Source organism: Ruegeria sp. G2 (genome assembly GCF_056533505.1).
Window position 1 is genome coordinate 230,687 of sequence record NZ_JBQFON010000002.1, and the last position, 54,914, is coordinate 285,600.

Sequence of the window (54,914 nt, forward strand, 5' to 3'; positions counted from 1 at the left end):
AGTCATGCCGTTCGAGGTCATGCCCAGTTTATAGTGGTTGGGGGCCGCAGCGATGCGCCGGATGACACCGCGCGATTTCATATCGGCCAGACGGGACATCAGAGTCTTTTCATCCAGGCCCAAGCCGTCGGCCACCTGGGCGAAGGGGGCGGGCACAAGGGGCAGGCCGCCTTGCAGCGCCTCGATAATCTCTCTGTCTTTTGCGTCGATCATGCCGCCACCCGGAAGCCGATGAAGAATTCCTGAAGTTTGGGGAATTGCAGGACCGCGATCCCGGTTTCCCGTGCGATAGCCTCGGCTGTGGCTGCGATCCCTTCGGGTGTTTCGGTCGCCAGAACGAACCACATGTTCAGCCGATGCGTGCGTTCATAATTATGCGCGACCTCGGGATGCGCATTGACTTTGGTCAGGACGTTTTCGAAATCCTGTGAGGGCACGGCCATGGCGCACAGACAGAAGGCTCCGCCCATCGCAGCAGCGTCAAAGAAGGGACCAAAGCGGGTGATTGCGCGCGCGTCCTTCATCCGTGCGAGACGGGTCAATAGGTCGGACTCTGCAATCCCCAATTCCTCGGCAATTGCGGCGTAAGGGTGCGAGGTCAGCGGCAGGTCATCCTGCATCCGGTTGAGGATCGCGCGGTCTGTGTCGTCGAGCCTCATGCGGCGGCCTCCTTCGGTTGAATCAATGCACCGGTCTGTTTGAAACAGCGGGTCGAGAACAGTACTTTGCGCTGCGCGCCAAATAGTTCGGGCAGGGCGGCGGCCCCGGCCAAAACCTCCATTGCCTCCGGACGCGAACGCGCATGGATCATGGAATAGAGGCGATAGGGCCAGATACCCTCGACCGGGTTGCGCTCATAACACAGTGTCACGCCGGGATGCGCTGCCAGTGCCGGGCCAGCGCTGCTGACCTGCTCGGCCGGCATATCCCAGACCACCATTGCATTGGCGGACCAGCCCAAAGCGCGGTGGCGCACGATGACGCCCAGGCGAGAGATGATCCCGGCCCGGTGCAAGGCGGCTACGCGATCCATCACGTCTTCTGGGTCGCGGTTCAGGGTCCGGGCCAGCGCAGCATAAGGATCAGAGACCAGCGACAGGCCGGAACTGAGGACCTGCAACAGGGGTCGGTCGCCCTCTCGCATGGCTGAACGATCCACTTTCCGCGGGCGAGGAGCATTCCGGGTCTCGCCCGACATACGAAAGCCCAGATCAATGTTGAACGGCCGCACCAGCCGCAAATCCAGAACCCGCAGCCCCGAGCGCTGCGAAATCCTTGCGAGGGTGTCGTTCACATGCGTTCGGTCCGGTCCAGTGGCCACGAACCAAAGGTTCCAGTCATCCTCGCGCTGGTAATTGTGGTTCACACCAGGTTCCGCATCGATCAGCGCTGCGACCTCTTCCAGCCGTTCTTCCGGAGCTGCCACAGCCGCAAGCGTACTGGCCGAAACCGCGCCGGGTGCGATTGTCGCGCCGACCCGCGTTATGCGCCCGGTTTTGCGCATCCGGGCGAGACGGTCGAGCACTTCTGCCTCTTCCAGCCCAAGCGCGTCGGCCAGAACTTGAAACGGGCGCTCTACGATGGGAAAATCACGCTGGAAATCGTCCAGAAGACGGCGGTCGATCGGGTCGGTGATATGCTGCATGTCAAAGCCCCGTTCTGTGCGCACGTGCGGTGAAGAAAATGCCCGAGGGGCTGTCGGCCTCGATCTCGCGCAGCTTTTCAAAGGTCTGGGTGTCGTAAACCATGACTTTGTTGGCATCGCGGACGCTGAGCCAGACCTCGTGACCGCGCGGGGTGAATTCCATATGCAGCACCGCCGGACCCGGTTTGAATTCGTGAATGATCTCTTTGCTCACTGAATCAATGACCTGAATTGTATCGTTCAGCGGGTGCGCAAAGTTCACCCAGACCTGCCGTCCGTCGGGTCGGGCCATGGCAAAGACCGGCTGGCCGTGGGTCTGCGTACGCCCGGTCTCGGTTAGGGTGTCGGCGTCGATCCACAGAACCTCGTGATGGCCGACAGCCGGCAGCACGAATTCGCGCCCGGTCAGCGCCCAGCCTTCGAGGTGGGGCATCTTGTAGACCGGCATTTCTTCTTGTCCGCGACCATAGTCAGGCAGCACGCGGATGGGTTCGGGATTGTCGGACCAGAGGTCCAGCGCGGTCAGGCCGTCCTCGCCGAACAGACCCGTGATATAGGTGCGGCCATTTGCGGTGATCAGCGCGTCATAAGGGTTTTTGCCCATATCGGTGATCTTGGTGATTGCGGGGTCGCCCTTGGCGAAATCGGCGATCCAGGTCTCGCCCGTGTCCCACATGGTGAAGACAAACCGGCGGCCCGGTGCGTCGACCAGGCCGATGGTTTTGCTGTCAGTTGGGATATCGGCCACCATCTCCAGCGTCTCGGCGTCAAACACACGCACGCCACCGGGTTCATAGTTTGACACCGCAACCAGCTTGCCATCGTCCGAAATTGCTCCGCCAATGGCATTGCCTGCCTGAACGACACGGTTCACGATCTGGCGGGTGACGATATCCACTTTGGTCAGGCCGCCGTCACGCCCAAAAACATAGGCAAAGCGTTCATCGGGCGAGTAGACCAGCGAGGCATGGGACAGATCGCCCAACCCTTCGATCCGGGCCAGTGCGGCACGGTCGGATTGATCCACCAGCAGGACTGAGCCTTTGGCGCGCTCAATGACAAGGCCCAGATCGCCCGTGGCGGTGGGTTCCGCTTGGGCAGTGGTCATCAACAAGGTCGCGGCGAGGGTAAGGATGAGCTGTTTCATTGTGCCTCCTGTGCCAGCAGATAACGCGCGATCCATTCAGCCTCTTCTTCGCTGATCAAAGGCCGCCATGGGGGCATCGCGGTGTCGGGGATGCCATCGAGAATCACGCCCGTCAGAACGTCCGCGTCGTAGTGCTCCAGCGTCTCAGACCTCAGATCAGGGCCAAGACCGCCTTTCAACGACAGCCCATGGCAAGAGCCGCAGTCCTGATGGACAAGACGTTTCAGCGCGTTGGGGTCAAGAGTGTCGGCGGCAAAGGCAGATGTGGCCACAAGCACAGCCGTTGTCAGTACAGCGCGCGCGGTCCAACCTGGACCCTTGGCTGCACCATCGGGCAGCGACCGACTGCCCCCTGATCGCCTGGAACCAAACTTAGCCATGCGCCTGCTCCAGAAGTTCAGCCACGGGCCGTTCTGCGTATAGCGATACGACCTTGCCGATGATGAACAGCGACGGTGCTTTCAATTCAGCGTCGCGCACATCTGCTGCCAATCGATCCAGCCGGGATACCATGCGGTGTTCATCCGGGGTGGTCGCTTTGCCAACCGCCAGAACCGGGGTCGATCCGGGCAGGTTCTCGGTCATCAGCCCCATGGCGATCTGGCCGATATTGGCGACGCCCATATAGACGACCAGCGTCGAGTCCGGGTCGGCCAGACGTTTCCAATCCAGATCCAGCACCTTGTCAGCCTGCCGATGCCCGGTGACATATTGCACCGAGGTCGCCAGCCCGCGATGGGTCAGCGGCACGCCGGTGGAACAGGATGCCCCCTGCGCTGCGGTAATGCCCGGCGCATATTCGACCGGGATGCCGTTGGCCATCAGATGCGCCGCCTCTTCCGATCCACGCCCGAAGATCATCGGGTCGCCGCCTTTCAGCCGCGCAACGGTGTGACCGGCGCTTGCTTCTTCGACCAGGATTTCGTTGATGCGATCCTGCGGCACCGTATGGCATTTGGGGGCCTTTCCCACCGGGATCAGTCGTGCGCTCTCGGCATGCAAGTTGAGGATATCGGCCGAGACCAGACGGTCATAAACAACCACATCCGCCTCTTGCAGCATCCGCAGTGCGCGCAGGGTCATCAGTTCAGGGTCACCAGGGCCTGCGCCAATCAGAAAAACCTTACCGCTCATGTGCAAACTCGCTTGGTCTGAATGTCTTCGGAGCCCGGAATTCCTGCGCGATCAGGGGACGTTGCTGGGTGAGCCGGGCGTGTCATGCGGCCAGACTGGCGCAATCGAAAAGGAACCTCCTTGACTAAAGTTAAGGAGCGCAGGAATTGGTCCCGCGCTCCTCTCTCTCATGCCTGTATGGTGCCTCGGCTCAGGGTTCGACGGTGATCATGCCGATCATGTTCTGCGTCTCCCAATGGGGTCCGCACAAATACTCCTGCGGGCCGGGGGTGAGGAAGGTCAGTTCAACCGTTTCCTCAGGAAACAGCCTGTCGCTTTCGGGTTCGCTGCCATCTTTCAGCAGGACCGAGTGGCTGGTGCGTTTGTCCATATTGACCCAGCGCACCGTGGTGCCTGCTTTCACGGTCAGCTCGACGGGGCAGAAGGTGTATTTGTACATCAGCACCACTTCCGCATCCTCAACGGAGGATGAGGGCTGACCAAACAGCTCGGTATAACGCTCTTCGGCTTCAGCGCATAGCTCGGCGGTCTCATCCGCCCAGGCAGGTGCGGCTACAAACAGCAAAGCGGGAAGAAGGTGTTGGGGTTTCATCGTCCAAGTCTCCTCTTCTAAGCGGAAGGGGCCGGATTGCCCGGCCCCAGTTCCTTATTGTTTGACCACGTTGATGAAGGCGCTGTCATCGTCCAGCGCCAGGCTGGTATCCAGCGTGACGTGGTGGAACCGCGCGGCGGCAAAGTCATCGTGGATGGCAAAGCCGACCGTGTAGGTCTGACCGGCCTCCAGCGGCACGTCACCGGGCGCGCCGGAGTTCAGTGGCCGCGAGAACACAACTGTCCACATACCACCATCAAGGCTGGCCGCAGCCGCGATCTCACCCTCGTTCACCACGCGTTGCTCAAGCAGATATCCGTTGGTTGCGCTGCCGTCTGCATAGACGCGCATCAGGTCGAGATAGGTGCCATCCTCAAGATATTGCGCAAGCTCCTCCTCGGCCTTCAGCTTGTCCCAGCCACCCAGCGCCTTGCCACGACGACCTTTGACTTCGACATCGGTGCGGCTTTCGCTGATGTATTTGGTCACGGTATCCTGAGATGTCATGCGTCCCGCCACATCGGCGTTGCCTGCGATGGCGTCCGCCTCGGGCGCGAATGGCATATAGCTGTTGTCGGCGTGGCACGAGGCCCAACACCCCACCTGTTCGCCCAGTTCGATCCCTGTGCCGGTGATCATCATGGCAACCTTGATCTGGTTGTCAGGGTCCATTTTGCCACCATCAACGAAAGGTGCAGGATTGTGCCCGGCATCCGGCCACTGCAGTCGGACATAGAGGTTCTGATCATCATGCGCGGCCTGTACGGTCGCATCGATCACGCCCCGTTTGCCGGGGATCGGCGTCGGCTCAAGCTCACCACCTGCGACGATTTTGTTGCCGATGGTATCCAGCTCTTTGGCGTGACAGGTCGTGCACTGGTCACCACCTTTTGTCAGCGGACGAGCGCCTCCGTGGAATTTGCCATTCTGTACCCATTCAAACGAAGCCTGACCGGGGTAGAACAGCTTGAGATCTGTAGCAGCTACCGCGTTCCAATCTATGTCCGAGCCGACATCGCTGCCACCTCCACCACCTGAAGGCGCTGCGGCCTCTTCGCCGCCGGCTTTGGCGCGCTCCTCGGCCACCGCCGCATCCACAGCCGCGGCAATCTGAGCCTGCATGGCTTCATGCTGTGCCTGTTTGGCAGCTTTTTCGGCCTCAGCTTCGGCAGCTTCTTTGGCTTCGATCCGTTCCAGGCTGGCCAGGTATTCCGGCGGTATCTCGCGGATAAAGGACGGGTTCGGGGCCTCAAGCTTTTCCAGATACTCCTCGTCAGCCCGATCCCGGGCGTCCGAGTGTGCAATCCCTTTGTGACAGTCGATACAGGTTTGCCCGACGGTCATCGCATTCAGGTGCTGCTGACGCGCACGGGGTTTTTGGAACTCGGGCATCATCGACTCGAAGTCATGGCAGTTGCGACACTCACGCGAGTCGCTGGACTTCATCCGCTCCCATTCGTTCATCGCCAGGTGCACGCGTTTGGCTTCGAATTTTTCGCGTGTGTTGATGGTGCCGACCATCTTGCCGTACAGCTCTTTCGACGCCTTGATCTTGCGGATGATCTTATGCGTCCAGTCCTTGGGCACGTGGCAGTCGGAACAGACCGCGCCGACGCCCGACCGATTCACGTCATGGATCGTGCCGGTGTATTCTTCATAGACGAAATCGCGCATTTCGTGGCACGAGATGCAGAAATCCTTGGTGTTGGTGGCTTCCATGGCGGTGTTGAACCCGCCCCAGAAGATGATGCCGCCGACAAAGGCCGCAGCAATACCGGCCACAGGCATTCCCCATAGGAAATACCGGCGCCAGATCGGTTTTTTCTTATCCGGTTCGGAGGTCATATCCGGGCTCCGTTTTGGCTTTCTTATCTGGCCTTAGATGGCAGGCCGGTGAGTTTGGCTGATGGGTCAAACGAGGAAAGGGCGGGCGAGGGGCCCGCCCTTTCCGGTGTTGGTTCTCAAACCGTCAGGTGACGTGGTTCGACCGGTTGTAGACGTTGAACTTGCCAGTCGGGGCATAGAGCCCGTCGATACGACCTATCTCTTCCAGCGTCTTGGCGTCGAAGATTACGATCTGACCGTTGGGTTCCTTCGAATCCGACAGGTTCCATTTGGAAACCCAGACCTCGGTACCATCCGCGTTGAATTCAAAGTGAACAGCGGCGCTGCCTTCGTCTTCGGTGATCTGGATGGTTTTCACGATCTCGCCGGTCTCTTTCGAGATGACCTGAACAGACTGCTGAATTTCCGGCTCGGGGTGTTTGGTCTGGTCGGCCCAGATGTAGTCCGAGTTCGGGTGGGTACGGACAAACAGGCCGGGGCCGTCTGTTTCCACTTCGTAGCAGGTTTTCCAAGCCTGATCCGGATGACCTTCGGGGTCGTTACCCCAGACCGTTACGGTACCAACACCAAGGTGGGTTGTACCAGCCACCGGACCACAGTTCGGGTCGACCCAGTTGGCGCCCGGTCCCGGGTGCGGCAGGGCTGCAGTGTCAATCATCGCTTCCAGCTTGTGGGTCTCGGTGTCGACGACGACCATCTTGTTCGACGCGTTCGCGGCGATCTGGAAGTACCGGCCTGTCGGGTCGAAGAACCCGTCGTGCAGGAACTTGGCCGAGTTGATCTTGTCGATCCGCAGGTTGTCCAGGTCGGTATAATCGACCTGCCACAGCTGGCCGAGCTCTTTCACGGCAACGATCCAGGTGGGTTCGTTCGGCGTGGTGTAGATCGCGGCTACGCGGGCTTCTTCCACATACTCGCCGTCTACGTTGGTGCCGCGTGTCGAAACGACCTTTACCGGTTCCATGGTCTGCGCGTCGACGATCGCGAAATGCGGCGGCCAGTAGCCACCACCGATGACGTATTTGCCGTCGCCGGAAACGGCAACGTCGCGTGCGTCATAGGCGATTTTGACCTCGGAAACCAACATGTTCTCAGGCTTCTGCCAGAGGTCGATCTTGGTCATCTTGCCGTCGCGGCCCATCGTGTACCAGAAGCGGCCGGGATGCTCCGGCTCGGTGATCGAGTGGTGCTCAGACGCTTTCAGAACGTGTACGGCATAACCGGTCGGGATGTGGGTCAGCACTTCTTTGGTGTCGCCGTCGATAACAGCCACTTTGCCCACGTCACGTTCGATGACGACGAAGAAGTTCTCCCAGTTGCGGCCATGCAGCGGCTCGGTTGGATAGTCGGCCTCTTCCACATAGACCTTGCGGGTCTCTTTCATCTGCTCCAGCGACATTTCCGGCGGCTTGGGGGCCTCCATCATGATGTATGTCGCCATATCCTTGATTTCCTGCTCGGTCATAATGTCCGAGAAGTTGTTCATCCCGCCTTCGGTTCCCCAGGCGATGATCTTTTCAAGGCGCTCCTGACCCAGCTGAAGCGTACCGCCTTCTGTGACGGTGCCGTCTGCTGCAGTTTTTTTCCAGTGTGGTTCCAGGTTCTTACCGGTCGCACCTTTGCGCAGAACGCCGTGACAACCTGCGCATTGTTCAAAATAGAGCTGCTTGGACGACTCAAATGCTTCGTCGCTCAACGTTGGCTCTTCGGCAAATGCTGGCGCGGCGACAGAGCCCAGCAGCATTGCCAAACCGACCCCAAAGGCGCGGCCGGTCTTATCGTAGCTGATTCCAAGTGACATGATCACTCTCCATTTGCGTGGTGAGGCAGGTTGCAGCCTGAAACATTGGCGCCGATCACTCCTTGACGAAAGTCAACGGAAGGGTCGTAAACTGGAAAATGAAGGTCCTGATTAACCTTTAAATTATGAGGAAAACCTATGTTTTAGGGTCATGTTTCTCCGGGCGCTTGATTTCGGTTAAGTCCCGAACGAGTCGGGTTTGTTAGACCGGATCCAACAGCCACTAAGGCCGAGGAGAGCAGGCATGCCGGCAATGATCGCGCGGGTACTGAGTGAAGGATTTCGCGTCTTTTTTCTGTCAGCGGGGCTATTCGGTCTATTCGCGGGTGGTGCTTGGGGTGTGTGGCTCACGACTCAGACCGGGTTGGTCGGTTACGAAAATCCGACCTATGCCATGAACCCACCCATGTGGCATGCGCATGAGATGATATTTGGATATGCCACGGCTGCCCTTGGAGGATTTCTACTGACAGCGGTGCCAAACTGGACGGGTACGCCGGAAGCAAGGGTACAGTTTATTGTTATTGCCGCGGGTATCTGGTTGGCCGGACGGATCGCGATGTGGTTCTCCGGGGCTCTGCCGCCGGGTCTGGTCGCTGTCTTCGATCTGGCCTTTGTACCGATTCTGGCGGCAAAGATCGCAAGCCAACTGATCCGACGTCCCAAGCCGCAGAACATGATCTTTCTGTTGTTGCTCAGCTATTTCTGGATTGCCAATCTGCTGACCCATCTTGATTGGATGGGCATTACCGGCGGTACACTGGACATAGGATTGCGTGTAGGATTGCTGACGCTGTGCAGCATGATCGCGATACTTGGTGGACGTATAACGCCAGCTTTCACCCGGAATGCGATGAAGCGCGCTGGCGAGCCGGAAGCCGCGTGGCCGGTGTCGGTAGCTGCATTAGACAAAGCCAGCATGGGATTGGCGCTGCTACTACCGCTCAGCGTTTTTCTCTTCGGATTGGGTAAGATAGCGGGTGGCGCGGCCGTAGCACTTGGCATAACCCAAATCCTGCGCATGTCACGATGGCGCGCGCGCTGGGCCATACGTCAACCGATCTTGGTTGCCCTGCATCTGGGTCTGGGAATGCTGGCACTGGGGCTGGTTTTATGGGGGGTGGCGGTTCTGGGTATCGGCAGCGAAATCGGCGCGTTGCACGTTCTGGGAATCGGTTGTGTCGGAGGCATGACCCTAGCTGTGATGAGTCGGGCTGCTTTGGGCCATAGCGGCCGCGCACTTGTTGCCCCACCACCTATGGCGGTCGCCTACGGTCTTATGGCTTCGGCTGCTATTTTGCGCTGGGTTGGTTCAGTGACCGACCAGGGGTATCTAGTCATGATGTTGGTTTCTGACGGTCTGTGGATCAGCGCTATCGTTCTTTACCTGATCACGATGTGGCCTGCTTTGACGGGGCCACGTATTGCTTCCTGACTCTAGGCGCGCCGATGAATCCGTATCAAGACGGTCGGATCAAGGCTCTGTCGTTTTTTTTGTGCCGTCGCAGCAATGAGTGGATTTTTCTTCCCTGCCTGGGAATCTGGCGCGCAGCCACAGGTTGATGATCCTGCGAGGCCAGTTCAGGGAAAAGCGCAACAATTTCAGCCAGTGCTTCCGGGTGTATAGCCTTTAGCGCCTGTTGCCCGGTGAATAGGCTTTCGGATGGCGCACCTTCGGCCAACACGATCTCATGCCGGTCGAAGAGCATGTGATGGTAGACGACATTCTGAGCGTCCTCTTCGACAGTAATTCCCGGGATGCCAACAAGCTTGTGGGCTGGGACCAGGACTTCCTCGCTGTCGAACATGCGAATCGCGATGTTCGAACGGATCAGCATGCGGTGCTGGGGTGAGACCAAAAGATCACGACGTGGCAGGCCGCTGCCCAGACTACCGGCAGCGATCCGGATAGGGCGTAATCTGGGTTTGCGAGCCAGTTCAGACGCATCAAGCGTTCGCGATCCAATCCAACGAATAACTTGGGGACCGTGATCCAAGGTGACGACTTTGTCACCAGTGGATAGTGTTTCGATCGCGCGAGGTCCGGTTGGTGTATCTATCAGCGTGCCAGCGCAGAAGCAGGGAACAACGGTATCTACTTCAATATTCGCGCCGTTGTCGACAACCGAGCCAACAGTAAGCGTTGTATTAAGTGGGGGTACATCACCGATAAAGCCGAGAAAATAGCCTTGTTCCGCCGTTGGGAAATCGAAATCGCCATCTCCGTTTTCATCCCAGTCCATCACACCAATCTGATAGGTGTTGACGCCATCATTCACTTCGATCGTGTAGTCCCAGATAAACACCTCTCCCATATAGGTCTGGGTCGGGTCGTTCGGGGATTCATTGACGATATTGTCGCCTTCGATAACCGACCCATCCGCACCATCTTCAATCGTGATCTGGCTATATTGGGATATCTGAAACGTGGCCCCAAGCGTCGCAAAGGTCGCCGTGTTGTCTGTCATCGTCGTGTCAGTACGAAAGGCACCGTAGATATTAATTGGCATTGATATTATCCGCCTGGCTTGAGTAGACCACAGGCCGAAGGGAAAACCCCGACCGACAAAGAATTCTGCAAGAGACTGACCACCCTAAATGCAGTTTTCAAGGTTATTCTTCGATTAAAAATATCGGTTTAATGAGGGGATTCTGCGGTTGTTTGGTCAAGATAGATCGTTGTTGGCCTCTGATGACCAAAGATTTGGAATGGGGAACGCTCATCCTCTGCAGTCTTGACTTTCGTTAAGGCAGCTCCACTACCCACGCGGCATTGTCTCCATACTAGCTAATCTGCGCAAAGGAGAGCGCAATGCGAGAAGTCATGACAAAGAGCATGGCTCGCAACATATTCTATGGCGGGTCACTGTTCTTCATCCTCATCTTTCTGGCCCTGTCGGCCCATTCGCACTTGTATATCGTCAACTCCGAGAATTCGGCAAAGCTTGATGAAAGTGTGGTCCGGGGCAAGCATGTCTGGGAAAAACACGCCTGCATCAACTGTCATACTATCATGGGTGAAGGTGCCTACTATGCGCCGGAAGTCGCGAATGTGATGACCCGTTGGGGTGTGCTGGACGACCCGGAATCAGCCTTTGAAGCACTTAAGGGCTGGATGGAAGCACAACCGACCGGCATTCCCGGTCGTCGACAGATGCCCAATTTCAACCTCAGCGACGAAGAGATCCGTGATCTGGCGAACTTCCTGATCTGGACCGACAATATCGACGCTCAGGGCTGGCCGCCCAACGAGGCAGGCTGAGAAAGGGAACGGAGCAATGAAATACGAATCCCAAAAAATCGCCTATGCCTACTTTGCGGTAGCTATGGCCTTGTTCGCGATACAGGTGATCGGCGGCCTTCTGGCCGGTTTCATCTATGTATTCCCGAACTTCCTGAGTGAGCTTCTGCCGTTCAACATCGTGCGGATGCTTCACACCAACTCTTTGATCGTCTGGCTGATCCTTGGCTTCTTTGGAGCGGCCTACTTCCTGATCCCGGAAGAGGCGGAACGTGAAATCCATTCACCCAAGCTGGCTTATCTGCAGCTGATCATTCTTGTGGTCGGCACGCTGGGCGTGGTTGTGACCTATGTCTTCAACCTGTTCGAAGGCAACTGGCTGCTGGGCAAAGAGGGGCGCGAGTTCCTTGAGCAACCCAAATGGGTCAAGATGGGTATCGTCGTGGCCGCGTTGATCTTCCTGTACAACGTGTCGATGACAGTTCTGAAGGGCAAGAAGACTGCCATCACCAACATCCTGTTGTTGGGTCTGTGGGGTCTGGCGCTTCTGTTCCTGTTTGCCTTCTACAACCCGGGAAACCTGAGCCTCGACAAGCAATACTGGTGGTATGTTGTCCACCTGTGGGTCGAAGGTGTGTGGGAGTTGATCATGGCGTCGATCCTGGCTTACCTGATGCTCAAACTAACAGGTGTAGACCGTGAGGTCGTCGAAAAATGGCTTTATGTCATCGTCGCCGCCGCTTTGTTCTCGGGCATCCTTGGGACAGGTCACCACTACTACTGGATCGGTACCCCTGCGTACTGGCAGTGGATCGGTTCGATCTTCTCGAGCCTTGAGGTGATCCCGTTCTTCGCAATGATGGCATTTGCCTTCGTCATGGTCTGGAAGGGCCGTCGTGACCACCCCAACAAGGCCGCACTGCTATGGTCGCTGGGCTGCGCCACGCTCGCCTTCTTTGGTGCCGGTGTCTGGGGCTTCCTGCATACGCTGCACGGGGTGAACTACTATACCCACGGTACACAGATCACCGCCGCGCACGGTCACCTGGCCTTCTACGGTGCCTATGTCTGCCTCAACCTGGCGATCTTCAGCTATGCGATGCCGATCCTGAAGAACCGCGATCCCTATAATCAGGTTCTGAACATGGGCTCGTTCTGGCTGATGACCAGCGGCATGGTCTTCATGACCTTCGTCCTGACCTTCGGCGGTACCGTGCAGACTCACATGCAACGTGTGGTCGGTGACTACTTCATGGACGTACAGGACCAGATTGCGATCTTCTACTGGATGCGTCTCGGCTCTGGTGTGGTTGTGGTCCTTGGCGCGCTGCTGTTCATCTACTCGATCTGGGTTCCCCGGAAAGAGGTGGTCGAACCCGGCCCAATCGAACGCGACCGGCTGGAAAGCGATCCTGACCACGTCGCAGCGGAGTCATGAAGATGGACGGCTCCATGAAACTGAACGAGGGGGCGGCAAACGCCCCCTTCTACCTCGCCCAGGGCGATGAGTGCGATGTGTTCACCGCCGCTTACAACAACGACCTGCCGGTTCTGCTGAAAGGTCCTACAGGCTGCGGCAAGACCCGCTTTGTGGCCCACATGGCCGCAAAACTTGGCCGACCGCTTTACACCGTGGCCTGCCATGATGACCTTGCCGCTGCCGACCTGATTGGCCGCTACCTGTTGAAAGGTGGAGAAACCGTCTGGGTCGATGGCCCCCTGACCCGTGCGGTGCGAGAAGGCGCAATCTGCTATCTGGATGAGGTGGTCGAGGCCCGCAAGGACGTGACCGTCGTGCTGCACCCGCTGACCGACGACCGGCGCATTCTGCCGATCGACCGCACCGGCGAAGAACTTGAGGCCGCGCCCGGCTTTATGTTGGTAGCCTCATATAACCCCGGATACCAGAATATCCTGAAAACCCTGAAACCCTCGACTCGGCAGCGGTTTATTTCGCTGGAATTCGACTTCCCATCGCCCGAGATGGAAGCCGAAGTTGTCGCGCAGGAAAGCGGGCTGGCGCTGGAACGCTGCAAGCCCCTGATCCGGTTGGCGAACAAGCTTCGTGGGCTCAAGGGGCAGGACCTTGAGGAAGGCGTTTCCACCCGTCTGGTTGTCTATGCCGCGACGCTAATCGCACAGGGCATGTCCACCGACCGCGCCATCCTTGCCGCTATGATTGAACCTCTGACTGATGACGAGGACATCAAACGCGGGCTCCTCGATCTTGTCACGGCTGTCTTTGGGTGAGGCCGGCCGATGGTCAGGATCGATTTTGAGCCATGGGAACCCGAAGAAACGATCGGGAAACTGTGGCACACCCTTGCCAGCCGCCTTGATGCACCTGAGGTGCATGATGGAGCCGCGGTCGACCTCTCTGAGGTCGCAGGGCGGCTGGCCGTCCTCTTCCGAGGGCTTGGGGGTAGTCCGGGCGTTGAATTGCGCCCGGTCTCACCCGAGGTTTCACGTCACCGTCTAAGCTGGCGCCGCAAGCTGGCAACCGAGGCCGAGCTAATGCCGCGCGCCTCGTTCGATGGCGAAGTTCTGCGCCTGCCGGACCGGCTGGCCGTATTCCCCGCGCGCGAAGCCAATGGCGCGCTTTTTGTCTGGCTGGCCGCTGCTGCCGCCCATGCCGGAACCCGGATTGATGAAGATGACCCTCTGCGCGCTGACCTGCGCGCGTTGATCGCCGCGCAGAGCATGGTCGAGGCTACTTTGGACGATGCCCCCGGCCTGCGCCCACTTTATACCGAGCTTTGCAAGGGTGTGTTGCATCACCGCGACATCCCTGGCCTGCCTCCTGTGGAGGCCGCGGTCGAGGAACTGGTTCGTTACATGTTGGGCGATCCCGCACCCCTGTCAGAGCGGGCCGAGCAGCTTCTGATCTTGGATGATGATCTGACCGCCCCACGTGGATATCAGCATCTCCGCCCTGTTCCCCTGTGGCCCGAACTGCGCGCCGTCGGATTTTCCGAACACAACGAGGTCGAAAACCCCGATACCGAAGGTCCACCTGAGGAATCAGGGGAGAAAACCCACCGCGCCCGCCGCCGTAAATCGGATCAGGCCAACCGCAGTGACAGTTTCATCCTGCACAAGTTCGAGGCAATCCTCAGCTGGGCCGAGTTCCTGAACATCAATCGCCGCATCGACGATGACGACCCCGATAACGCCAAGAAAGCCGCCGACGATCAGGAAGAAATCGGTTTGGGGCAGATCTCCAAAGCCCCGCCGACCAAGTTGAAACTGCATCTGGACCTCGCGCCCGAGGACGTGAATCGCGAGCGTCTTTCAGGCCGCATCCTCTATCCTGAATGGGACGTGCGCACGGGGCAGTACCTGCCGGACCACGTCAACGTCCTGCTGTCGGATGCCGATATCCGCGAAGACTCGGCTGAATTCGGCAAAGACCCGGCCACCGCCCGCCGCATCCGCGCCGTGAAACGCCAGTTCGAGGCGCTGCGTCCGGGCCGCGTCATGACCCGCGGCCATCTGGACGGCGATCAACTGGATATCGAAGCCGCCGTGCGGGCCGAAACCGATCGCCACGCCAGCGGTGAAGGCAATGAACGCGTCTGGATGCAATCCCGCCCCGAAGCCCGCGATCTGGCCGTTTCGATTCTACTGGATGTCAGCCGCTCCACCGAAAGCGCCGTGACAGGCCGTGCCGTGATCGACATCGAACGCGAGGCACTGGCCGCGCTGGCCTGGGGTCTGAACGCCTGCGGTGACGATTTTGCCATTCACGCTTTCAGCTCGCTGAAACGCCAACGCGTCTACGTGCAGCGCTGCAAACGGTTCGATGAGCCGATGGGCAGATTGGTAGAACAGCGCATCGCGTCCTTGCGTCCGGGCCACTATACAAGGCTGGGTGCGGCGATCCGCCATTGCTCGGCTGATCTGGCCAGTCAATCGCGCAAACGCAGGTTGCTACTGGTGATCACCGATGGCAAACCCAACGATCTGGACCATTACGAAGGCCGTCACGGTATCGAAGACACACGCCAAGCCATCCGCGAGGCACGCCGCGCCGGGCAATCGGTCTTTGGTGTTACCATCGACAAAACCGGTAAAAGCTGGTTCCCGCGTATGTTCGGCCAAGGCGGATTTGCGGTCATCCCCGATCCGCACCGCCTGACTATGGCCCTGCCGCAAATCTACCGCCAACTGGTCGGCGCATGAGTGATACCTCTTTGATCGACGAGCTTCCGGGCGAGTTGTTGATGTGGGTTCTGATCATCTCGGAACTGCTGGTATTCGGCGCTGGCCTGATTGCCTTCATGGGCGTTCGGCTGACCGATCCGGCCGGGTTCGCCGAAGCACAATCGCATCTTTATCGTACCGGAGCGGCGCTCAATACGGCGGTGCTGGTCACCTCTGGCTATCTGGCGGCGCAAGCACTGCACTGGCGGCAGATCGCGCGTCGGCTCGCCGCCCGTCTGGCACTGATCGCCGCCGCCGCGCTGGGCGTGGTATTCCTTGTCATCAAGGGCGTGGAATACGCGGGCAAAGCTGCACAGGGGATCACCTACGAGACCCACCCGTTCTTCCTGTTCTACTACCTGCTGACCGGCTTCCACGCCGCTCATGTGCTGGCAGGTGTCGGCATCCTGCTGCTGGTCGCCTGGCGCGATGACCCCCGCAACATCGAGGCAGGTGCGCAGTTCTGGCACATGGTCGATCTGGTCTGGATCCTGCTTTTCCCCGTGATCTACCTGTTGGGATAATACGGATGCCCGCAGCTTCATCTTTTCCTAAATACGCCCGCCGGAGACTCCCGAATGCGCTCACACGCGCATGGCTAACCCTTCTGATGCTCAGCGTCGCATCTGCACTGCTGACTGTGCTGCCCATCCCGCCTGCCGTCCTGGCCGGCGGCATTCTGATCCTCGCACTTGCGAAATGCCGCGTCATCCTAGCTCGTTATCTTGATCTCGCAAACAGCCCGGTCTGGCTGCGGGGTTTCACCATGGTGACTACAGGATTTGCCATGATCATCTTCGTCCTCTACCTGATCTGACCAAAAAAACGCCGCCTCCGAAGAGACGGCGAAGTGTCACGCAAGGGGGCGCTTCTTAATTACTGGGCGGCCATCGGCATCCGCGCGATCTGACAGCGTTGCCAGAGGGCAGACAGCGCGCCGACAAGATGGTCGATATCCTCATCCGTATGGACGGGCGACGGCGTGATCCGCAGACGCTCGGTCCCTTTCGGAACTGTGGGATAGTTGATCGGCTGGATATAGATGCCGAACTCTTCCAGCAGCGTGTCCGAGATGAACTTGCACTTCACCGGATCGCCCACCATCACCGGAATGATGTGGCTGGGGTTTGGGATATGAGGGATACCTTCCGCATCCAAACGGGCCCGGACCTGCGCCACACGGGCTTTCTGTAAGTCGCGTTCAGTATTCGATTGTTTCAGATGCCGGATCGAGGCTGCAGCTCCAGCTGCGATAGAAGGCGGCAAGGCGGTGGTGAAAATGAAACCGCTGGCGAAGCTGCGCACGAAATCACACAGCGCAGCGGAGGCAGCGATGTACCCGCCCACCACACCGAACGCTTTGCCCAGCGTCCCTTCGATCACCGTCAGGCGATCCATCAGCCCTTCGCGTTCGGCGATGCCACCGCCGCGCGGGCCGTAAAGACCAACCGCATGAACCTCATCCAGATAGGTCATCGCGCCGTATTTGTCGGCCAGATCGCAGATCTCTTTGATGGGGGCGATGTCGCCGTCCATCGAATAGACTGACTCGAAGGCGATCATCTTGGGTGCATCTGGATCAGCGGCGGCCAGCTTGGCCTCAAGGTCTTCCAGATCGTTGTGTTTCCAGATCACCTTCTGCGCTCGCGAGTGGCGGATGCCTTCGATCATCGAGGCGTGGTTCAGGGCATCAGAGAACACGATCAGGTCGGGGATTTTTGCGGCGAGGGTGCCAAGAGCTGCCCAATTCGAAACATACCCGGAAGTAAACAGAAGCGCGGATTCCTTTCCGTGCAAATCCGCCAGTTCGGCCTCAAGCAGCACGTGATCATGCGTGGTGCCTGATATGTTCCGCGTGCCGCCTGCCCCCGCGCCGCAGCGATCCAATGCGTCATGCATCGCGCCGATCACCGAGGGGTGCTGACCCATGCCGAGATAGTCGTTCGAGCACCAGATCCGCACATTCCGCTGGACCGAGCCATCCGTCTGGCGTGCGTTCGGAAAAGAACCACAACGACGTTGCAAGTCTATGAAAACACGATAATTCCCTTCTTCCCGAAGGTCATTGAGGCTTTGACTGAAATAACGCTCGTAGTCCATGTTACGTGCTCCCCGGAATACTGGCTTTGGGCCGAGAATAGGGCAGTGAACCAACCCGCAACATGACAATAGTCAAGTTTACACAACATAAAACTATGGTGCACAACTGCCGGCTCTGGCATAGCGTGGGACAGGGATGGACCAACCGAGCGCGCGCGCCGGCAGGAAGTAACAGGGGTATTCTCTTGTCTCACGAAGCACAAAAAGCGATCGCACGTCAGTCGCTGCTGCTGCGCAGTTTACCGGAACAGCATGTGGAAACGCTGCTGAGCCACGCGATCTGGCGTCAGTATGACCGTGGTGAGACGATATTCCTGCAGGAGGAAACGGCGCAGGCCATACACGTCGTATTGGAGGGTTGGGTCAAACTGTTCCGCATGACCCCAACCGGTGCCGAAGCGGTAGTCAGCGTCTTTACCCGTGGCGACAGTTTTGGTGAAGCCGTGGCGCTGCGCAACGTGCCCTATCCGGTCTCGGCCGAGGCCGTTTCGGCCTGTGATGTCATGCACATTCCCAGCCCAATCCTGATTTCGCTGATGAAGGAAGACCCCGAGATCGGGATCTCGATCCTGGCCGCGACCTTCACCCATCTGCACTCGCTGGTGGCGCAGCTGGAACAGCTCAAGGCGCAGACCGGCGCACAGCGCGTGGCCGAGTTTTTGCTGAACCTCTGTGACACTGATGCGGGTGAGTGCGAAGTATCTCTGCCTTATGACAAGATGCTGATCGCGGGTCGTCTGGGTATGAAACCCGAAAGCCTGAGCCGGGCGTTTTCAAGGCTTAAGGCGGTGGGGGTAAAGATCAACCGCAACCACGCTGTAATATCGGATATAGCATTGCTGCGGGATTATGCCGAAAGTGATCCGGCGGAAAACTGGGGTCGGTAACCCGGCATTGCTGCCGGGTTGACCTGTTCAGACTGTCGCGCCCTTGCGGCGAATGGCGGTGCCAAGGGTACCGGCACAGACGCCAACGATGATCGCGATGATTAGCGCCATGGCTCCGACATGGGAAAATTGCCACCCGGCAAAAAGCAGTGGTGCGATCAGGCCTACCAGACCGCCCAATAGGGCCCCCAACCAATATTGGCGGGTCATCATGCCCAGTGCCAGACCCAGAATGCCGGGTAGGCCCAATACGTTGCCGCCGATGGTTCCAAGTATTTCTAACATCTCTGTCCCACCTTAATCCGAGCTTTTGTTCAGGAACGCGCGGATGTCGTCTCCTGAAGCGGCTGCGTGTTCCTGCAGAACCTCGCCGTCTATCTCTTTCGCAATCTTTTCATACGTTTCCAGATAGTTGGGTGGGAGGCTGTGCGCGATACCCTGATGGCAGTCGATACAGGTCATGCCGTTATCGATCGCGCGCTGGTGTTCATTGGCGGCCCGGGTTTCCTGAATCGTGAAGTCCATATAGTCGAAGTTGTGACAGTTACGGCATTCCCGGCTGTCGGATGCTTTCATCTTCTTCCAAACGGCCGTCGCCATAGCGAGACGATGATCCTCATACTTCTCGGGCGTGCTGATCGTGCCTGCCAGTTCGTGGTAGACATCCTTCACGGCCATGATCTTGGCTTTGATCTTATGGTTCCACTCGTCCGGGACGTGGCAATCCGAACAGATCGCCCGCACGCCCGAATGGTTGTTGTAGTGGATCGTCTCACGGTATTCGCCGAGATTGACCTCCATCGTGTGACACGAGGTGCAGAACTCTTCTGTATTCGTCAGTTCCAGCGTCCAGTGGAACCCACCCCAGAACAGGATGCCTGCCAGAAATCCGGCAAGCAGGGTGAAACCAACGCTGAGGACGGCGATCGGGCTCCAGAACCAGGTCCAGAGGCGCCGGATGAGCCCTTGTTTTTCTTGGGAGTCGGACATTTCGCGCTCTCCTTTTCGACCTGAGTTTAGTTTCCGGAGGAAGGTTCAAAAGTGTTGTCGACCAGCGGCAGCGCATCGGCCTGCGGCACGTGGCACTGGTTGCAGAAATACCGAGTGCCTGCGATCTGATCTAACTCACGGCCTTCGCGGTCCAGATAGTGGGTCATCGACAGCGTTGGCGCATTGCGCTCACCGGCTTTGGTCCAGTCGTGGCACGACAGGCACTGGTTGGTGCGCAGGTCGATCTGGTACTGTTCGATCGAGTGCGGGATCAGCGGCGGCTGCTGGCGATAGTTGCGCTGCATGCGGCCTTCGACCGTGCGATGCACCTGATCAAGAACGGCAGGTTCATCTACCTCGGCACCGCGCAGGCTGTTGACCCCGGCAGATTGTGCAAGGGCCAGGCCACCGAGGAGCAGCGGCGGGATCAGGGCAAGGCCCACTAGGATCGGCTTTTTCATCTTCTCACTCCTTCAAAAAGGTCTTGAGGCGCGCGGCTCGGGCGCGGCGGTTGGTTTCGGTGGCGCGACAGTCAGGGCGTCGAACCGATGGGTGAATTTGAAAACGTCTTCGGCGCAGATATCGATGCAGCGCCCGCAATTGGTGCAGTCGGGCGACAGGATCAGCGGGGTGTCTTTGCCCTTCAGCGCCGGAGAGATGACGTGGTTTTCCGGGCAAACGGCGTAACAATCCATGCAATCGTCACAGGCGGTTCGGTTGGTGGCGCTGACCCGCAGCATTGCTTTGCTGCCGATCAATCCGTAGAACGCGCCCACCGGGCAGACATGTCCACACCATCCGTGGCGCGAGACAAATAGATCGAACAGGAAGATTGCGGCGATCATTGCCCAGACGAACCCCATGCCAAAGATCAACCCGCGATGCAGCATGGTGATGGGGTTGACCAGCTCCCACGCGATGGCTCCGGTCAGGCCTGAGACGATAAGCACAGTGGCCATAATCCACAGCCGAGTGCCACGTTTGGGTTGCCAGCCTTTTTGCAGGCCCAGCTTGCGGTGCAGCCAATGCGCGCCGTCGGTTACGGGGTTGATCGGGCAGACCCACGAGCAATAGACGCGACCTCCGATCAACGCGTAAGCAACCAGGACGATGGCGGCACCGATGGCGGCAGTCAGCTCGGGCCAGTGCCCGGCGATCAGGCTTTGCAGAAAAACAAACGGATCGGTCAGGGGCAGCACGCCCAGCGTCAGCGACCCGGCCAGAGTGCCCTGCACGATCCAGATCCCGAACCATGGGCCCAGCAGAAACAGCACCAGAAAGAACAGCTGACTGGCGCGGCGCAGCAGCAGGTATTTATGGGCACTCAACCAACCTTTGCTAGCGATGGCCTCTTGCCCCAGTGGCATATTTGTGCGGGCGGTCATTGGGTGACCTCCGGCAACTTGAAGCTGGGCTCAAACCCGCCCGGTGCGACAAGGTTATCGGTGCCCGGTCCCGGCAAGCGGTCTGGCAGGTCGATAATGCCTTCGACGACGGGCGCGCCTTTGGCTTCTTTCTCTTCCCAGCCCTTGCGATAGTGATCTGCGCTGCTGCCCCGGGCCAATCGGGTGGGAAGAACTTTGATCGCAGCTTCGGGCAGAACGCAGCTTTTCTCGCAAACGCCACATCCGGTGCAATGATCGGCATGAACGGTTGGAATGAAGATCGCATGACTGCCTGAGCGGGCGTTGTGTTCGGTTTCCAGAGTGATGGCGTCGTCGATGATGGGGCAGACGCGGTAACAGACGTCGCAACGCAGGCCGAGGAAGTTCAGGCAGTTCTCCTGATCGACCAGAACGGCCACACCCATCTTGGCGTCGTCGATATTGTCCAGCCCGGGGTCCAGCGCCCCGGTGGGGCAGGCCGCGACACAGGGGATGTCGTCACACATCTCGCACGGAACATCGCGGGCGGTGAAATACGGTGTTCCAGTGGCAACCGCATCTACACCCAGTTCCGCCAGTTTCAGCGTGTCATAGGGACATTCCCGCACGCACAATCCACAGCGGATACAGGCTGACAGGAAGTCTTTTTCCGGCAAGGCACCGGGGGGTCGCAAGGCCTCGGCTGGCAACGCCCGTGCGTCTCGCGCCAGCCAGGCCAACAGGGACCCGGCTGCCACGCAGCCGCCCGCTGCGCGCGCCGAGTCCTGCAGGAACCGGCGCCGCTGCGGCGAGAGAGGAGAGCCAACACGAGACATGGGTCTTACCTTTGCCTTGCCTGCCCTTTACGCGCGCTCGATCTTACAGGCGCATTTCTTGAAGTCGGTCTCTTTCGACAACGGGCAGGTCGCGTCCAAGGTCAGTTTGTTGGTCAACTGGCCCTCGTCAAACCATGGCATGAAGACCAGACCGCGCGGAACTTTGTTACGGCCGCGGGTTTCGACCCGGCTGTTGACCTCGCCGCGGCGGGTGGAAAGAACGATCTCCTGCCCGCGCCGCAGACCACGCTCGCGCGCATCGTCTGGGTGCATGTAGACAACGGCGGCGGGATAGGCGCGGTGCAGTTCTGGCACGCGGCGGGTCATAGAACCCGAATGCCAATGCTCCAGCACGCGACCAGTGCAGAGCCACAGGTTGAATTCCTCATCCGGTTCCTCAGGGGCGGGTTCGTATGGGGCAAAAATGATCTTGGCCTTGCCATCCTTATGGCCATAGAACTTCACATCCGCACCTTCGGGCACGTAAGGATCATAGCCTTCACGGAAGCGGTACAGTGTTTCCTTGCCGTCCACGACCGGCCAGCGCAAGCCGCGCGCCTGGTGGTAAGTTTCGAACGGGGCCAGATCGTGCGCGTGGCCGCGGCCAAACTCGGCATACTCCTCGAACAGGCCTTTCTGGACGTAGTAACCAAAGTGCTCGGATTCGTCGTTATCGAACCCTTCCGCGGTCTCAGACAGCGGGAACTGGTCGATCGTGCCATTGGCGAACAGCACGTCATACATGGTTTTACCACGATGTTCGGGCATGGTGGCCAGCAACTCTTCACCCCAAACCTCTTCGACGGTGAAGCGTTTGGAGAACTCTATCAGCTGCCAGAGATCCGATTTCGCCTCACCCGGAGCTTTGACCTGTTGCCGCCAGAACTGAGTGCGGCGCTCGGCGTTACCATAGGCACCTTCCTTCTCGACCCACATGGCGGTGGGCAGGATCAAGTCAGCGGACAGGGCGGTCACGGTCGGATAAGGGTCTGAGACGGCGATGAAGTTTTCCGGGTTGCGATAACCGGGATAGCCTTCTTCGTTGATGTTTGGTGCGGCCTGCATGTTGTTGGTGCACTGCACCCAATAGGCGTTCAGATCACCGTCTTTCAGTTTGCGGTGCTGCAATACGGCGTGGAACCCGGGTTTGGGCGGGATGGTGCCCGCAGGGATTTTCCACGCAGTTTCGCAGATCTCGCGGTGCTTGTCGTTTGCCACAACCATATCGGCGGGCAGACGGTGAGCGAAGGTCCCGACCTCACGTGCCGTGCCACAGGCCGATGGCTGACCGGTTAGCGAGAAGGGCGAGTTGCCGGGCTCTGAAATCTTACCGACCAGCAGGTGCACGTTGTACATCAGTGAGTTCACCCACGATCCGCGGGTGTGCTGGTTGAAGCCCATGGTCCACAGGCTCATCACCTTGCGGTTTGGATCTGCATATTGCTGGGCCAGACGCTCGAGCTGAGAGGCAGGAACCCCGGAAAGTTCCGATGTGTATTCCAGCGTGTATTCCGAAACCGCCTCGGCATATTCTTCGAAGCTGATCGGTTCCAATTTTCCCGAGTTCGGGTTTTCAGCCTCTTGCTGCAGCGGGTTGTTGTCACGCAGGCCATAACCGATGTCTGTGGCGGTCTTGGTGATGTTGACGTGGTTCTTGACGAACTCTTCATTCACCGCGCCGTTCTGGATGATGTAATTGGCGATGTAGTTCAGGATCGCCAGATCGGTCTGCGGCGCGAAGACCATGCCGTTATCGGCCAGCTCGAACGAGCGGTGTTCATAAGTCGACAGCACATGCACTTCGGATCCTGGTTTGGTCAGACGCGTGTCGGTCAGGCGTGACCACAGAATGGGGTGCATCTCAGCCATGTTCGAGCCCCAGAGCACGAACGTATCGGCATGTTCAAAATCGTCGTAGCAGCCCATCGGCTCGTCAATGCCAAATGTCCGCATAAAGCCGACAACCGCAGAGGCCATGCAGTGGCGCGCGTTAGGGTCGATGTTGTTGGACCGAAATCCCGCTTTCATCATCTTGGCAGCGGCATAACCTTCCCAGACAGTCCACTGGCCCGAGCCGAACATACCCACACTGGTTGGCCCTTTCTTGGCAAGGGCCTCTTTCCACTTGGCGGCCATGACGTCGAAGGCTTCGTCCCAGCTGACGGGTTCGAATTCACCATTCTTATCGTATTCGCCATTGGTCTTGCGCAGCATCGGCGTGGTCAGACGGTCTTTGCCGTACATGATCTTGGACAGGAAATAGCCCTTGATGCAGTTCAGGCCACGGTTCACCGGCGCGTCCGGGTCGCCTTGAGTGGCAACCACGCGCCCGTCTTTGGTGCCAACCAGGACCGAGCAGCCAGTGCCGCAGAACCGGCAGGCGGCTTTGTCCCAGCGAATATCAGGGTTCCCGGCCTGAGCGTTTGCTTGTCCGGTTGCAAGCGGCAAACCTGCGGCTGAGGCTGTCGCAGCGGCGGCAGTTGATTTCAAAAAGGTCCGGCGGGATTCAGAGATGGTCATGACATGGGTCTCCGGCTTTAGTTCTGGCGAGAAGCGTTAAGGTGCGGACGGGTCTCCGCGAGGTCTTCGAAATGGTGATAAGTCAGGGTCAGAGAGATCACACCCGGGATCTGATGCAGATCCATGATCGTCTCGGATGCCAATTTTTCCGGCGTATCCTCGACCACAACAACAATGCGGCCATCCTCGGATGCCGCGTGAACCTCTGCCCCTTTTGTACCCGCAATCGTGGCCTGTGCACTCTGCGTGGTTTCGGGGGTTACATGGACGAGGCATCCACAGATGTTCATTAGGCGACCTCCTGCGTGGGCGGGGTGCGGCGTTCAAAGCTGACGGAACCGGCGGGGCAGGCGCTGGCGCAGGCGCCGCAGCCGGTGCAAATATCGGTGTCGAGTACGGGTTCGGCGCGGCCACCGGTCTGCAATTGAAAGCGGATTGCACGGTGGTCGCAGATATCCTGACAGACCCGACAGCTGACGCCGTTCATCGACAGGCACGAGGCAGCAACTTTGGCGCGCCAAGGCCAGTCGGCTATATGTTCGGGGTTCAATGCTCCGGTCGGGCAAGCATTGGCGCAATCACCGCAGAATGTGCAGGGGCCTGCATCCAGTTGGACGACGGGGAAGCCTTGCGTGTCGAACTTGATTATGTCTTCGGGACATGCCTCGCGGCATTCGTCGCATTGCGTGCACAGCTCAAGAAACTCGGCTGCATCTGCCCCAGGCGGGCGGATGGAGTTTTGATCATTGCGCAGCACTTTTCCCTTAAGAAACGCACGGCGGCTGGCTAGCTTGTTCATTCGCTTGCGACCTTATGCATAAAGGGCAAGGAGCAGCCTCACCCCGAGTCGGGTTCTAGTGTAACCCGAACATCAGGATATTGACCTATGTCATTTTCAAAGCTGTTATTTCCCCGCAGAGGCAAAAAACATGTGCAAAAAATGCACAATTTCAGATGTGTCTATGAAACTTAAATCACGACCACGCGTTTGCGCCAAACGAATTCGCCGATTCAGGCGCGTTTTTCACCAATCGTCGTGACGCCCAGAATCGACAGTACTTTAGCCTCGATCTGCTCTGCATCCATACCAGCGACCGCGTACATATCCGCCGGGCTGGCCTGATCGATGAAGATATCCGGCAATACCATCGAGCGATACTTCAAACCTTCGTCGAACACGCCCTCATCGGCCAAAAGCTGCGCAACATGACTGCCGAAACCGCCAACTGCGCCTTCCTCGATCGTGATCAGCGCCTCGTGGTTCGCGGCCAGATCAAGGATCAAATCCCGATCCAGAGGCTTGGCAAAGCGCGCATCGGCGATGGTGGGGGTGATCCCGCGCGCTGACAGCGCCTCGGCTGCCTTCTGCACCTCGGCCAGTCGCGTCCCGAAGGACAACAGCGCGACGCGGGCACCTTTCTGGATCATGCGGCCTTTACCGATCTCCAACACCTCGCCACGTTCAGGCAGGTCAACGCCCACCCCTTCGCCGCGAGGATAGCGGAAGGCGATCGGACCATCATCATAAGCGACGGCAGTGGCAACCATGTGCATCAACTCAGCCTCATCCGCGGCGGCCATGACAACCATGCCCGGAAGGTTGGCCAAGTAAGCAATATCAAACGATCCCGCATGGGTCGCGCCGTCGGCTCCGACCAAACCAGCACGGTCGACTGCAAAGCGCACCGGCAAGCGTTGGATGGCTACGTCATGTACCACCTGATCGTAGCCACGCTGCAGGAAAGTGGAATACATTGCACAGAACGGCTTCATCCCGCCGGCGGCCAGCGCAGCCGAGAATGTCACACCATGCTGTTCGGCAATCGCCACATCAAAACACCGCGAAGGGTAGCGCTCAGCAAACAGGTTCAGCCCAGTCCCATCCGGCATTGCAGCGGTGACCGCGACGATCTTGTCATCCCGCGCCGCTTCCTCGACCAGTGTCTTGCCAAAGACCGAGGTGTAAGATGGCGCGTTGGATGGTGCCTTTTTCTGCTCACCCGTCACTACGTTGAACTTCGCGGTTGCATGACCCTTGTCGCGCGCCTGTTCGGCAGGGGCATAACCCTTGCCCTTTTTGGTCAATACGTGGATCAGGATCGGTCCTGTCGCTTTGGCCTTGACCGCACGCAGGACCGGCAACAACTGGTCCAGATCATGCCCGTCGATGGGGCCGAGGTAAGAAAAGCCCAATTCTTCAAACAACGTCCCGCCCATGGCCATGCCTTTTAGCATGTCCTTGGCGCGCTTTGCCCCCTCGCGAAAAGGTTCAGGCAATAGGGATACTGCGCCCTTGGCGGCTGCTTTCAGATCGTGGAACGGCTCTTCGGCATAGATGCGCGACAGGTAGTTGGACAGAGCACCCACGGGTGGCGCAATGCTCATCTCGTTGTCGTTCAGGATCACGATCAGGCGTTTCTTCAGATGCCCTGCATTGTTCATCGCCTCAAATGCCATGCCCGCAGACATCGAGCCATCGCCGATCACAGCAATCGCATCGCCGAGACCTTCGGGCGTCACACCGCCCAGATCACGGGCCACTGCAAACCCCAGCGCGGCGCTGATCGAAGTGCTGGAATGGGCCGCGCCAAACGGGTCATAAGGGCTTTCGCTGCGCTTGGTGAAGCCGCTCAGCCCGTCTTTCATGCGCAGGGTGCGGATTCGATCTCGGCGCTCGGTCAGAATTTTGTGCGGATAGCACTGGTGACCGACGTCCCAGATGATCTTGTCGCGGGGTGTATCGAACACTGCGTGAAGCGCAGTGGTCAGCTCAATCACGCCCAGTCCCGCGCCCAGATGCCCTCCGGTAACCGATACTGCAGAGATCGTCTCGGCCCGCAATTCATGTGCGACCTGATGCAGTTGCGCATCTGAAAACTGCTTCAGATCCGCTGGGCGGCTCACAAGGTCCAACAAGGGCGTATTCGGGCGGTCAGACATTTGGCGTTCCTGGCTTAGCTGTCCCGGGCAATAACGAAGCGGGCAGCCTGCTTCAAGGTTTCTGCCGCGGGGCCATATTCATCTAACGCAGCACAAGCCTGATCCACAAGCTCAGCGGCACGGGATTTAGCCGCATCCAGACCAAGAAGTGAGACAAAGGTCGCCTTGCCCGCCTCTGCATCCTTCTGCAAGCGCTTTCCTGCCTTTTCGGCATCTCCTTCGACATCCATGATGTCATCCACGATCTGAAAGGCAAGCCCAAGCGCTTGGGCATATTGGCGCAAGGGGGCGGGATCAGCCTGCGCCAGCCGTGCGCCTGCACAGGCGGACCATTCGATCAACGCGCCGGTCTTGCCCACTTGCAGTTGCGTAATCTCATCCAGTGTCAGTGGCTCTGCTGCCGTCTCCGCCGCAATATCCAGCGCCTGACCCAGAACCATACCCTGCGCGCCGCTCGCTTTTGCCAGTGTTAGAGCCAGTTCGGCGCGTATTTCAGCATTTCCGACGTCTGGCCGCACGCAAAGCTCAAACGCAAGTGTCTGCAGCGCATCCCCGGCCAGAACGGCTGTCCCGTCATCCCATTTCACATGGAGTGTGGGGCGACCGCGCCTCAGGTCATCATCATCCATGCAGGGCAGGTCGTCATGAACCAGCGAGTATGCATGCAGCGCTTCGATCCCCGTCGCTGGCCAGATCGCCCGAGCCGCATCGATGCCATGCAACCGAGCACTTTCCAGCACCAGAAACCCTCGCAGACGCTTGCCGCCTTGCGTGGCATAGGTCATCGCGCGGGTCACATCCAGTTCATCCAGCACGCTCAGAACCAGATCAAAATGGCTCTGAATCAGCGCGGCATCCTGTGCCAGCTTTTCACGAAACATTTACTGACCTTCGACAGGCGTCGTCCCGGTTGGCTGGCCATCTGCGTCCAAAGTGATCGCGGCCACCTTTTCCTCGGCGCGCTTCAGCTCATCCTCACAGCGTTTCTTCAACGCGGCACCCCGCTCATACAAAGCGATCGACTGATCCAGCGCCACATCCCCTCGTTCCAGCTGGCCCACCACGGCCTCAAGCTCTTTCATCGCCTGTTCAAAGGTCATCTGTTCGACTGGGGTATCGGTCATTGTGCTGCCTTCATCAATTCTTCCACATGGGCGCGTGTCGCCTCGGCCAATGCGTTCAGATCATACCCGCCTTCCAGAGTCGAGACGATACGCCCATCACACACTTCATCAGCAATCTTGCACAGCTCCGCCGTGATCCAGGCGAAATCACCCGTGGACCAGTTAAGATTTGCCAACGGATCATCCTGATGGGCATCAAACCCGGCGGAGACAACAATTAGTTCTGGCTTGAATGCGCGCAGTCGTGGAAAAGCTTGCGCCTCATAAGCGGCTCGCATCTCCGCTCCGCCTGTGCCCGGTGCCAAAGGAATATTCAAAACCGTCTCATAAGCGCCGGTTTCGTCAGTACGGCCAGAGCCGGGCCATAACGGCATCTGCTGACTGCTGATCACCAGCGCGCGCTTTTCGTCCCACAGCAAATCCTGCGTGCCATTGCCATGATGAACATCGAAATCCACCACTGCCACGCGGTTCAACCCGTGATGATCCAGTGCATGCTTTGCAGCCAACGCGGCATTGCCAAACAGACAGAACCCCATGGCCGTTTCCGTCTCGGCATGGTGGCCTGGCGGTCGTATCGCACAGAACGCATTCGGTGCTTCACCGCCCAGTACCAGATCGACTGCTCGCACCACCGCACCTGCCGCGCGATAGGCCGCATCAACAGATCCTGGAGACATGAATGTATCCCCATCAATCTGCTTGAACCCATCCGAGGGCCTTTGGTCAAGAATATCACTGATATGGCTCTGCGGATGAACTCGTAGCAAATCATCATCCGCCGCCAACGGCGCTGTCACACGCTGCAAATCCAAATCCTCAAGCGCATGAAGGATATGTTCCAACCGCGCCACCCGCTCTGGATGCCCCTCCGGTGTCGCATGGTTCAGGCAATCTGCGTGGGTCAGCAAAGCGGTTTTCATCAGGATCCCATCTTCATCTGGCTAAAAATATCCTCGCCCAAGGCCTAAAAACGCCGCGCAGCGGCTCATCAGTCCGGCGCCAGCATATAGCCCGCACCGCGCACAGTCTGCAGATACCGAGGCTGTTTCGGATCCTGCTCCAGCTTCCGACGCAAGCGGGTGATCTGCACGTCCACCGCACGTTCCTGCGCCTGTCCCTTGTCGCGCCCCAGGTCCTCGACCAGCTTGGCACGGCTAATCGGTTCGCCGGGCTGGGCCGAGAATATCTTCATCAACTGGCTTTCCGTTGCAGTCAGGCGCACTGGATCTTCGCCCTGCCACATCTCGCCCCGTTCGATATCGTAGCGAATTGGTCCAAGATGCAGAATCTTGGCCACCGCGTCCTGCGCGGGCGTTTCCGGCATCCGGCGCAGAATGGCATTGATCCTAAGCAGCAACTCTTTGGGTTCGAACGGCTTGGCCAGATAGTCATCGGCTCCGGCTTCCAAACCAGCAATCCGATGCTCGGTTTCGCCCTTTGCCGTCAGCAACAGGATCGGGGTGGAATGCGTTTCGCGCAAGGCCCGTGTCAGGCTGACGCCATCCTCACCGGGCATCATCACATCCAGCACAATCATATCAAAATCCAACCCTGACAACACCCGCCGCGCATGGGCCGCGTCGCGCGCAGAAGTCACCAAGAACCCGCTGCGCATCAGGAATTTCTTGAGCAGGTCACGAATGCGCTCGTCATCATCGACGATAAGAAGATGGGCGTCCATTTCGCTCATGAAGTCGTATCCCGCAGTTTTGTATATGCACGACGCATATCAGCATCCATCATCGCTTCAAGCACTTTGCGAAACCCGGCCACTGCTTCGGGGCCCGCATCCTTGTAGGCCGCGCGCATCCGGGCGCGCTGGGCGTCGGAGAGTTTGGCCTCTAACGCCTTCCCCTTATCCGTCAGAAATAGGTGGCGTTCACGTTTGTCCACTGTTCCGACTCGGCTTTCGACCAGACCATCTTCGATGAGGCTACGCAGAACGCGGTTCAGCGATTGTTTGGTAACACCCAATATGGCCAGCAGATTGTTGACCGTCGTTCCCGGCGCGCGGTTGATGAAGTGGATGGCCCGGTGATGCGCCCGACCATAGGCCAATTCAGTCAGGATACGATCAGGATCGGCGGTAAAACCGCGATAAGCAAAGAACATGGCCTCAATGCCCTGCCTCAGTTGCTCATCTGTCAGAAACAACAGGCTTTCTCCGCCAAAGACCGGGGCGGGACGGATGTCGGACATGTCGGGCCTCATTACTCGATTTAGTTCGACTTTATGTCAGCCTTATTGACATTCCAAGAGCGCACAGGTATCGAATCGCAGTTTTTGCGCAACATTATGTCCGGAGCGGACCTAAATGACGCAACATTCGGAAATACAGCCCGGCTCAGGAGGTTTCGCATGGCGGGATATGACGATCGCGACGGTGTCATTTGGATGGATGGCGAACTGGTGCCCTGGCGCGAAGCCAATGTGCACATTCTGTCCCACGCGATGCACTATGCGTCCTCCGTGTTTGAGGGTGAGCGCGCCTATAACGGTAAGATCTTCAAAAGCCGCGAACATTCGGAACGCCTGATTGCCTCGGCTGAGGCGCTGGATATGCCGATGCCCTACTCGGTCGATGAGATCGAGGCCGCCAAGGAAGAGGCGCTGAAAGCTAGCGGACTTCAGGATGCTTATGTGCGGGCGCTGGTTTGGCGTGGCTCGGGCGAGGATATGGGTGTCGCTTCCGCCAAGAACCCCGTTCGGATGGCCATCGCTGTTTGGCCTTGGGGTGCCTATTACGGTGACGCCAAGATGCAAGGCGCCAAACTGGACATCGCCGAGTGGAAACGACCCAGCCCAGAAACCATTCCGGTCCATGCCAAGGCGGCGGGTCTTTACATGATCTGTACCATCTCGAAGCATAAGGCCGAAGCCAAAGGCTGCTCAGACGCCTTGTTCATGGATTACAACGGCAACGTGGCCGAAGCGACGGGTGCCAACGTCTTCTTCGTCAAGGATGGTGAAGTGCACACCCCACTGGCCGATTGCTTCCTAAACGGCATCACCCGTCAGACGGTCATCCAGATGCTGAAAGACAAGGGCGTCACTGTCCACGAACGCCGCATCAGACCCGAAGAAATGGCAGATTTCGAACAGTGTTGGCTGACTGGCACAGCGGCCGAAGTCACGCCGGTCGGGCAAATCGGTGACTATACGTTTGAAGTAGGCGAGCTGACCCGCGAAATCGCCGAAGACTACGAAAAGCTGGTCCGCGCGTAAGTTAATACCGCTTTGAACCCCCGCTCAGGCGGGGGTCTTGATTGCAGGTCGTGCAAATTTTTGTGCAGATCGTTCCGAGATATGGACGCCTGCGTGTGAGACCGTATTCTTTATCCATGTTGGATCTTCTCAGCGATATTCTCACCCGCCTGTCTCTTCGTGGTACATTTTACTTTCGCACATCCTTTACCCCTCCGTTCGGGATACAGGTGCCGAGCTACGAGAACGTGGCCCGCTTTCACTTTGTTCAGCGCGGTGAGCTTAAGGTTTACCTGTCTGCAACTGGCGAGACGCTGCGGTTGCGGCAGGGCGACCTGATCTTGATCCCACATGGCGCGTCACACGCGCTGCTGTGCAACGAGGTCAAACCCTATGACGCTCTGCCACTTGAGCAGGTGTTGGATCAGTCCGGCTACACGGGCGACGGTGTGCTGGTCTATGGCGGGGCGGAAGAAGAACGCGATACGCAGCTGATCTGCGGTCATTTCTCGTTTACAGGACCCGCCGGTCGGAAAGGGACTGGGCATATGCTGATCGATCGGCTGCCGCCCTATATTCTGATCGAGAATTACGGGGAGGACGCTGGCACCTGGATTGAGGCGACCCTGCGCATGATCGGATCAGAGGTGTCCGGCGCACGCATTGGCGGCGATTTAATTGCTTTGAAACTGTCTGAAGTGCTGTTTGCGCAAGCAATACGGGCCTATCTGGAACACCAAAGCCCGGATGATGCCGCGCTGGCCGGGTTTGCCGACCCGCGCATCTCGCGGGCGCTGACGGCATTTCATCAGTCCCCCGCACAGGAGTGGAGTGTTGCCTCACTCGCGCGCGAGGCAGCGATGTCGCGCACCGCGTTTGCCCAGCTTTTTGCCCAGAAGATGGGAACAACTCCGATACAATATCTGACAGATTGGCGGATGCAGATAGCCTGTCATGGGTTGACCGAAAACCGCTGGAATGTTGCGGATGCGGCTGCCGAGGTAGGGTATGCCTCTGAGGCCGCGTTTTCGCGCGTGTTCAAGAAGCAGGTTGGCGTATCTCCCGCCGCCTATCGGGCACTGCACTGATCGTTCTTGTATTTCGAACGATCTGCAAAGTTTATCAAACGACCAAGTATACTCCGTTCGGATCGCTGCTCCTATCCTTTAGCCATCACTGATTAAGGAAAGGAAGTTGAAATGTCCCTGCGTTTTGTCACCCGCTCTGTCCATGCGTATCTCGACTACCCGGTTGCGATTGCGCTGATGGTGTTGCCCTTTGTTCTAGGGCTTGGTCAGTCCAACCCCTTGGCGCTCTGGCTGTCCGTGGTTACAGGCGTGGCCGCCTTCGTATTGACCGTTCTGACAGATCATCATCTCGGAATCTGGAGGGTGCTGTCCTACAAGTTCCACCTCGCTGTAGATCTTCTTGTTGGTATTACCTTTCTGATGGCGCCCAGCCTGCTTGGATTTTCCGGCATTGACGCCCTGTTCTACTGGTTGAACGGTGCCGCTGTTGTCGCGGTCATATCGCTTAGTGCGCCCGAAAAAGGTGTTGTTGTCTGACCGAATACCAAATCTGTAAATCATTGATGGGCTGTGCGAATTTCTGCGTGGCCCTCTTCCTTTTTTGGCTCTAATAAGGCGATTTGCCCAAATTGAGCTGGCGATGATGTAATCGAATTTAAGGCTTGAAGTTTCCGATAAAAACAATCAGATATAATGCAACGCCAGATTTTGATATCAAGCTCCAGGTTCTGGGGCGATCTGTAGGCTCAGCTTGTGCAGATGTGAAGGCCTGCCATCGCCCCGGAAACGACCACAAAGAGGCTGCGATTGCGCGAACGTTTCGAAGAATTGATGGGCGATCCCTGTTGCGCGTCATGTGATTGCGATGCGCTGACCTCAGATGTCGCCGCTTATCTTGATCACAAGACCTGTGATGCCGAACGTTGTCGTAAGCTCGAGGAACACCCCGTCGTGACACCTGAGCCTGTCAGGCGCGCATCACTGCGCGCGCTGAATGAAGGGGAAGTGCGGGTTTAGAAATCCACACCCCGCTGGGCTTTGATACCGGCCTGAAACGGGTGCTTCTCTTCGGTCATCTCGGTCACCAGATCCGCATATTCGCGCAAAGCTTGGGGTGCATCCCGGCCTGTCAGGAATACGTTGGTTTTGTCCGAACGGGCTTTAAGCCCCTCAATAACAGTCTCTACTGAGAGGTATTCGTAGCGCAGCGCGATATTGATCTCGTCCAAAACAACAAGATCATAGTCTCCGCTTTTCATCAGATCACACGCCTTACCAAAGGCTGCCGTCGCGGCGGCAATGTCACGTTCTCGGTCTTGCGTATCCCAGGTGAAGCCTTCACCCATTGTATGCCAGGTGACCAGATCACGCTCTTCAAAGAACCTGCGCTCACCCGTCTTCCATTTGCCTTTGATGAACTGAACCACGGCCACTTTCTGACCCCAACCCAAGGCGCGAATTACTACACCAAATGCGGCCGAGGACTTGCCCTTGCCCTTGCCGGTGTTGATCAGCACCAGCCCCCGACCGGGATCAACCGCTTCCGAGACTTTCTTGCGGTGCTTCGCCTGCACCTCTTGCATTTTTTCTTTGTGGTTTTGTGCGTCGCTCATCGGGAAACCTCATGGGAGTGTCGCGCACCAAACTAGGGGAAGTTTGCGAAAGGTAAAGTCACGCTTTGGGGTCGGTTACAGACCGCGCCTTGGTCCGATCGAGTCCAAGTTGGCGTTCGCGTAGGATGACTACGACATTGCCGGCAATCACCAGCGCCGCACCACCCAGCATCACCAGGGTAGGAAGCTCATCAAACCAGATATAGCCGATGATGATGGCAAACAGCATCGTCGTATAATCGTAAGGTGCCAACATCGAGGCTTGACCGAACTTGTACGAGGATGTCACGAGAATCTGCGCCACTCCGCCGATCAAGCCCATTGTCACCAGCAATGCGGCTTGTTCCCAGCTTGGGACAACCCAGCCCCAAAACACCGATAGGCTTGAAAGCAAAGTTGCGGTGAGCGAAAAGTAGAACACAATCGCAGCTGGATGATCCACCTGCACAAGTTGCCGAATGTGTATCTGAACAAAAGCGCGCGCGACGGTAGCCGCCAATACACAGAGTGCGCCGATCATTGCGGCGGATTCAGCAGTACCCGAGCCCAGGCGTGGCCAGATCATTATCAGAACGCCGACAAGACCAAGCGCAACGGCACCGATGCGGATTATTCGTATCCGTTCACCCAACATGATTGCGGCCAGGATCAGCGTGAAGATAGGGGTGGCATAGCCGATGGCCGTGACCTCGGGCAAAGGCAGCAGGCTAAGTCCGGTAAAGGTCAACCCCATGGCCGACGTGCCCAATACACCGCGCCAGAAATGGCCCATAGGCTTCTTTACGATGAAACCTTGCGTCAGCTCTCCGCGCCATGACAACCAAGCAATGATGACCGGAATGGCGAAGAGCGAGCGGAAAAACACCATTTCGCCCGGAGGGAAATCATCTGACAGCGCCTTGACCAAGGCGGACATTACTGTGAACAGCACCAGCGCACTGAGTTTCAGCGCCACGGCTAATGCCGGACGATGCGATGTTAAGGATTTCGCCATGGCGCGAACCTGCGCTTTCGCGCGCAAAAGATCAACGATGGGATTGTACCAATCAGACAGATTTCCAGTTGATTGGGAGTGGGTGCCCGATTTCTTCCGAGAATATCTCAAGAAACCCGAGCATTTGAGTAACCCGCTTGTGCGCTAAATCACGTCCGCCATCAGTCACCATTTCAGCTGGCAGATTCAGCAGCTTGGTCTTCCAATGGTCAATTGCAAATTTCTGATCATCCAAGACGCGGTCTTCGGCGAAGGGATCGGCGATATCATATAACGCCCGCCCCAACGCTCCCGACACGGCGAAGGTGCGGGCAATCCCGATCGCGCCAAGTGCGTCCAGTCGATCCGCATCCCGCAGGATACATGCCTCGGGCGATTCAGGAGGGATGTTGGCGGAGTAGCTGTGCGCAGCAATGGCGTGTTGCGTGGCGCAAATTTCCGAAGCCGCAAAGCCAAGTTCTGCAAGAATAGGCTCTGATTCAGTGGCCGATTGTTGCGACGCCAGATGCCGGTTGGGATCGTCCTTGGGCAGATTGACCAGATCATGCAGATAACAGGCGGCGAGCAATACACGCTGGTTGGTGCGCTGGTCAGCAATAGTCTGAGCGATTAACCAAACCCGATCCAGATGCGCCAGATCATGCGCTGGATCGGTCAGCATTCGCTGCGTGACGACCGCCCGAAGCGCCGCGCGATGATCAGCCAATCCGTCCACGGTTCTCGCCGATCTGGCCGCGATGTAGAAGCAAGTGATCGAGGATTACACAGGCCATCATCGCCTCACCCACCGGCACGGCGCGGATGCCAACGCAGGGATCGTGGCGTCCTTTGGTAATGATCTCGGTCTCTTCACCGGATTTGGTGATGGATTTGCGAGTGGTCAAGATCGACGAGGTCGGCTTGACCGCAAAACGCACGACGACGTCCTGCCCGGTGGAAATGCCGCCCAAAATGCCACCTGCATGGTTCGAGCTGTATTGCGGGCCGTTCTGACCCATAAAGATTTCATCAGCGTTGGCTTCGCCGGTCAGTTCTGCTGCCGCCATACCCTCGCCAATCTCGACGCCTTTTACGGCGTTGATCGACATCATGGCAGCGGCCAGATCAGTGTCTAACTTTGCGTATATTGGTGCGCCCAGCCCCGCAGGGACGCCACGTGCCACGACCTCAACTACCGCGCCGACCGAGTTTCCGGACCTGCGCAGATCATCAAGATAGACCGCCCAATCCTCGGCAGATTTAGCGTCCGGTGTCCAGAACGGGTTTTGTTCGATCTGCGACCAGTCGAAATTGGCACGGTCGATTTTGTGCGGGCCGATCTGCGTCATATAACCGGTGATCTGCACATTCGGGGCGATCTGCTTGATCGCCTCGCGCGCCAACCCTCCAGCGGCGACACGCGAAGCCGTTTCCCGGGCCGAGCTGCGTCCGCCACCGCGATAATCGCGAATACCGTATTTCTGCCAGTAAGTAATATCAGCGTGACCAGGGCGGAACTTGTCCATGATGTCGCCGTAGTCTTTCGAGCGCTGATCGGTGTTCTCGATCATCAATTGTACAGGCGTGCCGGTGGTCTGGCCTTCGAAAACACCGGACAGAATTTTGACCTGATCGGGCTCGCGTCGCTGGGTCGTAAACTTGTTCTGCCCTGGTTTGCGCTTGTCCAGCCAGTGCTGGATCATAGTCTCATTGATTTGCACACCTGGTGGGCAGCCGTCGACGGTGGCCCCCAATGCAGGGCCGTGACTTTCACCCCAGGTGGTGACTCGGAAGAGGTGTCCAAAGCTGTTCATCGACATGGGGCGTGCTCCTTTGCGGAACGTGATTAGCGGGCGCGGGGCTTGGCCTCAAGCGGATTTGCGGTCGAGGGTGACCCCGACCGCTTGCTGTCAGGCTGCAGCAGCGATGTGCGCGCGGGTCTCGGTGACCTTTAGGGCCGCCTGTGCGGCTTCGCGCCCTTTTTGCACAAAGTGCTCGCGGTAGATGGCGTTGTGATGATCGGTTTCCTGAAATTGATGCGGCGTCAGCGAGACCGACAGCACTGGGACACCGGTATCCATACCGGCGCGCATCAAACCATCAACCACGGCCTGAGCAACAAAATCGTGCCGGTATATGCCCCCATCTACCACAAAGGCTGCACAGGCTATGGCTGCGTATTGACCGGTTTGAGCCAGATCGCGGGCAATCAAAGGCATTTCAAACGCGCCGGGGACGTCAAATATATCGACCTGTTCGGCGGGGATGAGTTGCAAGAACCCATCAAGGGCGCGATCCACGATATCAGAATGCCAATTGGCTTTGACGAAAGCATAGCGGGTGTGTGTCATCATGATCTCCTTAGCAAACAGACACTTCACCCAAGGCGATCACGAGCGGGCACACCGCATTACCGGCGTGCTGCACGTTCTCTTTCATCCGGACTGTAACCGTCGGCTCTGGCCTCTCACCAGATCTGCTGACACCCCGAAGGTCGGGGCCGCTCGCGGGCTTACGGGTCGAGCCCGCATACCGCCGGTGGGGAATTTCGCCCCGCCCTGAGAACGAGGTGGACCTTGCCAATTCGATACTGGTTCTGCAAGAGAAATTGGACGGAGGACCTAAATGCATCCTAACCCTGCCTTTCGCAACGAGGCGCGTGCGCGTCATATCGATTTTGCCCGAGAGCGCGCCTTTGGCGTTCTGGCGGTCTCGACACAAGAAGCTCCGTTGCTGAGCCACGTTCCATTCCTGCTGAGCGAAGATGCCGGATGGGCGGATCTGCATCTGGTGCGGTCAAACCCGATCGTTCGTGCATTGAAGCAGCCGCAATCTGCGCGGATCGCCGTTTCAGGGCCTGATGGGTACATCTCGCCTGATTGGTATGGCGTCCATGATCAGGTCCCGACCTGGAACTATGTTGCGGTGCATCTGACCGGCGTGCTTGAGATGCGCCCCGTGGAAGAGTTGCGAGGCCTGCTGGACCGACAGGCCGCTGATTTCGAGAATCGCCTGTTGCCTAAGCCTCCATGGCTGGCGTCGAAGATGACACCAGATGCGTTGGATCGAATGATGCGGATGATTGTGCCATGCCGACTTACGGTCTCGGACATTGATGGCACTTGGAAACTTAACCAGAATAAGCCCGACGTTGCGCGCCAACGTGCCGCTGATCACGTCCAATCTGCTGGGATTGGGGCTGAGGTCGGGTCATTGGCCTCACTCATGCGCGAGGCCAAAATTTAAAAATCACCTAGTTTACTGAGTAGTGAATGTGGCGAGATAGGCAGCTATGTGATCCGCTCCTTTCTTAAGCTTCACGCTCATATTCGGGCGGGCGGTTTCATCATTCAGATATTCTTTGATGAAGTTGATCGGGTCTTGTGAATAGGCGGCGATGTTTTCTTCGGTCCATACCAGCCCTTCTTTCCCGGCACGGATCATGTCATCGGTAAACATACCAATGGGCAGACGCTCGCTTCCGTTCAGATAGTCGTTTTCAGTCCCGGCCACGCGACCAACCACGCCATAGAGATTCGGCCCCGTGATTCCGCCTTTAACCAAAACTTCGCCATCTTTGATGATCGCGTGGCAGGATGAACATCGGTTATAGAGTTGCTCGCCTTTTGCGGGGTCTCCGGCAGCAATCGCTCGTGCTGTAGTCAGAATCGTAAAAAGACACGCAGTTACGGCAATTTTTGGCATTGGAATTCTCCGGCTACTTGGTGATTTCCTTCGGCCTTTCGCGTATTCCTACAATGAGTGCAATCGGAATTCGATATTCTGCTATATCTTTGAAATATCTATTTTAAATTAACAATTTAATCTCATCATGTTCGCGTTAACTTGGAAAATATCGTGGCAAAACTCTGGCAAATTCAGTGTCATTTCGACGATCTTAAGAGGGAGTGAAGGTGGATAAACCCGGATGCGCCAATCCGCAGGCCAGCCCCGAATCACACCACATGTCCACCGGGCCTAGTGGCTGCCCAGAAGACTAAAATCTGCATTTGATATTGAAATTTTACCCTTTCACCGTGACATGATTGCTTAGATGCGGCGTATTGCGCGTTTAAGAGCGCTGGACGAACTCTATTCTCCCCGATAGATACCCCCTTTAAGACGCCGCAGTTCATGCGGTGCGCGAGCTATATGCCCGTTCGCGGGCGCCAGACAATTCGGAGATAACCTCGTGTCCCACGCTGAAGACCACGAAGGCACCCGCAGAGATTTTCTGTACTACGTCGCTGGCGGCGCAGGTGTCGTTGCGACGGGGGCTGCCGTTTGGCCCCTGGTAAATCAAATGAATCCCTCGGCAGACGTTCAGGCGCTGTCCTCGATCCGTGTTGACGTCAGCGGGGTTGAGACGGGCACGCAGCTGACCGTGAAGTGGTTGGGCAAACCTGTTTTCATCCGCCACCGAACTGGTGCCGAGATCCAGGAAGCCAAAGAGCAGGACGCCGAAGGCGTGGATGCTCTGCCTGATCCGCTGGCGCGTAACTTCAATATTGCAGCCGATGCACCGGCAACTGACGCCAACCGCGTCATGCCGTCGCCCGAAGGCGAAGCGCCGGGTGCATGGATCGTTCAGATGGGCGTCTGTACTCACCTTGGATGTGTGCCGCTGGGCGATGCCGGTGATTTCGGCGGCTGGTTCTGCCCCTGCCACGGTTCGCACTACGATCTGGCCGGCCGTATCCGTAAGGGCCCCGCGCCCGAGAACCTGCCTGTCCCGCCCGCTGAATGGGTGGACAACAGCACAATCAAACTCGGCTAAGGGAGACCCAACTTATGTCCGGAATTCCCCACGATCATTACGAGCCGAAGACAAGCGGCGAAAAGTGGCTGAACAGCCGCCTGCCGATTGTCGGCCTGCTGTATGATACCCTGATGATCCCGACCCCAAAGAACCTGAACTGGATGTGGATTTGGGGTATCGTTCTGACGTTCTGTCTGGCGCTGCAAATCGTCACCGGCATCGTTCTGGTGATGCACTATACTCCGCATGTTGATCTGGCCTTTGCCAGCATCGAACACATCATGCGCAACGTGAATGGCGGCTATATGCTGCGGTATCTGCACATGAATGGCGCCTCGTTGTTCTTTGTCGCGGTTTACATTCACATCTTCCGTGGCCTGTTCTACGGCTCGTACAAAGCCCCGCGTGAGATCACGTGGATCATCGGCATGCTGATCTACCTGATGATGATGGGCACTGCCTTCATGGGCTACGTTCTGCCCTGGGGTCAGATGTCCTTCTGGGGTGCGACTGTGATCACTGGCCTGTTTGGCGCGATCCCGTTTGTGGGTGACGCGATTCAGACCTGGCTGCTGGGCGGACCTGCGGTGGACAACGCCACTCTGAACCGTTTCTTCTCGCTGCACTACCTGCTGCCTTTCGTTATCGCAGCCCTGGTCATCGTGCATATCTGGGCCTTCCACACCACTGGCAACAACAACCCTACGGGTGTTGAAGTGCGCCGTGGTTCGAAAGCCGAGGCCGAGAAAGACACGCTGCCGTTCTGGCCCTATTTCGTGATCAAGGACCTGTTCGCTCTGGCGGTTATTCTTGTCGTGTTCTGGGCCATCGTTGGCTACATGCCGAACTATCTGGGCCACCCGGATAACTACATCGAAGCCAACCCGCTGGTCACACCTGCGCACATCGTTCCTGAATGGTACTTCCTGCCGTTCTACGCGATCCTGCGTGCCTTCACCGGCGAGGTCTGGGTCGTTCAGTTTGCCAGCTTCATCACCGGCGGCATCATCGACGCCAAGTTCTTTGGTGTTCTGGCGATGTTCGGTGCGATCTTGGCAATGGCTCTCGCGCCTTGGCTGGACACATCGACCGTGCGTTCGGGCAAATACCGCCCGATGTTCAAATGGTGGTTCTACCTGCTGGTCATCGACTTCTTTGCCCTGATGTGGCTGGGGGCGATGCCCGCGGAAGAACCCTATGCGACCTTCTCGCTTATCGCGTCCGCCTACTGGTTCGCATATTTCTTCGTGATCCTGCCGATCCTTGGCGTGATCGAGAAACCTCTGGCACAGCCGGAAACCATCGAAGAAGACTTCAACGCGCATTATGGCAAGGCTGACGCCGACGCCACGCCGGCCGAGTAAGAAGAGGGACCGGAAACATGTTCAAGAAACTTGCAATCGGTGCCGCGTTCGCTCTGGCCCTTGCGCCCGCCTCGACCTTTGCGGCAGGTGGCGGTGAGCAGCACATCGAAGACTTCGACTTCTCGTTCGAGGGACCGTTTGGAACCTGGGATCAGAACCAGCTTCAGCGCGGCCTGCAGATCTATACCGAGGTCTGCGCGGCCTGCCATGGTCTGCAATACATACCGCTGCGGACGCTTGAGGATCTGGGATATTCGGAAGAACAGGTCATCACCTATGCGGCCGATAATTTCGAAGTGTTCGATCCCGAGCTGGACGATTTCCGCCCGGCAATCCCGACCGACCACTTCCCGGCCAATACTGGCGTTGGCGCACCGGACCTGAGCTTGATGGCGAAGGCCCGTGCCGGATTCCATGGCCCATACGGCCTGGGGATTAACCAACTGGTCAAAGGCATGGGTGGTGCGGAATATATCGCATCATTGCTTGACGGCTATACCGGCGAAGAGAAGGAAGAGGCGGGCACGGTTCTTTATGAGAACAAGGCCTTCCCGGGTGGCTGGATCTCGATGGCACCGCCATTGGCCGAAGATCAGGTTGAATTCGCGGATGGTCATTCAGCAACGGTCGAAGCCATGTCGGAAGACGTTGCGGCCTTCCTGATGTGGACCGCTGAGCCAAAGATGATGGACCGCAAGAATGCCGGGTTCGTTGGTGTTCTGTTCCTGACGGTTCTGTCTGTGCTGCTTTATCTGGTGAACAAGCGATTGTGGGCACCCCACAAGGGCAAGATCCGCAAGGACTAATATCCAACCGGATTGTCTAATCAAGAACCCCGCACCTTTTGGTCGCGGGGTTTCTTCTTTGGTGCCTACTGGAATTCAGGCCACGAGTTCCCAGATAGCGAATACAGAAACTCCGAAGGAGCTTATTGATGGCAGACAAAATCGAAGCCACACGTAAACAGGTTGTTATTCAGCATTGGGATGGCAGCAAGAAATACATGATGGCCTCGAATGAGTATGTCGGAGTTGTTGTGGGCAAAGAGGCCACCGACGGAGAATACGTAATCTCGGACGGCGTTATGGCTCCAGGAGGCGCGGTGCCCGATCATTACCATAAATGGGAGGATCAGACGTTTCACATTCTTCAAGGCACGGTTGATGCGAAGATTGGTGACACGTGGGTCAGCGCCGGCGCAGGGGATACCATTCACTGCCCGCGCGGAGTTTCCCATTATATGAAAAACAATAGCGATCAGGATGTGCGTATGATCAGCTACATTTTCCCAGGCGACCGCGCCGAAGCGTTCATGGCCGAAACCTCCCGGCAGAACGAGGGTGGCGAACAGGACTTTGAGTTGATCGAGCGGGAATTCGGTGTCGTCTATCTTTGACTGTCCTGAGCACAGGGTTGGGCCTGTAACTGCGTGCCTGATATGCCTGTGATCACCCCGCGCACGATCTGCCCTTCAATTTGAGGCTGCGCAAAAGTGACTTCGGTGAACTGTTCGGTCCGACCCATATGAGGGTTTTCCATCAGTATGTTGTGATACCTTCCAACCTGTTCTGAAAGATGCTTCGCAACCTTAGCATCCCCGGCAGCACGTAAGCGGGCGGCCCGCTCATTGATTACGTTTCCGTTCACCTGCTGTGGGATGCGAGCAGCGGGAGTTCCTTCGCGTTTTGAATATGGAAACACATGCAGCCAGGTCAGGTCGCAGTCGTTGACCAATTTTAGAGAATTCTCGAAATGGTCTTCGGACTCTGTCGGGAAGCCTGCGATGATATCGGCCCCAAATGTCATATCCGGGCGCAACTTAAGAGCCTCTTCCGTGAAGCGGATGGCATCATCGCGCAGGTGGCGACGTTTCATGCGCTTCAGGATCAGATCATCACCATGCTGTAGCGACAGATGCAGGTGGGGCATCAGGCGCGGTTCGGTCGCGATGGCCTGCATCAGATTCTCGTCCACCTCGATCGAGTCGATCGAGCTGATCCGCAGGCGCTGAAGGTCCGGCACCAATTTCAGGATGCGCATGACCAGATCACCAAGCTTGGGTTGCGCAGGCAGGTCCGCTCCCCATGAGGTCAGGTCAACTCCGGTCAGGACAACTTCGTTATAGCCCCTATCGACCAGCCGCTTGATCTGGTCTACCACGACGCCAGCAGGGACGCTGCGAGAGTTTCCGCGGCCATAGGGGATGATGCAGAAAGTACACCGATGGTCGCACCCGTTCTGGACCTGAACGTAGGCGCGTGAGCGGGTGCCAAAACCGTCGATCAGATGGCCCGCCGTTTCGGTAACAGACATGATGTCATCTACCTGCACGGCTTCGGTCTGACCGATAAAATCGGCGGCCATCCCTTTCCAGGTTTCGGGCCGCATCTTTTCGGTGTTTCCGATAACTGCGTCGACCTCATCCATGCGCGCGAATGTCTCGGGCTCAGTCTGCGCGGCACAGCCGGTGACAATCAGGCGAGCGTCGGGATTTTCCCGCCGCAGCTTGCGAATTTCCTGCCGCGCTTTGCGCACAGCCTCAGCTGTCACCGCACAAGTGTTTACGATCACCGCATCGCTAAGGCCCGCCTGCTGTGACAGCTCTTTCATCGCCTCGGTCTCGTAGGCGTTCAGGCGGCAACCCAGAGTACTGAACTTGGGTGGGTTCATTCCAGAGACCTCAGAAATTCCGGCGTGAGCGTACCCGAAAAGACGTGGACTGTTGGCCCCGTCATCCAGACGCCATCATCGCGCCAGTCGATCCATATAGTCCCACCGTCAAGATCAACTTGTACCTGGCGCCCGGTAAGTCCACGCCGGGCCGCTGCGACGGCAGTGGCACAGGATGATGACCCCGAAGCCAAGGTGATCCCAACACCGCGCTCCCAGACGCGCATGCGGATTTTGTCTGGCCCTGCGATCTGCGCTACCTGCACGTTGGTACGTTCAGGATAGAGCGGATGGTGCTCATAACGCGCACCGAAATCTTCGAGAGGGATCGCCTCCGCATCGTCGACAAAGAAAGTGCAATGCGGATTACCCATTCCGGTTGCTGTTGGCCCCCCTTCGATAGGGAGTTCAAGCGTGTCCATTTCTTCGGTCAGGGGAATCTCATTCCAAAGAAGCTGAGGTTGGCCCATGTTGACCGATGTCAGGCCATTTCCTGCGTCCCGTGCCTGCAGAATGCCGCGTTCTGTCGTGAGAGTCAGATCCGATCTGCCGGTTTCATCCAGCAAGAATCTGGCAATACATCGCGTTGCGTTTCCACAGGCTGCCGAGTTCGACCCATCGGCGTTGTAGAACACCAGATGCGCATCTGCATTTCCGCTTTCGATCACCGCGAGCTGGTCGAAACCCACGCCAAACTGCCGATGCCCAATTCCCCTGGCCATCTTGGGTGTGATCGGAATCGTATGCGCGCGCGCATCCACAACGACAAAGTCATTGCCCAGCCCGTGCATCTTCATAATGGGCAATCCGGTATCGTTTAGGGTTTGCATTGCGGGCATATAACCCCGGCGACAAAATGAATCCAGCCTGTCCTAAAGATTCCACAAAATAGGGGTTGACCCCCCAGCGCCACCTGCCTAATTAGGCCGCCTATCGGGGCGCTGGACTGACATCAGACAAAAGCGTGCCGAGGTGCAAATTAAGGTCTTGAACCCGGTTGGGTAAATACCTTACAGAGCGCCACGGATCATCGAGATCCAACAAAAGAGTGGGCCGTTAGCTCAGTTGGTAGAGCAACTGACTTTTAATCAGTGGGTCGCAGGTTCGAATCCTGCACGGCTCACCACTTTTCATAAGTTATCCTTTCCTTTTTGAGGGTTAGCGTTACGTTTGACGAACCTCATAGAAAGGTTCGCCAAATTTCACTCGCCGCTCGGGCGAGAGATTAGTTTTTCGATAGCGGAATCGGCCATTCCTTCACGTCCTGCAGCCTCGGTATAGCGCTGCACAAGAGCCAATGATTTGTGCCCGGTGACCGCACCAATCTCGTGTGCAGTAGCCCCAGCTTCCGCCAAGCGACGCGCACAAGCCTTGCGTAACCCGTGAGCGGAACACTGCGGGAGCTTCGCCTCTTCTGTCCAGCGTTGCATGAGGTTTCCCAAACCTGCAGCCGCACGAATTGTGCCTTTCTTTGTGGCCAGGAAAGGGCGATCATTCGGTAAGCCAGTCAGAACTTCCGCCAGGTCGGGATGGATCGGGATTGAAATCAAGATTCCGCCTGACCGTTGGGTCTTCTGCCGACGATACTCGATTTTCCCATTTCGTATGTTTTTACGCCCTAATTTAACTGCATCCACGCGTGCGGCACCAGTGTATAGCATCAGTGTTACAGCGGTATGTGCGAGCGTACCGGGCTTGTGAACCTCGAAGAACTGAGCCAACTCGTCTTCATCCCAAGTATGAAAGCCAGTTGCGGATTATTCCAACTGAGACGCGACACAAAAAGCAGAGTAAGGACGCCGATCATTTGAACGGCGCCCTCCAAAAATGATAACTTGTGCCCAACTAGGTTCGGTACACGAGGGTGGTTTATTATTTCTTTCCGCGAGAGACTTGCTGTCCCGAAACCACACGACTGCCGGCGTTGCCCCAACCGCTATCACTCTTGATACCATCGATAGCGTTTTTACCACTGACCGACGGTGCGGCAGCTCCAATTCCCGGCGTACTGGAAAGAGTGTCCGCCATATTTTTCGCGGCATCGGAATTACCGTTAGCCATGGCAGGTGCAGTGAACGCGATGAGCGCGGTAGTGGAAAGTACGAAAAGCTTTTTCATTTTTAGCCCCCATTTGTTTCGATATAGGGCTTACGTTTGACGTCGTTCAACGGATCAAATTTGACAATTAATATATTCGAAACAAGCTGTTTCTAAAAAATCCACAACGCACGCAACCGCGATGCAAAATGCCAGGCACCCAGAACATGAAAAAGAGCAGATTGCCCGAAATTCCAGCAGCCGCAGTTGAATTCGCAAAGTAGGCAAGTGTTGCGTCTCGGGAAGGGATGGAAATAGCCTCACCCCCGCAAACAATAGAAATTGGGCGCTGGTGTTGCACGGAACGCCACTTGGATGACAGCTTAACAACGCTCGTATAGACGGTAAATGACGGCTTTGTCCGCAAAGCAGACTTTGAGCGAGTTTCCCCAAATGACCGATATGCGGACAAAGCGGCCTTTGGTTCTCCGAACAAATCGGACATTTTTGGTTTTAGACTAGGCGGTTGTGTAAAGTGACAGGATTACTTGTCTTCTCTTCCGTAAGCACAATATCTCAATTGGCACCCTCATTGGATGCTGAGGAGGCCGCTACCAATCGAATTTCCATCATATCTTTAGGTCTAGGCGCGGCTTCCAAAAAGGGCGGAAGAGTTCAATCTTGGGGCATCGGTTCATCACGACTTTAAGGCCCGCCGCTTCGGCGAGTTGCGCTGCTTGGTCGTCGTACACACCGATTTGACCCCAAAGAACTTTTGCCCCGATTGCGATAGCCTTCTCGGCAAAGGCATAAAACTCCTCCTTCGGGCGAAAAACGTCTACCATATCAACATGTTTGTCGATCTCTTCCAGCGAGTGGTAGACCTTGAGCCCTCTAATTTCCGAAATTTTCGGGTTAGGATTCACCGGTAGAATATCATAGCCGATTTCACTCAGCTGTCGCAGAACGCCATAGCTGAATTTCGTTTTGTCCGCGCTAGCGCCCACCATTGCAATGGTTTTAACCGACTGCAGGATGTCGGCGAGGTATTTGGGGTCGTAATCGTAGATGCGGTCGATATCTGCTTCGGGCATCGGTTAACCTTCCTTCGGCGTCGCAATGTCAGCCTTGAGTTCGTGGGGTTTGAGAGGGTCGAGAAACGGATTGCGGTACAGCTTGTCATGGCTCTCGACCCCGATCTCAAGCGTGATGTCGGATGTCGGACGTGCCACGCAAAGGATCACATAGCCGTTCGCGATTTGCCGATTATTCAGCGCAACCTGTCGGCGTTGATCGATCGCGCCAGTCTGTAGTTTTGCCGCGCAGGTAATGCAGCCGCCATACTTGCACCCAAAGGGCAAGTCGACGCCCTGTTCTCTCAGCGTTTCCAGAAGTGGACGCCGCGCATCCACACAGTATTGCGCGCCATCTCTGTTCGCGATCGTCACGGTATACATAGTCATAGCCAGATGTCGCTTGTGCAATCACCGCCCGGATACCGGCTCTCGTGACAGCGCGATGGACCATTCGGTTCTTTGCCAAAGTCCACAATGAAATCCTCGTTGATCTTCATACCACCGTTTTCAGGGTCGCAATCGATCATCACCATAACCCCGCCCTTTTCGCGGATCTCGGGATAGAACTGGTTATCCCAAGTCGAGAACAGCGAGGTCGTGACATAAAGCCTTCGTCCGTCGAGAGAGAGCTGGAACATCTGTGGACCACCCGCGACCTCGACATCGTTAACGATCGGAGCTTTACCCAAAAGGCCCCCCATAAACACTTGGCCGGTCAGCTTGGGATTATGCGGGTCGGTGATGTCATACTGGCGCATATCTCCATGTAGCCAATTGTTCAGGTACAAGTATTTGTCGTCCATCGAGATCAGGATCGCCGACATAACCCCCGGCAACGGGATCGGCCATTCGGGGTGCATCTCGTTTTCCACGTCGATGATCTTTTCCCACCGCCACTTTTTAGCATCGTCTTGCCACCAATGGATCACATTGGTCGAAAGAGCTGCGCCACAGAACCCATGCGTGCTGTCGGGGTCATGGTGGAACTTGACTTCCAGTGGCAACAGCCCGTCTTCACCCAAATAGAAGCTTTCGACCGGTTCGCGCTTTTCGAAATCCCAAAAATGCAGCTCGCGCCCATATTTCAGATGGCCCACTTCTTCCAGATCGAAGCCCGGCATGAAGGTATTGGGCGCAGCCCATTCGGAACTGACCATCACGTTGTGGCGTGGTTGGTACCAGAAGTCATAGCCGAACTTGATATCGCCCATCGAGGTTTCCCAGCGACCGACGATGTTGAACTCTTTGTCGAGATGCAGATAGCCTCCAGGAGCCTCACCCTTGGCATTTCCAAGGAAGGAAATGATGATTTCCGAGCCCAAACAATGCACCGTATGCGGGCCCGATAAACCTGCCTTGGCCTTGATTTCAGCACCGTCGATGACCTTATGCAACCGCGGCGCACGCGGGTCAGTGGCTGTATCAACGATGTGAAGGTTGTTAGAGCGTACGCCCGGCAGGATCAGGTATTTGCGGGACATCGAGCCGTCGTAGTGACAGGACGAACAGGCGTTCCACCCCATGTGGTGAAGCTCGTCCCCAATCCCCGGCATTTCCAGCCTATGGATTACTTGAGAATAGGTCGAGCTGTCAGGGTCGACATCCACTGTAGCAAGGTAATCAGGTTTCTGGATCCCTGTCCCGGTGTAGATGGCGATCGTGTAGAGTAGCTTTTCTCGGGGGGCTTTGATGGCTTCTTGCGGACTCTTGAAGCCCGGTCCACAGCATTGTCCATCCATCGTATGCTCCTCCCTTGATTCCCTAAATTGTATCGTATATCGAAAACTTGATTATCATAAAGTGAGAAAAATGCATCTCGAACGATTAGCGCTGATTTTGGAAATCGTGGGTCAAAAAGGACGTGCGTCCGTAGCAGATATCTGTGCCCAGTCCGATATACCTAAACCGACGGCCTACAGGCTGGTTCAAGACCTTGTTTTGTCCGGCCTTCTTGAATCACCAACCCGCGGTGAGTTCGCGATTGGGATTAGGCTAAAGCGTATCACGTTGAGCGATCACTCTGACCCCGCTCTTTTGCAAGTGATTGCGCCTGCCCTCTCTGGCGCCGCGAACGACTATGGCGCTGCGTTTTTCTTGTCTCGGCTACGGGGCCATTGGGTTGAGATTATTCATGTGGAGACGCCGCAGACGGGCGTGTCTTTTCTTCATCCAGGTATGGGCAAACGACCAATGCACGCGTGCTCTTGCGCCAAGGCAATCGCCGCCGTGTCGCCTGAGCTGCTGTCTCAAGACCGATTGGATGGGCAGCTTAAGCGGTACACAGATCGCACGATCACAGACCCTAAGGATCTGGCCGCGGAACTCGATGTCATTCGAGCCAAAGGGTATGCCATGTGTGTTGAAGAACTCGAGCGCGGGATCAGTTCTGTCGCAACAACGCTGACTAAGACAGGTGTTGGTGCGACGCTTTCAATCGGCGCTACGGCGTCTCTTCGGGTGTTTACACCTTCGAAGCGAGAAAAGATTGGCCATGCACTTACCACAATGTCAAACGAACTTGCACGCGCGCTAGGATGGGGTGAAGCAGATAAAGAAAGGATACCCGCTTAGGTTCATGGGTATCGCAGTGCTGTAGGTTAACGCTATCCAGCAGGACAGGTGTGTTTTGCGACCTTCGCCGCTTTTTGGTCAATGAGGGAGACAAATATGGACGATGCAATGTTTGGTGGGTTCTTCGTGATCAACGTAAAACCTGAGTATCGGCAGCCCTTTTTGGACGCCAGCATCTTCCAAGCGCAAAATGTTGTCAGTGAAGAACCCGAAGTTTTCCAGTTTCATATTATGGTGGATGAGACAAACCCAAATCGTTTCTATTTCTACGAAGTGTTCAGAAACGAAGCCGCGGTCCAGGATCATTGGGAATCTGAAACCTTCAATAACTGGTTGAACACTGTCCGAAAGATGCTGGATGGTGAGATCGAACTTGTTGCCAGGATGCGCTCGCTTTTTCCGACGCCAAAAGGTTTCGAGGCGCAAAAAGCAAGCCTGCTACTATGGTAAAATTGACCGACGTTTAAGATTTTCGTCCGTGCGAGAACATTACGGGTTTTGGTGCTGGTCCGCTTTGGACTCAGAGCAACCGTTCGCTGCACTAGGCGTGAACGACTTCTACGTGGACAAAGCTGCCGATAAGTCAGTTTGTCGGGATGTGTGACAACGGCCCAATGCAGCCGTTCGACCTTAATCACCGTCGCCGCGATGCGGCCCGTCAAAGGAGATATTCGCTGTACGGGCGAAGATGGAAGACAGACGCAGGTCCGAAGAGCGGACGAAGCTGACATTCTGGCTCACCCTGTGTATCCTGACGGCATCGATTAGGGAAGCTTCAATATGACCAATCCCAACGAAGTCGCGCACCATTACCATTCCGGTCACTTGCTCAAACGGATTTCCGATGGTTGCGCAGCACTGGACCTGACCCCGCCAATTTCCCACGACGCTTTGGCGCCGGTTGACGAGTTTCACATTGGCGGGCGTCTCGCGACCGAACCTTTTGTGAAAGCTCTCGGCCTTTCACCTGAAAGCCGAGTTGTCGATTTTGGCTGTGGGCTCGGGGGTCCGGCACGCTATGTGGCGGCGGCCACCGGGGCGTATGTGACCGGTGTCGATTTAACCGCCGAGTTTGTGGAAACCGGTCGCGCTCTTACAGAATGGACGGGCTTGTCACACCGAGTTCAACTCATCGAAGGCAGCGTGTTGGAATTGCCGCTGGACACTGGCTCCATGGACGCCGCTTACATGATCCACGTCGGCATGAACATCTCAGACAAAGTCGGCATCGCCCGTGAGGCGAAGCGAGTGCTCAGGCCAGGCGGAATTTTTGCGATTTACGATGTTATGCAAGTCGGAGAGGGGCAAATGGACTATCCCGCACCCTGGGCGTCATCTGCAGATCAAAGCGCACTGACTTCTCCGGAGACATATGAAGCTGCTTTGAAATCTGTCGGTTTCGAGGTGAGTGAGCGGATCGACCGCACTGCATTCGCCAAACAGTTCTTTGCAGATTTGGCAACTGCACAAAGCCGTTCAGATGGCCCTCCACCTTTGGGTCTTCATCTTATAATGGGCGATGACACCGCGCTTAAGGTGCAACATATGGTCAGGAATATCGAACGTGGTTTGATTGCCCCAATTGAAATCCACGCGCGCCTTCCAGTTTAGCTGCTTTGACTAACAGGTCAGGTTTGGCCTTTCTTAAGTGGGGTGGCGGTTTGTGGTAATCTTCCATAAGCAAATCGGGGAATGCTCATGGCTGAAACAGCTCTGATTACGGGTGCCTCAAGTGGAATAGGCCGGGCAACGGCCATCGACCTGGCTTCGAAAGGGTGGAACATACTCGCGCATGGACGCCGCGAGCAAGCGCTGCAAGAAACAATTGCCATGGTTGAGGCCGCAGGTGGCACGGGCGAATGGTTTGCTGCAGAAATGGGCGACATGACTTCTGTGGCCGCTCTCGCAGACTGGGCGCTGCAAAGCGAGCGGTTGGACGCGATGGTTCACTGCGCCGCCAAGTTCACCTACGGCGCTGTTTCGATTGACCGCTTTTTAGATTGGGACACATCCATCGACCAAGTGCTGCGGTCAACCATCAGACTGACCGCGCATGTCTTGCCTGCGATCCGTGAAACAGAGGGAGCATTTGTCTATATCTGCGGGCCTACATCCTGGCTGGGCTGGAAAAATCACGCCATTCATTGTGCCCTGCGGCATGCGCAGGCTGGTTTCGCCAAGGCTCTGTTCGAAGATGTCCGCGAAGACGGTGTTCGGGTCACCCTTGTGCACCCGGGGTTTGTCAACACTCCAGACGTGTCCGACGCAGGCAAAGACCGCTCCAAAATGATTCAGCTTGAAGAAATTTCAACGCTAATCTCGACTGCTGTAATGCTGCCCAACAACGCCTGCGTCACGGAACTCACAGTGCGCCCCCAAAGGACGCCATATCTATGACAGGCTCTATCTGGTTGGTCGTTCAGAAAGTGCTGACCCACGCGCACAGCAACATCCGCCAGGGCGCGAGGCCGATAGCAGGTGGTCTGCTTTACAACTCCACCAGGTCGTAGTGTTTGATTGACCGAGCTTCGACCAGTTCAGCTTCTGCCGGATCGATGTGGGGGCTTTCATAGTCCTCCCCTACAAACGCCTTTAGAGACTCCAGACTGTCCCAAATGATCACAATGCTGAACTCTCTCGGGGAACCTGATCTTGCGGCGCCCGGCAAGACTTGGACGACGCCCTTTGTCCGTTTCATCAATGGAATGGCAGTTTCGTGAAAGAATTTACTGAACTCTTTCTCCTTACCTGGTCTCACAAGCACCTGAAAATCCGCATTATCATGTATGCATCCTCCAACAACGGCGATGCCTGGATACTTGTCTGCCTAAATCGGGCGCATCGTAGCACCATTTATTTTGCGCGTCCGGAAGGGCTCGGAGCGGTAACCAAGCCCTTTCAAATGATGGGCTGGTAAGACGAGATAGCACCGTCAAAGTCGTTGAGTGGTGGCCCTAGTATTGATCAAAGTTGCCATGCCCCCATCGACGAAGCGAACATGTTGGAACCCCATTGAGGTCAGGACGTTTGCTGCGGCAGCGCCACGATAGCTAGGAGCGCGGCCGGGCACAGCTACAACATTTGGGTTCACACCGGTGGCGTCCATTTCCGCGGTGTCCCTTACATCGACCAAGAGTACTTTTTGGTCATTCTCCAATGTTGCGAGTGCTTCGGCAGCGGAGATGCCTTCAGCAGCCGAAATTTCCTCTTCTTCCATTTGAGCAAATGTGCGCGCCATGTCGACCTCCAGTCGTCTGTGCCAGAGCACGTTTCAGACGTTCACGGGTTTAATCAAGGTTGCCAGATAGGCCCGTGTTTCACCATCCCAATCAGCAGGATTTTCGTCATGAGCAACTTGCGCATGAAGTTCCATAAGTTTCCAAACTTCATCCTTGGTCTCGGCGACCACGCTTGCGGGACAGGCCGCCATCCCTTCACAATCCCGACAAGCATATGAAAACGCGTTCGCCATCTAGTTTCTCCCCTTTGTTTGAACCAAGGATAGCAGATTGGGTATTATTCACCGAATCCGGCAGTTAGATAGACTGTTTGTGAGACGTGGTCATCGCTGTGAAAGTCGCCTTTGGGGCTCTCCTGGCACCTTCGGCGCGATCTGCGCCAAGGGCCAGTTTGGTACAATGCCACCAGTCACTGCATTGCTTTGTTGATGCCCCGAGGTCGCATCGCCCGCTTTCAAAAGATGACAATGCCTTAACGTTGTCTTAACGTCGTTTTATGAAAGCTCGCCTTGCCGTGATCTTGATGGCTGACCTGGTCGGCTATACGTCCGCAATGGAGGCGGATCAGTCGCTCGCAATCGAGTTGGTCCGCGAACTTCGTGATAAACTTCTAGAACCTGAGGCCGTCCGAAGAGGCGGCGAGATACTGAAGCGTATGGGCGATGGATGGATAATTGCCTTTCCGTCGATATCAGCGGCAATCGAAACCGCTCAATTTGTGCAAATTGCGTTGGTCGACCATGAAAAAATCAGGCTGAGGATGGCTGCTCATCTCGGGGAGATCATTCAAGACGAGACCGACATTTATGGTACCGGCATCAACATCACTGCGCGCTTGCAGACTGAGGCGCCACCCGGTGGTGTGATGATCTCCGAAGACCTCAAGCGGCAGTTGGACGAAAAGCTTTCAGCGGGTTTCAGCGATGCGGGTACGTACGACTTAAAGAATCTTGCTAATCCTGTGAATGGGTTTCAATGGCGGCCCGCAACGCAGCGAGAGAAAGAACACACCGAATTGCCTTCTATTGCAGTGGAGCCGGTCACAAGTGCCCCCGAATCAAGAGAAACGCTCGAGGTTTGCGCTGATCTGCAGGAGCAACTGGTTTACAGTCTTTCGCGCCGCACTGGTGTGCGTGTAATCGCAACAGATTCAGTGTCTGAGACTAATGCAACGTATAGCCTGAGATGCCGATTGCGTTGCCGAGAAACCGAAGCAAGGATCTCGGCCAGCCTTACCCGGTTGGGAGATGGACAGGTAACCTGGTCGCGCTTCTTAAACGGAGATTCAGAGGATTTGTTTGAATTAAGCGACCGGGCTGCAGAACAGCTGTCAGACGATTTACGTCTGCAGATCAATGCGTTTGACGGTGACCGACTTAATGATATTCCAGACGATCAATTGAGCCCAAGTGAGTTGAGATCTCGAGCGGCAATGCTGTTTTACCGTGCCACCGTCGAGGACTATAATCATGCGGGTAAGTTGCTGGAGCGAGCGCTTCGACTTGATCCCGAGAATGGCTCCGGGCTTGCGATGTGGTGCGAAGCCAAACTGTACCCCTTGGAGGCATGCTATCGCGAGGCTGATCCTGATTTACGCACGCGGATCATCGAGTCTGCGAATAAAGCCGTTCAGACTGCGCCGCGTTCCGACTATTGCTGGTACACGCGGGCCCAGGTGCGCGCGCGCCTCGCGGTTGATCTGAATGGTGCAAGGAAGGACATCGATAGAATTTTCCGGCTGAATCCCAGCTATGTTTTGGGCATGGAGGCGAGCGGTTATACCGAAATTATTGCCGGCAACTGGGAAGCTGCTCGGAAGAGTTTGGTCGAGGCTGTGGATCGTTCCACCGAAGATCCGTTTCTGCCATACCGGCTTTATCCCCTTTCGATTGCACACATGATGGCAGGTGATCAGCAACTCGCGCTTGAAGCAATTTCGGACGCGAATGAAATGCGTCCCTACTGTCGACACTTCTGGTTGGTGAAGGCGTGGATACTCAGAAAGTCG

General features: G+C 56.9%; 63 protein-coding genes, 1 tRNA gene and 1 riboswitch (2 of these 65 running past the window's edge). Of the genes, 24 read left to right on the plus strand and 40 right to left on the minus strand.

Annotation, left to right across the window (positions count from 1 at the left end):
* The 9 genes from ahbB (ACR0DU_RS05740) to ACR0DU_RS05780 all read right to left on the minus strand — a co-directional run.
* Positions 1-213: the start of a siroheme decarboxylase subunit beta gene (gene ahbB / locus ACR0DU_RS05740; protein WP_170773400.1), read on the minus strand. 270 nt of this gene lie to the left of the window's left edge; only the first 213 of its 483 coding nucleotides appear in the window; the start codon lies at positions 211-213; its stop codon lies beyond the left edge, outside the window.
* Complete coding sequence (locus ACR0DU_RS05745; protein ID WP_480872980.1) at positions 210-659, minus strand: Lrp/AsnC family transcriptional regulator; 450 nt, start codon at positions 657-659, stop codon at positions 210-212. The genes ahbB (ACR0DU_RS05740) and ACR0DU_RS05745 overlap by 4 nt, the downstream gene beginning before the upstream one ends.
* The gene (gene ahbB, locus ACR0DU_RS05750; protein WP_480872982.1) at positions 656-1,645 is read right to left on the minus strand and encodes a siroheme decarboxylase subunit beta; all 990 of its coding nucleotides are present in this window, start codon (positions 1,643-1,645) and stop codon (positions 656-658) included. The genes ACR0DU_RS05745 and ahbB (ACR0DU_RS05750) overlap by 4 nt, the downstream gene beginning before the upstream one ends.
* 1 nt (position 1,646) lies before the next feature.
* Positions 1,647-2,792 carry a cytochrome D1 domain-containing protein gene (locus ACR0DU_RS05755; RefSeq protein ID WP_480872984.1) on the minus strand — a complete coding sequence of 382 codons (1,146 nt, stop codon included), beginning with the start codon at positions 2,790-2,792 and terminating at the stop codon, positions 1,647-1,649.
* Positions 2,789-3,172, minus strand: coding sequence for a c-type cytochrome (locus tag ACR0DU_RS05760; protein ID WP_319545883.1), 384 nt, complete (start codon positions 3,170-3,172; stop codon positions 2,789-2,791). Before ACR0DU_RS05760 ends, ACR0DU_RS05755 begins: the two co-directional genes overlap by 4 nt.
* Complete coding sequence (cobA, locus tag ACR0DU_RS05765) at positions 3,165-3,926, minus strand: uroporphyrinogen-III C-methyltransferase (RefSeq protein ID WP_480872986.1); 762 nt, start codon at positions 3,924-3,926, stop codon at positions 3,165-3,167. The genes ACR0DU_RS05760 and cobA overlap by 8 nt, the downstream gene beginning before the upstream one ends.
* 190 nt (positions 3,927-4,116) lie before the next feature.
* Complete coding sequence (locus ACR0DU_RS05770; RefSeq protein ID WP_480455996.1) at positions 4,117-4,518, minus strand: cupredoxin domain-containing protein; 402 nt, start codon at positions 4,516-4,518, stop codon at positions 4,117-4,119.
* A 54-nt stretch (positions 4,519-4,572) separates the two neighbouring features.
* Positions 4,573-6,363, minus strand: coding sequence for a NapC/NirT family cytochrome c (locus tag ACR0DU_RS05775; RefSeq protein ID WP_480872988.1), 1,791 nt, complete (start codon positions 6,361-6,363; stop codon positions 4,573-4,575).
* A 124-nt stretch (positions 6,364-6,487) separates the two neighbouring features.
* Entirely contained in the window at positions 6,488-8,164 is a 1,677-nt protein-coding gene (locus ACR0DU_RS05780; protein WP_480455993.1) for a cytochrome D1 domain-containing protein, read from the minus strand.
* A 244-nt stretch (positions 8,165-8,408) separates the two neighbouring features.
* Here ACR0DU_RS05780 and ACR0DU_RS05785 point away from each other — a divergent pair, with 244 nt between their 5' ends.
* On the plus strand, positions 8,409-9,599 hold the full coding sequence (locus ACR0DU_RS05785) for an NnrS family protein (protein WP_480872990.1): 1,191 nt from the start codon (positions 8,409-8,411) through the stop codon (positions 9,597-9,599).
* 25 nt (positions 9,600-9,624) lie between these two features.
* Here the strand turns inward: ACR0DU_RS05785 and ACR0DU_RS05790 are convergent, their stop codons facing one another.
* Positions 9,625-10,674: a Hint domain-containing protein gene (locus tag ACR0DU_RS05790; RefSeq protein WP_170780169.1), complete on the minus strand. Its 1,050-nt coding sequence runs from the start codon at positions 10,672-10,674 to the stop codon at positions 9,625-9,627.
* A 302-nt stretch (positions 10,675-10,976) separates the two neighbouring features.
* Here ACR0DU_RS05790 and ACR0DU_RS05795 point away from each other — a divergent pair, with 302 nt between their 5' ends.
* From ACR0DU_RS05795 to ACR0DU_RS05820, 6 genes are read left to right on the plus strand one after another with little or no spacing between them, the layout of a single operon-like run.
* A complete protein-coding gene (locus tag ACR0DU_RS05795; RefSeq protein ID WP_010443109.1) occupies positions 10,977-11,426 on the plus strand; it encodes a c-type cytochrome in 450 nt (149 codons plus the stop codon).
* 16 nt (positions 11,427-11,442) lie between these two features.
* The gene (locus tag ACR0DU_RS05800) at positions 11,443-12,843 is read left to right on the plus strand and encodes a cbb3-type cytochrome c oxidase subunit I (protein WP_010443110.1); all 1,401 of its coding nucleotides are present in this window, start codon (positions 11,443-11,445) and stop codon (positions 12,841-12,843) included.
* Between the two features lie 2 nt (positions 12,844-12,845).
* Positions 12,846-13,655 (plus strand): CbbQ/NirQ/NorQ/GpvN family protein, encoded by an 810-nt coding sequence (locus tag ACR0DU_RS05805; protein ID WP_170587458.1) that lies wholly within the window; start codon positions 12,846-12,848, stop codon positions 13,653-13,655.
* 9 nt (positions 13,656-13,664) lie between these two features.
* On the plus strand, positions 13,665-15,587 hold the full coding sequence (locus ACR0DU_RS05810; protein WP_170780170.1) for a VWA domain-containing protein: 1,923 nt from the start codon (positions 13,665-13,667) through the stop codon (positions 15,585-15,587).
* A complete protein-coding gene (locus tag ACR0DU_RS05815; protein ID WP_170780171.1) occupies positions 15,584-16,132 on the plus strand; it encodes a cytochrome c oxidase subunit 3 in 549 nt (182 codons plus the stop codon). The genes ACR0DU_RS05810 and ACR0DU_RS05815 overlap by 4 nt, the downstream gene beginning before the upstream one ends.
* 5 nt (positions 16,133-16,137) lie before the next feature.
* Complete coding sequence (locus tag ACR0DU_RS05820; protein WP_480872994.1) at positions 16,138-16,425, plus strand: cytochrome C oxidase subunit IV family protein; 288 nt, start codon at positions 16,138-16,140, stop codon at positions 16,423-16,425.
* A 59-nt stretch (positions 16,426-16,484) separates the two neighbouring features.
* On the opposite strand, the gene hemA is transcribed toward ACR0DU_RS05820, so the two are convergent.
* On the minus strand, positions 16,485-17,708 hold the full coding sequence (gene hemA, locus ACR0DU_RS05825; protein ID WP_480717167.1) for a 5-aminolevulinate synthase: 1,224 nt from the start codon (positions 17,706-17,708) through the stop codon (positions 16,485-16,487).
* A 185-nt stretch (positions 17,709-17,893) separates the two neighbouring features.
* On the opposite strand from hemA, the gene ACR0DU_RS05830 reads away from it, so the two are divergent.
* On the plus strand, positions 17,894-18,595 hold the full coding sequence (locus ACR0DU_RS05830) for a Crp/Fnr family transcriptional regulator (RefSeq protein ID WP_170471352.1): 702 nt from the start codon (positions 17,894-17,896) through the stop codon (positions 18,593-18,595).
* A gap of 27 nt (positions 18,596-18,622) precedes the next feature.
* Here the strand turns inward: ACR0DU_RS05830 and ACR0DU_RS05835 are convergent, their stop codons facing one another.
* The 14 genes from ACR0DU_RS05835 to ACR0DU_RS05900 all read right to left on the minus strand — a co-directional run bounded on the left by ACR0DU_RS05835 (position 18,623) and on the right by ACR0DU_RS05900 (position 30,571).
* Positions 18,623-18,880, minus strand: a complete 258-nt coding sequence (locus ACR0DU_RS05835; RefSeq protein WP_010443117.1) for a hypothetical protein — start codon at positions 18,878-18,880, stop codon at positions 18,623-18,625.
* Between the two features lie 12 nt (positions 18,881-18,892).
* Positions 18,893-19,585 (minus strand): NapC/NirT family cytochrome c, encoded by a 693-nt coding sequence (locus ACR0DU_RS05840; protein WP_170471354.1) that lies wholly within the window; start codon positions 19,583-19,585, stop codon positions 18,893-18,895.
* A gap of 26 nt (positions 19,586-19,611) precedes the next feature.
* Positions 19,612-20,046 (minus strand): nitrate reductase cytochrome c-type subunit, encoded by a 435-nt coding sequence (locus ACR0DU_RS05845; RefSeq protein WP_170398181.1) that lies wholly within the window; start codon positions 20,044-20,046, stop codon positions 19,612-19,614.
* Positions 20,047-20,058: 12 nt separating this feature from the next.
* The gene (gene napH, locus ACR0DU_RS05850) at positions 20,059-20,970 is read right to left on the minus strand and encodes a quinol dehydrogenase ferredoxin subunit NapH (RefSeq protein WP_480872996.1); all 912 of its coding nucleotides are present in this window, start codon (positions 20,968-20,970) and stop codon (positions 20,059-20,061) included.
* The gene (napG, locus tag ACR0DU_RS05855) at positions 20,967-21,785 is read right to left on the minus strand and encodes a ferredoxin-type protein NapG (protein WP_480872998.1); all 819 of its coding nucleotides are present in this window, start codon (positions 21,783-21,785) and stop codon (positions 20,967-20,969) included. The genes napH and napG overlap by 4 nt, the downstream gene beginning before the upstream one ends.
* Before the next feature lie 27 nt (positions 21,786-21,812).
* Positions 21,813-24,305, minus strand: coding sequence for a nitrate reductase catalytic subunit NapA (napA, locus tag ACR0DU_RS05860; protein WP_480873000.1), 2,493 nt, complete (start codon positions 24,303-24,305; stop codon positions 21,813-21,815).
* Between the two features lie 17 nt (positions 24,306-24,322).
* Positions 24,323-24,595, minus strand: coding sequence for a chaperone NapD (locus tag ACR0DU_RS05865; RefSeq protein WP_010443123.1), 273 nt, complete (start codon positions 24,593-24,595; stop codon positions 24,323-24,325).
* Complete coding sequence (napF, locus tag ACR0DU_RS05870; protein ID WP_480873002.1) at positions 24,595-25,104, minus strand: ferredoxin-type protein NapF; 510 nt, start codon at positions 25,102-25,104, stop codon at positions 24,595-24,597. Before napF ends, ACR0DU_RS05865 begins: the two co-directional genes overlap by 1 nt.
* 212 nt (positions 25,105-25,316) lie before the next feature.
* On the minus strand, positions 25,317-27,245 hold the full coding sequence (gene dxs / locus ACR0DU_RS05875) for a 1-deoxy-D-xylulose-5-phosphate synthase (protein ID WP_480873005.1): 1,929 nt from the start codon (positions 27,243-27,245) through the stop codon (positions 25,317-25,319).
* A 14-nt stretch (positions 27,246-27,259) separates the two neighbouring features.
* The gene (locus tag ACR0DU_RS05880) at positions 27,260-28,126 is read right to left on the minus strand and encodes a polyprenyl synthetase family protein (protein WP_480873008.1); all 867 of its coding nucleotides are present in this window, start codon (positions 28,124-28,126) and stop codon (positions 27,260-27,262) included.
* Complete coding sequence (locus ACR0DU_RS05885) at positions 28,127-28,369, minus strand: exodeoxyribonuclease VII small subunit (RefSeq protein ID WP_010443127.1); 243 nt, start codon at positions 28,367-28,369, stop codon at positions 28,127-28,129.
* Positions 28,366-29,292, minus strand: a complete 927-nt coding sequence (locus tag ACR0DU_RS05890; protein ID WP_480873010.1) for a histone deacetylase family protein — start codon at positions 29,290-29,292, stop codon at positions 28,366-28,368. Before ACR0DU_RS05890 ends, ACR0DU_RS05885 begins: the two co-directional genes overlap by 4 nt.
* Before the next feature lie 68 nt (positions 29,293-29,360).
* Positions 29,361-30,062: a response regulator gene (locus ACR0DU_RS05895; protein ID WP_319545902.1), complete on the minus strand. Its 702-nt coding sequence runs from the start codon at positions 30,060-30,062 to the stop codon at positions 29,361-29,363.
* A complete protein-coding gene (locus ACR0DU_RS05900) occupies positions 30,059-30,571 on the minus strand; it encodes a MarR family winged helix-turn-helix transcriptional regulator (protein WP_010443130.1) in 513 nt (170 codons plus the stop codon). The genes ACR0DU_RS05895 and ACR0DU_RS05900 overlap by 4 nt, the downstream gene beginning before the upstream one ends.
* 159 nt (positions 30,572-30,730) lie before the next feature.
* Between ACR0DU_RS05900 and ACR0DU_RS05905 the strand changes: the two genes are divergently transcribed.
* The 4 genes from ACR0DU_RS05905 to ACR0DU_RS05920 all read left to right on the plus strand — a co-directional run bounded on the left by ACR0DU_RS05905 (position 30,731) and on the right by ACR0DU_RS05920 (position 33,621).
* Positions 30,731-31,597: a branched-chain amino acid aminotransferase gene (locus ACR0DU_RS05905; RefSeq protein ID WP_010443131.1), complete on the plus strand. Its 867-nt coding sequence runs from the start codon at positions 30,731-30,733 to the stop codon at positions 31,595-31,597.
* Between the two features lie 116 nt (positions 31,598-31,713).
* Positions 31,714-32,664, plus strand: coding sequence for an AraC family transcriptional regulator (locus tag ACR0DU_RS05910; RefSeq protein ID WP_480654935.1), 951 nt, complete (start codon positions 31,714-31,716; stop codon positions 32,662-32,664).
* Between the two features lie 111 nt (positions 32,665-32,775).
* Entirely contained in the window at positions 32,776-33,141 is a 366-nt protein-coding gene (locus ACR0DU_RS05915) for an SPW repeat domain-containing protein (RefSeq protein WP_480873013.1), read from the plus strand.
* A 270-nt stretch (positions 33,142-33,411) separates the two neighbouring features.
* On the plus strand, positions 33,412-33,621 hold the full coding sequence (locus ACR0DU_RS05920; RefSeq protein WP_010443134.1) for a hypothetical protein: 210 nt from the start codon (positions 33,412-33,414) through the stop codon (positions 33,619-33,621).
* On the opposite strand, the gene cobO is transcribed toward ACR0DU_RS05920, so the two are convergent.
* The 5 genes from cobO to ACR0DU_RS05945 form a co-directional block, all read right to left on the minus strand.
* Complete coding sequence (gene cobO, locus ACR0DU_RS05925) at positions 33,618-34,217, minus strand: cob(I)yrinic acid a,c-diamide adenosyltransferase (RefSeq protein ID WP_480873016.1); 600 nt, start codon at positions 34,215-34,217, stop codon at positions 33,618-33,620. The genes ACR0DU_RS05920 and cobO overlap by 4 nt on opposite strands.
* A 58-nt stretch (positions 34,218-34,275) precedes the next feature.
* The gene (locus ACR0DU_RS05930; protein ID WP_480455975.1) at positions 34,276-35,211 is read right to left on the minus strand and encodes a DMT family transporter; all 936 of its coding nucleotides are present in this window, start codon (positions 35,209-35,211) and stop codon (positions 34,276-34,278) included.
* A gap of 52 nt (positions 35,212-35,263) precedes the next feature.
* The gene (locus ACR0DU_RS05935; protein WP_480873019.1) at positions 35,264-35,926 is read right to left on the minus strand and encodes an HD domain-containing protein; all 663 of its coding nucleotides are present in this window, start codon (positions 35,924-35,926) and stop codon (positions 35,264-35,266) included.
* Positions 35,910-37,010: a chorismate synthase gene (gene aroC / locus ACR0DU_RS05940; protein ID WP_480873022.1), complete on the minus strand. Its 1,101-nt coding sequence runs from the start codon at positions 37,008-37,010 to the stop codon at positions 35,910-35,912. Before aroC ends, ACR0DU_RS05935 begins: the two co-directional genes overlap by 17 nt.
* Before the next feature lie 90 nt (positions 37,011-37,100).
* On the minus strand, positions 37,101-37,541 hold the full coding sequence (locus tag ACR0DU_RS05945; protein ID WP_480873025.1) for a 6,7-dimethyl-8-ribityllumazine synthase: 441 nt from the start codon (positions 37,539-37,541) through the stop codon (positions 37,101-37,103).
* A 72-nt stretch (positions 37,542-37,613) separates the two neighbouring features.
* Positions 37,614-37,760, minus strand: a riboswitch (FMN riboswitch).
* Between the two features lie 55 nt (positions 37,761-37,815).
* Between ACR0DU_RS05945 and ACR0DU_RS05950 the strand changes: the two genes are divergently transcribed.
* Positions 37,816-38,436 carry an FMN-binding negative transcriptional regulator gene (locus ACR0DU_RS05950; RefSeq protein ID WP_480873027.1) on the plus strand — a complete coding sequence of 207 codons (621 nt, stop codon included), beginning with the start codon at positions 37,816-37,818 and terminating at the stop codon, positions 38,434-38,436.
* A 12-nt stretch (positions 38,437-38,448) separates the two neighbouring features.
* Here the strand turns inward: ACR0DU_RS05950 and ACR0DU_RS05955 are convergent, their stop codons facing one another.
* A complete protein-coding gene (locus tag ACR0DU_RS05955; protein ID WP_480873029.1) occupies positions 38,449-38,895 on the minus strand; it encodes a c-type cytochrome in 447 nt (148 codons plus the stop codon).
* Between the two features lie 487 nt (positions 38,896-39,382).
* Between ACR0DU_RS05955 and petA the strand changes: the two genes are divergently transcribed.
* From petA to ACR0DU_RS05975, 4 genes are all read left to right on the plus strand, one after another.
* Entirely contained in the window at positions 39,383-39,967 is a 585-nt protein-coding gene (petA, locus tag ACR0DU_RS05960) for a ubiquinol-cytochrome c reductase iron-sulfur subunit (RefSeq protein WP_010443142.1), read from the plus strand.
* A gap of 14 nt (positions 39,968-39,981) precedes the next feature.
* Complete coding sequence (gene petB / locus ACR0DU_RS05965) at positions 39,982-41,313, plus strand: cytochrome b (protein ID WP_010443143.1); 1,332 nt, start codon at positions 39,982-39,984, stop codon at positions 41,311-41,313.
* Positions 41,314-41,330: 17 nt separating this feature from the next.
* Positions 41,331-42,119, plus strand: coding sequence for a cytochrome c1 (locus ACR0DU_RS05970; RefSeq protein WP_480873032.1), 789 nt, complete (start codon positions 41,331-41,333; stop codon positions 42,117-42,119).
* A 128-nt stretch (positions 42,120-42,247) separates the two neighbouring features.
* Positions 42,248-42,709, plus strand: coding sequence for a cupin domain-containing protein (locus ACR0DU_RS05975; protein ID WP_480873034.1), 462 nt, complete (start codon positions 42,248-42,250; stop codon positions 42,707-42,709).
* Here ACR0DU_RS05975 and mtaB read toward each other — a convergent pair.
* Together mtaB and dapF are read right to left on the minus strand one after the other, a co-directional pair.
* Positions 42,700-43,983: a tRNA (N(6)-L-threonylcarbamoyladenosine(37)-C(2))-methylthiotransferase MtaB gene (mtaB, locus tag ACR0DU_RS05980; RefSeq protein ID WP_480873036.1), complete on the minus strand. Its 1,284-nt coding sequence runs from the start codon at positions 43,981-43,983 to the stop codon at positions 42,700-42,702. The two genes, ACR0DU_RS05975 and mtaB, sit on opposite strands and share 10 nt — an antisense overlap.
* Positions 43,980-44,822 (minus strand): diaminopimelate epimerase, encoded by an 843-nt coding sequence (gene dapF / locus ACR0DU_RS05985; RefSeq protein ID WP_480873038.1) that lies wholly within the window; start codon positions 44,820-44,822, stop codon positions 43,980-43,982. The genes mtaB and dapF overlap by 4 nt, the downstream gene beginning before the upstream one ends.
* A gap of 211 nt (positions 44,823-45,033) precedes the next feature.
* On the opposite strand from dapF, the gene ACR0DU_RS05990 reads away from it, so the two are divergent.
* A tRNA-Lys gene (locus tag ACR0DU_RS05990) sits at positions 45,034-45,109 on the plus strand.
* A gap of 76 nt (positions 45,110-45,185) precedes the next feature.
* Here ACR0DU_RS05990 and ACR0DU_RS05995 read toward each other — a convergent pair.
* The 5 genes from ACR0DU_RS05995 to ACR0DU_RS06015 form a co-directional block, all read right to left on the minus strand.
* Positions 45,186-45,704: a tyrosine-type recombinase/integrase gene (locus ACR0DU_RS05995; RefSeq protein WP_480873040.1), complete on the minus strand. Its 519-nt coding sequence runs from the start codon at positions 45,702-45,704 to the stop codon at positions 45,186-45,188.
* A 151-nt stretch (positions 45,705-45,855) separates the two neighbouring features.
* Positions 45,856-46,101 (minus strand): hypothetical protein, encoded by a 246-nt coding sequence (locus ACR0DU_RS06000; protein WP_010443151.1) that lies wholly within the window; start codon positions 46,099-46,101, stop codon positions 45,856-45,858.
* 548 nt (positions 46,102-46,649) lie between these two features.
* Positions 46,650-47,114, minus strand: a complete 465-nt coding sequence (locus ACR0DU_RS06005) for a CoA-binding protein (protein ID WP_010437917.1) — start codon at positions 47,112-47,114, stop codon at positions 46,650-46,652.
* A gap of 3 nt (positions 47,115-47,117) precedes the next feature.
* Positions 47,118-47,477 (minus strand): 2Fe-2S iron-sulfur cluster-binding protein, encoded by a 360-nt coding sequence (locus ACR0DU_RS06010; RefSeq protein ID WP_029621660.1) that lies wholly within the window; start codon positions 47,475-47,477, stop codon positions 47,118-47,120.
* Positions 47,478-47,479: 2 nt separating this feature from the next.
* Positions 47,480-48,835, minus strand: coding sequence for a selenium-binding family protein (locus ACR0DU_RS06015; protein ID WP_480873041.1), 1,356 nt, complete (start codon positions 48,833-48,835; stop codon positions 47,480-47,482).
* A 70-nt stretch (positions 48,836-48,905) separates the two neighbouring features.
* Between ACR0DU_RS06015 and ACR0DU_RS06020 the strand changes: the two genes are divergently transcribed.
* The 5 genes from ACR0DU_RS06020 (at position 48,906) to ACR0DU_RS06040 (ending at position 52,584) form a co-directional block, all read left to right on the plus strand.
* Entirely contained in the window at positions 48,906-49,667 is a 762-nt protein-coding gene (locus ACR0DU_RS06020) for an IclR family transcriptional regulator (protein ID WP_480873043.1), read from the plus strand.
* 96 nt (positions 49,668-49,763) lie between these two features.
* Complete coding sequence (locus ACR0DU_RS06025) at positions 49,764-50,117, plus strand: putative quinol monooxygenase (RefSeq protein ID WP_010437910.1); 354 nt, start codon at positions 49,764-49,766, stop codon at positions 50,115-50,117.
* Between the two features lie 330 nt (positions 50,118-50,447).
* The gene (locus tag ACR0DU_RS06030) at positions 50,448-51,278 is read left to right on the plus strand and encodes a class I SAM-dependent methyltransferase (RefSeq protein ID WP_480873045.1); all 831 of its coding nucleotides are present in this window, start codon (positions 50,448-50,450) and stop codon (positions 51,276-51,278) included.
* 87 nt (positions 51,279-51,365) lie between these two features.
* A complete protein-coding gene (locus ACR0DU_RS06035; RefSeq protein WP_480873047.1) occupies positions 51,366-52,064 on the plus strand; it encodes an SDR family NAD(P)-dependent oxidoreductase in 699 nt (232 codons plus the stop codon).
* 274 nt (positions 52,065-52,338) lie between these two features.
* Positions 52,339-52,584 carry a hypothetical protein gene (locus tag ACR0DU_RS06040; protein WP_480873049.1) on the plus strand — a complete coding sequence of 82 codons (246 nt, stop codon included), beginning with the start codon at positions 52,339-52,341 and terminating at the stop codon, positions 52,582-52,584.
* Positions 52,585-52,599: 15 nt separating this feature from the next.
* Here ACR0DU_RS06040 and ACR0DU_RS06045 read toward each other — a convergent pair whose 3' ends face one another.
* Both ACR0DU_RS06045 and ACR0DU_RS06050 read right to left on the minus strand, forming a co-directional pair.
* Positions 52,600-52,905 carry a rhodanese-like domain-containing protein gene (locus ACR0DU_RS06045; RefSeq protein ID WP_480873051.1) on the minus strand — a complete coding sequence of 102 codons (306 nt, stop codon included), beginning with the start codon at positions 52,903-52,905 and terminating at the stop codon, positions 52,600-52,602.
* A gap of 33 nt (positions 52,906-52,938) precedes the next feature.
* Entirely contained in the window at positions 52,939-53,139 is a 201-nt protein-coding gene (locus ACR0DU_RS06050; protein ID WP_170745557.1) for a DUF1059 domain-containing protein, read from the minus strand.
* Positions 53,140-53,402: 263 nt separating this feature from the next.
* Between ACR0DU_RS06050 and ACR0DU_RS06055 the strand changes: the two genes are divergently transcribed.
* On the plus strand, positions 53,403-54,914 hold the 5' portion of the coding sequence (locus tag ACR0DU_RS06055) for a hypothetical protein (RefSeq protein ID WP_480873053.1). The gene runs 141 nt beyond the window's last position; the window shows 1,512 of its 1,653 coding nt (coding positions 1-1,512); the start codon lies at positions 53,403-53,405; its stop codon lies off the right edge, out of view.

Coding starts and splice junctions, on each gene's coding strand:
- ACR0DU_RS05890 (WP_480873010.1), bottom strand. CDS start 29,292: ATGAAAACCGCTTTGCTGACCCACGCAGATTGCCTGAACCATGCGACA.
- napG (WP_480872998.1), bottom strand. CDS start 21,785: ATGTCTCGTGTTGGCTCTCCTCTCTCGCCGCAGCGGCGCCGGTTCCTG.
- cobA (WP_480872986.1), bottom strand. CDS start 3,926: ATGAGCGGTAAGGTTTTTCTGATTGGCGCAGGCCCTGGTGACCCTGAA.
- ACR0DU_RS05975 (WP_480873034.1), top strand. CDS start 42,248: ATGGCAGACAAAATCGAAGCCACACGTAAACAGGTTGTTATTCAGCAT.
- ACR0DU_RS05755 (WP_480872984.1), bottom strand. CDS start 2,792: ATGAAACAGCTCATCCTTACCCTCGCCGCGACCTTGTTGATGACCACT.
- ACR0DU_RS05910 (WP_480654935.1), top strand. CDS start 31,714: ATGTTGGATCTTCTCAGCGATATTCTCACCCGCCTGTCTCTTCGTGGT.
- hemA (WP_480717167.1), bottom strand. CDS start 17,708: ATGGACTACGAGCGTTATTTCAGTCAAAGCCTCAATGACCTTCGGGAA.
- ACR0DU_RS05810 (WP_170780170.1), top strand. CDS start 13,665: ATGGTCAGGATCGATTTTGAGCCATGGGAACCCGAAGAAACGATCGGG.
- dxs (WP_480873005.1), bottom strand. CDS start 27,245: ATGTCTGACCGCCCGAATACGCCCTTGTTGGACCTTGTGAGCCGCCCA.
- ACR0DU_RS06000 (WP_010443151.1), bottom strand. CDS start 46,101: ATGAAAAAGCTTTTCGTACTTTCCACTACCGCGCTCATCGCGTTCACT.
- ACR0DU_RS05865 (WP_010443123.1), bottom strand. CDS start 24,595: ATGAACATCTGTGGATGCCTCGTCCATGTAACCCCCGAAACCACGCAG.
- ACR0DU_RS05945 (WP_480873025.1), bottom strand. CDS start 37,541: ATGACACACACCCGCTATGCTTTCGTCAAAGCCAATTGGCATTCTGAT.
- ACR0DU_RS05745 (WP_480872980.1), bottom strand. CDS start 659: ATGAGGCTCGACGACACAGACCGCGCGATCCTCAACCGGATGCAGGAT.
- napA (WP_480873000.1), bottom strand. CDS start 24,305: ATGACCATCTCTGAATCCCGCCGGACCTTTTTGAAATCAACTGCCGCC.
- ACR0DU_RS05785 (WP_480872990.1), top strand. CDS start 8,409: ATGCCGGCAATGATCGCGCGGGTACTGAGTGAAGGATTTCGCGTCTTT.
- ACR0DU_RS05950 (WP_480873027.1), top strand. CDS start 37,816: ATGCATCCTAACCCTGCCTTTCGCAACGAGGCGCGTGCGCGTCATATC.
- ACR0DU_RS05915 (WP_480873013.1), top strand. CDS start 32,776: ATGTCCCTGCGTTTTGTCACCCGCTCTGTCCATGCGTATCTCGACTAC.
- ACR0DU_RS06035 (WP_480873047.1), top strand. CDS start 51,366: ATGGCTGAAACAGCTCTGATTACGGGTGCCTCAAGTGGAATAGGCCGG.
- ACR0DU_RS06050 (WP_170745557.1), bottom strand. CDS start 53,139: ATGGCGAACGCGTTTTCATATGCTTGTCGGGATTGTGAAGGGATGGCG.
- ACR0DU_RS06010 (WP_029621660.1), bottom strand. CDS start 47,477: ATGTATACCGTGACGATCGCGAACAGAGATGGCGCGCAATACTGTGTG.
- petB (WP_010443143.1), top strand. CDS start 39,982: ATGTCCGGAATTCCCCACGATCATTACGAGCCGAAGACAAGCGGCGAA.
- ACR0DU_RS06045 (WP_480873051.1), bottom strand. CDS start 52,905: ATGGCGCGCACATTTGCTCAAATGGAAGAAGAGGAAATTTCGGCTGCT.
- dapF (WP_480873038.1), bottom strand. CDS start 44,822: ATGCCCGCAATGCAAACCCTAAACGATACCGGATTGCCCATTATGAAG.
- ACR0DU_RS05955 (WP_480873029.1), bottom strand. CDS start 38,895: ATGCCAAAAATTGCCGTAACTGCGTGTCTTTTTACGATTCTGACTACA.
- ACR0DU_RS05775 (WP_480872988.1), bottom strand. CDS start 6,363: ATGACCTCCGAACCGGATAAGAAAAAACCGATCTGGCGCCGGTATTTC.
- ACR0DU_RS05815 (WP_170780171.1), top strand. CDS start 15,584: ATGAGTGATACCTCTTTGATCGACGAGCTTCCGGGCGAGTTGTTGATG.
- ACR0DU_RS06020 (WP_480873043.1), top strand. CDS start 48,906: ATGCATCTCGAACGATTAGCGCTGATTTTGGAAATCGTGGGTCAAAAA.
- ACR0DU_RS06030 (WP_480873045.1), top strand. CDS start 50,448: ATGACCAATCCCAACGAAGTCGCGCACCATTACCATTCCGGTCACTTG.
- ACR0DU_RS05760 (WP_319545883.1), bottom strand. CDS start 3,172: ATGGCTAAGTTTGGTTCCAGGCGATCAGGGGGCAGTCGGTCGCTGCCC.
- ACR0DU_RS06025 (WP_010437910.1), top strand. CDS start 49,764: ATGGACGATGCAATGTTTGGTGGGTTCTTCGTGATCAACGTAAAACCT.
- ACR0DU_RS05970 (WP_480873032.1), top strand. CDS start 41,331: ATGTTCAAGAAACTTGCAATCGGTGCCGCGTTCGCTCTGGCCCTTGCG.
- ACR0DU_RS05900 (WP_010443130.1), bottom strand. CDS start 30,571: ATGTCCGACATCCGTCCCGCCCCGGTCTTTGGCGGAGAAAGCCTGTTG.
- ACR0DU_RS05895 (WP_319545902.1), bottom strand. CDS start 30,062: ATGAGCGAAATGGACGCCCATCTTCTTATCGTCGATGATGACGAGCGC.
- ACR0DU_RS05905 (WP_010443131.1), top strand. CDS start 30,731: ATGGCGGGATATGACGATCGCGACGGTGTCATTTGGATGGATGGCGAA.
- ahbB (WP_480872982.1), bottom strand. CDS start 1,645: ATGCAGCATATCACCGACCCGATCGACCGCCGTCTTCTGGACGATTTC.
- ACR0DU_RS06005 (WP_010437917.1), bottom strand. CDS start 47,114: ATGCCCGAAGCAGATATCGACCGCATCTACGATTACGACCCCAAATAC.
- aroC (WP_480873022.1), bottom strand. CDS start 37,010: ATGTCGATGAACAGCTTTGGACACCTCTTCCGAGTCACCACCTGGGGT.
- ACR0DU_RS05930 (WP_480455975.1), bottom strand. CDS start 35,211: ATGGCGAAATCCTTAACATCGCATCGTCCGGCATTAGCCGTGGCGCTG.
- ACR0DU_RS05840 (WP_170471354.1), bottom strand. CDS start 19,585: ATGTCCGACTCCCAAGAAAAACAAGGGCTCATCCGGCGCCTCTGGACC.
- napF (WP_480873002.1), bottom strand. CDS start 25,104: ATGAACAAGCTAGCCAGCCGCCGTGCGTTTCTTAAGGGAAAAGTGCTG.
- ACR0DU_RS05790 (WP_170780169.1), bottom strand. CDS start 10,674: ATGCCAATTAATATCTACGGTGCCTTTCGTACTGACACGACGATGACA.
- ACR0DU_RS05805 (WP_170587458.1), top strand. CDS start 12,846: ATGGACGGCTCCATGAAACTGAACGAGGGGGCGGCAAACGCCCCCTTC.
- ACR0DU_RS05780 (WP_480455993.1), bottom strand. CDS start 8,164: ATGTCACTTGGAATCAGCTACGATAAGACCGGCCGCGCCTTTGGGGTC.
- ACR0DU_RS06015 (WP_480873041.1), bottom strand. CDS start 48,835: ATGGATGGACAATGCTGTGGACCGGGCTTCAAGAGTCCGCAAGAAGCC.
- ACR0DU_RS05885 (WP_010443127.1), bottom strand. CDS start 28,369: ATGACCGATACCCCAGTCGAACAGATGACCTTTGAACAGGCGATGAAA.
- ACR0DU_RS05795 (WP_010443109.1), top strand. CDS start 10,977: ATGCGAGAAGTCATGACAAAGAGCATGGCTCGCAACATATTCTATGGC.
- ACR0DU_RS05820 (WP_480872994.1), top strand. CDS start 16,138: ATGCCCGCAGCTTCATCTTTTCCTAAATACGCCCGCCGGAGACTCCCG.
- ACR0DU_RS05845 (WP_170398181.1), bottom strand. CDS start 20,046: ATGAAAAAGCCGATCCTAGTGGGCCTTGCCCTGATCCCGCCGCTGCTC.
- ACR0DU_RS05880 (WP_480873008.1), bottom strand. CDS start 28,126: ATGTTTCGTGAAAAGCTGGCACAGGATGCCGCGCTGATTCAGAGCCAT.
- napH (WP_480872996.1), bottom strand. CDS start 20,970: ATGACCGCCCGCACAAATATGCCACTGGGGCAAGAGGCCATCGCTAGC.
- ACR0DU_RS05770 (WP_480455996.1), bottom strand. CDS start 4,518: ATGAAACCCCAACACCTTCTTCCCGCTTTGCTGTTTGTAGCCGCACCT.
- mtaB (WP_480873036.1), bottom strand. CDS start 43,983: ATGAACCCACCCAAGTTCAGTACTCTGGGTTGCCGCCTGAACGCCTAC.
- ACR0DU_RS05835 (WP_010443117.1), bottom strand. CDS start 18,880: ATGTTAGAAATACTTGGAACCATCGGCGGCAACGTATTGGGCCTACCC.
- ACR0DU_RS05800 (WP_010443110.1), top strand. CDS start 11,443: ATGAAATACGAATCCCAAAAAATCGCCTATGCCTACTTTGCGGTAGCT.
- cobO (WP_480873016.1), bottom strand. CDS start 34,217: ATGAGCGACGCACAAAACCACAAAGAAAAAATGCAAGAGGTGCAGGCG.